At 71.9% G+C, this 57,671-nt stretch carries 39 protein-coding genes and 1 pseudogene (2 of these 40 running past the window's edge); 18 read left to right on the top strand and 22 right to left on the bottom strand.

What is annotated here, in order from left to right:
• The 5 genes from HNR40_RS36395 to HNR40_RS36375 all read right to left on the bottom strand — a co-directional run.
• Nucleotides 1–471, bottom strand: partial view of an inositol polyphosphate kinase family protein gene (locus HNR40_RS36395; protein ID WP_184969568.1) — the 5' portion only. It extends 66 nt beyond the left edge of the window; the window shows 471 of its 537 coding nt (coding positions 1–471); the start codon lies at nucleotides 469–471; the stop codon falls past the left edge of the window.
• A gap of 60 nt (nucleotides 472–531) precedes the next feature.
• Entirely contained in the window at nucleotides 532–1,971 is a 1,440-nt protein-coding gene (locus HNR40_RS36390) for a Gfo/Idh/MocA family oxidoreductase (protein WP_184969566.1), read from the bottom strand.
• Between the two features lie 126 nt (nucleotides 1,972–2,097).
• Nucleotides 2,098–2,409, bottom strand: a complete 312-nt coding sequence (locus HNR40_RS36385; RefSeq protein ID WP_184969564.1) for a hypothetical protein — start codon at nucleotides 2,407–2,409, stop codon at nucleotides 2,098–2,100.
• A gap of 181 nt (nucleotides 2,410–2,590) precedes the next feature.
• On the bottom strand, nucleotides 2,591–2,995 hold the full coding sequence (locus tag HNR40_RS36380; protein ID WP_184969562.1) for an RrF2 family transcriptional regulator: 405 nt from the start codon (nucleotides 2,993–2,995) through the stop codon (nucleotides 2,591–2,593).
• A 391-nt stretch (nucleotides 2,996–3,386) separates the two neighbouring features.
• Entirely contained in the window at nucleotides 3,387–4,328 is a 942-nt protein-coding gene (locus HNR40_RS36375; RefSeq protein WP_184969560.1) for a sulfite exporter TauE/SafE family protein, read from the bottom strand.
• 208 nt (nucleotides 4,329–4,536) lie between these two features.
• Between HNR40_RS36375 and HNR40_RS36370 the strand changes: the two are divergent.
• The 3 genes and pseudogenes from HNR40_RS36370 (at nucleotide 4,537) to HNR40_RS36360 (ending at nucleotide 7,212) form a co-directional block, all read left to right on the top strand.
• Nucleotides 4,537–5,558, top strand: a pseudogene (locus HNR40_RS36370) (zinc-dependent alcohol dehydrogenase family protein).
• A 115-nt stretch (nucleotides 5,559–5,673) separates the two neighbouring features.
• A complete protein-coding gene (locus tag HNR40_RS36365) occupies nucleotides 5,674–6,480 on the top strand; it encodes a hypothetical protein (RefSeq protein ID WP_184969558.1) in 807 nt (268 codons plus the stop codon).
• Between the two features lie 105 nt (nucleotides 6,481–6,585).
• The gene (locus tag HNR40_RS36360) at nucleotides 6,586–7,212 is read left to right on the top strand and encodes a 2-phosphosulfolactate phosphatase (protein ID WP_221341258.1); all 627 of its coding nucleotides are present in this window, start codon (nucleotides 6,586–6,588) and stop codon (nucleotides 7,210–7,212) included.
• A gap of 2 nt (nucleotides 7,213–7,214) precedes the next feature.
• On the opposite strand, the gene HNR40_RS36355 is transcribed toward HNR40_RS36360, so the two are convergent.
• A complete protein-coding gene (locus tag HNR40_RS36355) occupies nucleotides 7,215–8,054 on the bottom strand; it encodes a LysR family transcriptional regulator (protein ID WP_184969554.1) in 840 nt (279 codons plus the stop codon).
• Nucleotides 8,055–8,126: 72 nt separating this feature from the next.
• Between HNR40_RS36355 and HNR40_RS36350 the strand changes: the two genes are divergently transcribed.
• From HNR40_RS36350 to HNR40_RS36340, 3 genes are all read left to right on the top strand, one after another.
• Nucleotides 8,127–9,332, top strand: a complete 1,206-nt coding sequence (locus HNR40_RS36350) for an MFS transporter (protein WP_184969552.1) — start codon at nucleotides 8,127–8,129, stop codon at nucleotides 9,330–9,332.
• Nucleotides 9,333–9,499: 167 nt separating this feature from the next.
• Nucleotides 9,500–11,062, top strand: a complete 1,563-nt coding sequence (locus HNR40_RS36345; RefSeq protein WP_184969550.1) for a hypothetical protein — start codon at nucleotides 9,500–9,502, stop codon at nucleotides 11,060–11,062.
• Between the two features lie 315 nt (nucleotides 11,063–11,377).
• Nucleotides 11,378–12,355 carry an LLM class flavin-dependent oxidoreductase gene (locus tag HNR40_RS36340; protein ID WP_221341257.1) on the top strand — a complete coding sequence of 326 codons (978 nt, stop codon included), beginning with the start codon at nucleotides 11,378–11,380 and terminating at the stop codon, nucleotides 12,353–12,355.
• A gap of 113 nt (nucleotides 12,356–12,468) precedes the next feature.
• On the opposite strand, the gene HNR40_RS36335 is transcribed toward HNR40_RS36340, so the two are convergent.
• From HNR40_RS36335 to HNR40_RS36285, 11 genes are all read right to left on the bottom strand, one after another.
• Nucleotides 12,469–13,740, bottom strand: a complete 1,272-nt coding sequence (locus HNR40_RS36335) for an MFS transporter (RefSeq protein ID WP_184969546.1) — start codon at nucleotides 13,738–13,740, stop codon at nucleotides 12,469–12,471.
• A complete protein-coding gene (locus HNR40_RS36330; RefSeq protein ID WP_184969544.1) occupies nucleotides 13,718–17,584 on the bottom strand; it encodes a non-ribosomal peptide synthetase in 3,867 nt (1,288 codons plus the stop codon). The genes HNR40_RS36335 and HNR40_RS36330 overlap by 23 nt, the downstream gene beginning before the upstream one ends.
• The gene (locus HNR40_RS36325) at nucleotides 17,581–23,967 is read right to left on the bottom strand and encodes a non-ribosomal peptide synthetase (RefSeq protein WP_184969542.1); all 6,387 of its coding nucleotides are present in this window, start codon (nucleotides 23,965–23,967) and stop codon (nucleotides 17,581–17,583) included. The genes HNR40_RS36330 and HNR40_RS36325 overlap by 4 nt, the downstream gene beginning before the upstream one ends.
• Nucleotides 23,964–27,056 carry a non-ribosomal peptide synthetase gene (locus tag HNR40_RS36320; RefSeq protein WP_184969540.1) on the bottom strand — a complete coding sequence of 1,031 codons (3,093 nt, stop codon included), beginning with the start codon at nucleotides 27,054–27,056 and terminating at the stop codon, nucleotides 23,964–23,966. Before HNR40_RS36320 ends, HNR40_RS36325 begins: the two co-directional genes overlap by 4 nt.
• A 13-nt stretch (nucleotides 27,057–27,069) precedes the next feature.
• Nucleotides 27,070–27,261, bottom strand: coding sequence for an MbtH family protein (locus HNR40_RS36315; RefSeq protein WP_184969538.1), 192 nt, complete (start codon nucleotides 27,259–27,261; stop codon nucleotides 27,070–27,072).
• Nucleotide 27,262: 1 nt separating this feature from the next.
• Nucleotides 27,263–32,752 (bottom strand): type I polyketide synthase, encoded by a 5,490-nt coding sequence (locus HNR40_RS36310; protein WP_184969536.1) that lies wholly within the window; start codon nucleotides 32,750–32,752, stop codon nucleotides 27,263–27,265.
• Nucleotides 32,749–37,713: a non-ribosomal peptide synthetase gene (locus tag HNR40_RS36305; RefSeq protein WP_184969534.1), complete on the bottom strand. Its 4,965-nt coding sequence runs from the start codon at nucleotides 37,711–37,713 to the stop codon at nucleotides 32,749–32,751. The genes HNR40_RS36310 and HNR40_RS36305 overlap by 4 nt, the downstream gene beginning before the upstream one ends.
• An 11-nt stretch (nucleotides 37,714–37,724) precedes the next feature.
• The gene (locus tag HNR40_RS36300; RefSeq protein WP_184969532.1) at nucleotides 37,725–38,954 is read right to left on the bottom strand and encodes a thioesterase II family protein; all 1,230 of its coding nucleotides are present in this window, start codon (nucleotides 38,952–38,954) and stop codon (nucleotides 37,725–37,727) included.
• 901 nt (nucleotides 38,955–39,855) lie between these two features.
• A complete protein-coding gene (locus tag HNR40_RS36295; protein ID WP_246509799.1) occupies nucleotides 39,856–40,854 on the bottom strand; it encodes a carcinine hydrolase/isopenicillin-N N-acyltransferase family protein in 999 nt (332 codons plus the stop codon).
• A gap of 132 nt (nucleotides 40,855–40,986) precedes the next feature.
• Nucleotides 40,987–41,967, bottom strand: a complete 981-nt coding sequence (locus HNR40_RS36290) for an aldo/keto reductase (RefSeq protein WP_184969529.1) — start codon at nucleotides 41,965–41,967, stop codon at nucleotides 40,987–40,989.
• Nucleotides 41,955–42,854 (bottom strand): EamA family transporter, encoded by a 900-nt coding sequence (locus tag HNR40_RS36285; protein WP_184969527.1) that lies wholly within the window; start codon nucleotides 42,852–42,854, stop codon nucleotides 41,955–41,957. The genes HNR40_RS36290 and HNR40_RS36285 overlap by 13 nt, the downstream gene beginning before the upstream one ends.
• Before the next feature lie 34 nt (nucleotides 42,855–42,888).
• Here HNR40_RS36285 and HNR40_RS36280 point away from each other — a divergent pair, with 34 nt between their 5' ends.
• From HNR40_RS36280 to HNR40_RS56705, 4 genes are all read left to right on the top strand, one after another.
• Nucleotides 42,889–43,371, top strand: a complete 483-nt coding sequence (locus tag HNR40_RS36280) for an Lrp/AsnC family transcriptional regulator (RefSeq protein ID WP_184969525.1) — start codon at nucleotides 42,889–42,891, stop codon at nucleotides 43,369–43,371.
• Nucleotides 43,372–43,625: 254 nt separating this feature from the next.
• Nucleotides 43,626–44,063, top strand: a complete 438-nt coding sequence (locus HNR40_RS36275; protein WP_184969523.1) for a hypothetical protein — start codon at nucleotides 43,626–43,628, stop codon at nucleotides 44,061–44,063.
• A gap of 292 nt (nucleotides 44,064–44,355) precedes the next feature.
• The gene (locus HNR40_RS36270) at nucleotides 44,356–45,159 is read left to right on the top strand and encodes an ABC transporter ATP-binding protein (protein WP_184969521.1); all 804 of its coding nucleotides are present in this window, start codon (nucleotides 44,356–44,358) and stop codon (nucleotides 45,157–45,159) included.
• A gap of 9 nt (nucleotides 45,160–45,168) precedes the next feature.
• The gene (locus HNR40_RS56705; protein WP_281395639.1) at nucleotides 45,169–45,528 is read left to right on the top strand and encodes a hypothetical protein; all 360 of its coding nucleotides are present in this window, start codon (nucleotides 45,169–45,171) and stop codon (nucleotides 45,526–45,528) included.
• Between the two features lie 2 nt (nucleotides 45,529–45,530).
• Here the strand turns inward: HNR40_RS56705 and HNR40_RS36260 are convergent, their stop codons facing one another.
• Together HNR40_RS36260 and HNR40_RS36255 are read right to left on the bottom strand one after the other, a co-directional pair.
• Nucleotides 45,531–47,306 (bottom strand): discoidin domain-containing protein, encoded by a 1,776-nt coding sequence (locus tag HNR40_RS36260; protein ID WP_184969519.1) that lies wholly within the window; start codon nucleotides 47,304–47,306, stop codon nucleotides 45,531–45,533.
• Between the two features lie 187 nt (nucleotides 47,307–47,493).
• The gene (locus HNR40_RS36255; protein WP_184969517.1) at nucleotides 47,494–48,003 is read right to left on the bottom strand and encodes a MarR family winged helix-turn-helix transcriptional regulator; all 510 of its coding nucleotides are present in this window, start codon (nucleotides 48,001–48,003) and stop codon (nucleotides 47,494–47,496) included.
• A 107-nt stretch (nucleotides 48,004–48,110) separates the two neighbouring features.
• Here HNR40_RS36255 and HNR40_RS36250 point away from each other — a divergent pair, with 107 nt between their 5' ends.
• Together HNR40_RS36250 and HNR40_RS36245 are read left to right on the top strand one after the other, a co-directional pair.
• Nucleotides 48,111–48,899: an alpha/beta fold hydrolase gene (locus HNR40_RS36250; RefSeq protein WP_184969515.1), complete on the top strand. Its 789-nt coding sequence runs from the start codon at nucleotides 48,111–48,113 to the stop codon at nucleotides 48,897–48,899.
• A 2-nt stretch (nucleotides 48,900–48,901) separates the two neighbouring features.
• On the top strand, nucleotides 48,902–49,393 hold the full coding sequence (locus tag HNR40_RS36245) for a cupin domain-containing protein (RefSeq protein WP_184969513.1): 492 nt from the start codon (nucleotides 48,902–48,904) through the stop codon (nucleotides 49,391–49,393).
• On the opposite strand, the gene HNR40_RS36240 is transcribed toward HNR40_RS36245, so the two are convergent.
• Nucleotides 49,381–50,172: an alpha/beta fold hydrolase gene (locus tag HNR40_RS36240; protein WP_184969511.1), complete on the bottom strand. Its 792-nt coding sequence runs from the start codon at nucleotides 50,170–50,172 to the stop codon at nucleotides 49,381–49,383. The genes HNR40_RS36245 and HNR40_RS36240 overlap by 13 nt on opposite strands.
• Before the next feature lie 76 nt (nucleotides 50,173–50,248).
• Between HNR40_RS36240 and HNR40_RS36235 the strand changes: the two genes are divergently transcribed.
• Both HNR40_RS36235 and HNR40_RS36230 read left to right on the top strand, forming a co-directional pair.
• Nucleotides 50,249–51,133, top strand: a complete 885-nt coding sequence (locus tag HNR40_RS36235; protein ID WP_184969509.1) for a helix-turn-helix domain-containing protein — start codon at nucleotides 50,249–50,251, stop codon at nucleotides 51,131–51,133.
• A gap of 57 nt (nucleotides 51,134–51,190) precedes the next feature.
• Entirely contained in the window at nucleotides 51,191–52,411 is a 1,221-nt protein-coding gene (locus HNR40_RS36230; protein WP_246509798.1) for a glycoside hydrolase family 16 protein, read from the top strand.
• 3 nt (nucleotides 52,412–52,414) lie between these two features.
• Here the strand turns inward: HNR40_RS36230 and HNR40_RS56700 are convergent, their stop codons facing one another.
• Nucleotides 52,415–54,058 (bottom strand): alcohol dehydrogenase catalytic domain-containing protein, encoded by a 1,644-nt coding sequence (locus HNR40_RS56700; protein ID WP_281395638.1) that lies wholly within the window; start codon nucleotides 54,056–54,058, stop codon nucleotides 52,415–52,417.
• 89 nt (nucleotides 54,059–54,147) lie between these two features.
• Between HNR40_RS56700 and HNR40_RS36215 the strand changes: the two genes are divergently transcribed.
• On the top strand, nucleotides 54,148–55,089 hold the full coding sequence (locus HNR40_RS36215; protein WP_184969504.1) for an AraC family transcriptional regulator: 942 nt from the start codon (nucleotides 54,148–54,150) through the stop codon (nucleotides 55,087–55,089).
• A gap of 20 nt (nucleotides 55,090–55,109) precedes the next feature.
• On the opposite strand, the gene HNR40_RS56695 is transcribed toward HNR40_RS36215, so the two are convergent.
• On the bottom strand, nucleotides 55,110–55,238 hold the full coding sequence (locus HNR40_RS56695; protein WP_281395636.1) for a hypothetical protein: 129 nt from the start codon (nucleotides 55,236–55,238) through the stop codon (nucleotides 55,110–55,112).
• A gap of 74 nt (nucleotides 55,239–55,312) precedes the next feature.
• On the opposite strand from HNR40_RS56695, the gene HNR40_RS36210 reads away from it, so the two are divergent.
• The 3 genes from HNR40_RS36210 to HNR40_RS36200 form a co-directional block, all read left to right on the top strand.
• The gene (locus HNR40_RS36210; protein ID WP_184969502.1) at nucleotides 55,313–55,591 is read left to right on the top strand and encodes a hypothetical protein; all 279 of its coding nucleotides are present in this window, start codon (nucleotides 55,313–55,315) and stop codon (nucleotides 55,589–55,591) included.
• A gap of 37 nt (nucleotides 55,592–55,628) precedes the next feature.
• Nucleotides 55,629–55,877, top strand: a complete 249-nt coding sequence (locus HNR40_RS36205) for a hypothetical protein (protein WP_184969500.1) — start codon at nucleotides 55,629–55,631, stop codon at nucleotides 55,875–55,877.
• 346 nt (nucleotides 55,878–56,223) lie between these two features.
• Nucleotides 56,224–57,671 carry the 5' portion of a helix-turn-helix transcriptional regulator gene (locus HNR40_RS36200; protein ID WP_184969498.1) on the top strand. The gene runs 28 nt beyond the window's last position, so only the first 1,448 of its 1,476 coding nucleotides appear in the window; its start codon is at nucleotides 56,224–56,226; the stop codon falls past the right edge of the window.

The raw sequence follows: 57,671 nt of genomic DNA, 5'->3' as shown, positions 1-57,671 counted from the left end.
GTAGCGGCCGTTGCCCTCCATGTAGACCTCGATCCGTGCGGTGAATCCGTAAGAACGCGTGCAGATCTTGGCGGGGCAGGTGCTTGCGGTGATCTTCAGCTTCCACTCCTTGTAGCGCCGCTTCACCCCGCTGTAGGTCCGGGTGCCCGAGCTCTCCTCGGGCACCCGGACGCTGTCGAACTCGAACCCGAGGGCCTTGCCGGTGGAGTTGCGCCAGTAGTTGACGTCGCTCACGGTCCAGGTGTCCTGGTTCGATCCGCAGATCTTCATCTTGACCTCGACCTCCCCGTAGCGAGGACGCGGCGCGAACCCGGAACCGGGGTAGTAGTGCAGCGTCTTGCTGGTGCAGGCAGCGGCCACGGCCGGCGTCGCGGTGGCGAGTGGCAACCCACTGCCGAGGACGGCCAGCAGGGCGCAGGTCACCGTGATACGGCGCATGACGTCTTCCTTCTCGCGTCGAATGCTTCTCACGTGAAGGATCGTAGGAATCGCCGGTATGTCCGAGGTATGTCGGCTCAGCGGGTGACGACGTCATCTGCCTTGAAGCTGTGGGTCCTCCGGCTGCGGGCGGTCGAACGTGGGACGTGCCTCCTTCCACCGGCCACGGGTGAAGTCGGGCACCTTGACCGGATGCAGGCGCTCGGTCTTCAGCGACTCGTGGCTGAGCGGGATCACCGAGCACCACGCCGCCGAGTCGTAGACGTCGATGTCGGGGGTCAGGCCGAGCCGCATCAGCTGGACGAGGCGGAAGATGGAGACGAAGTCGCCGCCGCCGTGCCCGCCGTACTGGCCGGCCAGCCGTTCCAGCAAGGGCCACAGCCAGTGGTCGTGCTGCTTCAGAATGCCGGTGTACGCGCCGCCGGTCCGCCACGCGTGGTCGTTGTGGCCGAGTGACTCGAGGTAGACCCGGGCGTTGTCGAGCTCGATCGACCCCCTGGTCCCGGTGAGCGTGGTCTCCCTGGTGTACGGGTGCGGGGAGTTCACGTCATGCTCGACCCGGATGAACCGGCCGGCGGCGGTGGTGACGAAGCAGGTGTGCCGGTCACCCGAGATGTACGGCCTGTCCTGCCACGACGAGTGGTCCGGCCCCACCCGCGGATCCTCCTCGCGGAACAGGGCCAGCGCCTTGGGCAGGGACGCGACGGCGACCAGTTCGTCGAAGCGGTCGCCGCGGTTGATGCCCATGGCCGCCGACACCGGACCCAGGCCGTGCATCGGGTAGTGCAGGGCGTTCATCCGCGTCTGCCAGCGCCGCCGCCAGTGCTCGGGATGATAGGCCCCGCCGAACAGGTACGGCCAGCGCAGGTCGTGGACATAACCACCGGAACCGTGTTGCAGGTCGCCGAAGAGCCCCGCCCGGACCATGTTGAACATCTGCAGCTCGGGCCGGAAGTAGTTGACGTTCTCCAGGAGCATGCAGTGCTTGCGGGTGCGTTCCGAGATGCGGACCAGGTTCCAGATCTCCTCCAGGTGCGGGGAGATCGGCAGCTCGACGGCGACGTGCTTGCCGTGTTCCATGGCAGCCTTGGCCTGGCGATAGTGCCACTCCCAGGGGGTGGCGACGTAGATCAGGTCGATGTCGTCGCGCTGGACGAGCTTGAGGAAGTCCTCCTCGCCCGCCGAGTATCCGACCGGCTCGACGTCCTGGAAGCCCTGTTCCATGATGCGGGCGATGGTGCGGGTGACCCGTTCCGGCCGGATGTCGCACACGGCGGTGATCGTGGAGACGGCGGCGAACCGCAGGTCCTGGCTGCCGCCCCGGTTGCCGAGGCCGATGAGCCCGGTCCTGACCTTCTCGAAGCCCTCGAACGGCACGTTGACCATGCTCTTCTCGCGCGGGTCGCGCACGGGTTCCCAGGCGGTCGAGTCGGCGGCCGCGGTGGTGCCGCCGATGCCGGTGGCGGCGCCCAGGACGATCCCGGACTTCAGTAAGCGGCGGCGTGAGGGGGTGTGATGGTTCGGAGGGGCCACGGCGATCACTCCCTGAGGGTGGATGGCACTTTTCCCCCGGTTGTGATCAGTGTCAACTGTCCGTTGTCAGAGAGCAAGGGATGGCGAGGCGGTACCGCCCCGAGAGGCGGTACCGCGGTGTGCACATCAGGGGACCGGGCGCACGTCCAGGCCGTAGCTCAGCCGGTCGATCCACCACGGACCGCAACTGGCCGCGCTCCACTGGCCGCTGTTGGTCGTCGTCCAGCCGCCGTCGCGGCGGCCGTTGACGCACTGGACATACGCGCGGTACTGGTAGGCGGGGCCGCTCGTCGCGCAACGGGCGGAGAACGAATTCTGGCCGATGGCGTATTCGCAATCACCGGCTTGGGCCGACGCCGGGATCAGCGCGCCCGACGCGACGGTGATGGCTCCCACCGCGAGCGCGGTCGCCGCGAGGGCGCGCGGGGTTCTTCTCATACCCTCTCCTATGTACTGGTGACGGATGGTTCCGTACGCCCCGGTGCAGGCCTGACCCCGGGTGCGTACGACGGAGGGCAATTCTTAGGAAACTTTCCTAAGCGAAAGATACGTGCCTCTCGGGGCACGTCAACCCCACGCGTCCAGGCGAGGTCACCCGATCCGGCCTCGACGTGGAGGGTCAGGAGGCGCGGGTGCTGTGGCCGCGGAAGGTGGTGACGATCTGGGCGAGGGTGATCTCGCTGAGCAGCCTGGTCTCGTGCTCGCGGATCTCGCTCCACACGGCGGCCAGGGGTGCGGCCGCGCCGGGGAAGTGGTCGTGGTCCTGGTCGATGCCCTCGACGACCACGATGACGTCGGCCAGGGAGATCGTCTCGGGCGGGCGGGCCAGGCGGTAGCCGCCCTCGGGGCCGCGCATGCTGATCACGAGGCCGCCCCGGCGCAGCTGGAGCAGGATGTTGTCGCAGAACCGGCGGGGGATGTCCTGGCTGGCCGAGATGCGCCCGGCCGTCAGAGGGCCGTCGGCGGCGGCGAGCGTGACCATGGCTCGCAGGGCGTATTGGGTGCGGGCGGAGGTGCGCGTCATGTACCGCTCCGGTGCCTGAGCGGGTGATGGCTCGGCTTCACGAAAGGGGCTCCTTGGTGTCGGGGTGTTCTTGACTGGGTGTGCGGACGTGAGTGGGGATGGGTGGGTGTGCGGGACTCCGTAGGCGGTCAAGGGGGGTCAGCGCATCACGAGCGGGGTCGCGCTGGTGAACGTCGGGCGGCAGCAGTACCCGGGCCGGGAGGCGTCTTCACGGGCAGCGGAAAGACCGCGCTCGGCGTGCCGAGCGCGGTCATCACGAAACCGGCTGCTACAACCGGTGCGAACTGCCTCATCACCGCCCCCGCGGTCTTTCCCCGAGCGCGGGACCGGCGCATGGGATGGCGGCCCCGCGATCCCGGCCCGAGACGGCCGGGAAGCGTCGCTGGCATGATCAGGCGGGGCTCTTCTCCCCTTCTTCGGCCGCGCGCTGCCGCAGTTCGGCTTCGATGGCCTCGACGGACTCGTTCTCCTTGTCACGCCGGTACTCGCGTACCGAGTAGACGATCGCGGCCACCCAGATCACGGCGATGACGATGTAGGCGATGGCCTGCACGTTGCCGGGGGCGTCGATCCAGTCGCTGCGCAGCAGGGTACGCACGTTCGTCAGGATGATCACGCCGCCGACGGCCGAGCCCAGGATGCGCGGCGGGATGTGCCGGACCAGCCAGGCGGCGATGGGCGCGGCGATCACGCCGCCGAGGAGCAGGACGCCGACCCAGGCGAAGTTGATGTTCTCCGAGCCGATGCCGATCAGGAACCCGACGCTGGCCGCGATCGCCACCAGGAACTCGCTGGCGTCGATCGAGCCGATCACCTTGCGCGGGGGGATGCGGCCGCTGGCCAGGATGGCGGGCGTGCCGACAGGCCCCCAGCCGCCGCCACCGGTGGCGTCCACGAACCCGGCGACCAGGCCGAGCGGCGCCAGGAAGCGCTTGCGCAGCGGCTTGCCCAGGTTGCCCTTCGGCAGCCCGTAGGCGGTGAAGCGGATGAGGATGTAGATGCCCAGGCTGAGCAGGATGATCGACATGATCGGCGCGGCGAGCTCGGTCGACAGGCTCGACAGGAACGTGGCTCCGGCGAAGGCGCCGACCGCGCCCGGGATGCCGATCTTGGCGACGACCTTCCAGTCGACGTTGTTGAAGCGCCAGTGGGAGATGCCCGAGGCCAGCGTGGTGCCGATCTCGGCCAGGTGGACGGTTGCCGAGGCGGCGGCGGCATTGGTGCCGATCGCCAGCAGAAGCGTGGTGGAGGTGACGCCGTAGGCCATGCCCAGGCTGCCGTCGACGAGCTGGGCGGCTAATCCCACCAGGCCGAGCAGGATGAGTGCGCGCACCACATCCCCTTTCAGGTAATTCCTACTAAACAAGTAGACATAAGCGTGAATGTGGGAAGGGTCCGCGTCAAGTCACGGTTCGGACACTGCCGATCGACCAGGTCAAAGGAACGCGCTGGAGACGGTCATCCTCTCCTCGGCCGCAGATGCCCCGGCCCCTCAGCGGAAACAGGGGGATGGAAGAAGCCGGCCACGAAGGAGCCCACCCATGCGTGGAGTAGTGCTGCACGCCCCAGGCGACGTCCGTGTGGAACAGCGCCAGGACCCGGCGATCATCGAGCCCACCGACGCGATCATCCGCCTGGCGGCGAGCTGTGTCTGCGGCTCCGACCTGTGGCCGTACCGCGGCATCGAGAAGATGGACGGTCCCGCCCCGATGGGCCACGAGTACGTCGGCGTCGTCGAAGAGGTCGGCAGCCAGGTGAGCACCGTCCGGCCGGGCCAGTTCGTCGTCGGGTCCTTCGTGGCCAGCGACAACACCTGCGAGATCTGCCGGTCGGGCTACCAGAGCGGGTGCGTCCACAGGATCGTGATGGGCACGATCGGCACCCAGTCCGAGCTGGCGCGCGTCCCGCTCGCCGACGGCACCCTCGTCGCCACCCCGGCCACGCCCGAACCGGACCTGGTTCCGAGCCTGCTGGCCGCCTCCGACGTGCTGGGCACCGGCTGGTTCGGCGCCGTCGCCGCCCAGGCGGGCCCCGGCAAGACCGTGGTCGTCGTCGGTGACGGCGCGGTCGGGCTGTGCGCGGTGCTCGCCGCCAGGCAGCTCGGCGCCGAGCGCGTCGTCGCGATGAGCCGCCACGAGCCCCGCCGGCGGCTCGCCGTGGAGTTCGGCGCCACCGACATCGTCACCGAACGCGGCGACGCGGGCGTGGCCGGATCAAGGAGCTCACCGGCGGGCTCGGCGCCCACAGCGTCATCGAGGCCGTCGGCACCCAGGAGTCCATGACGCAGGCCATCCGTTCCACCCGCCCAGGCGGCCACGTCGGATACGTCGGCGTCGCCCACGACGTCGCCCTGCCGGGCGACGAGCTGTTCTTCTCCCTCGTGCACCTGCACGGCGGTCCCGCGCCGGTACGCCAGTACCTTCCCCGGCTGATCGAGCTGATCTTCAACCGCGAGATCGACCCCGGCAAGGTCTTCGACCTGACCCTCCCGCTCGACCAGGCGGCCGAGGGATACCGGGCCATGGACGAGCGCCGCGCCATCAAGGTGCTGCTGCGCCCGTAGTCCACTTCAGGACAGGCGAAAGGGGTTCTTCGCGGGCGGTCCCCGGCATACGTTGAGCTGGCCCGCCGCTCTGGAACGGTCCCGGGCGGCGTCTCCTTCGAGGAAGGACCCGGCCATGGAGCCCTACCAGTTCTACGCGCCCATCCCCGCCTCCACCGCCAAGGCGCAGACCATCAAGGACTGGTTCTACCGCAGGCGTACGCAGGTGTCGGCGCTGGCCAAGTCGTACACGCCGCACTCGACCTTCAGCCAGGACGCGATGGAGGCCCTGGAGAGGAAGCTCAGGTCGATGGAGAGCTTCCTCGCCAACAACGGCGCCCCGGCCACGGCCGTCGACGACTTCGGGAAGTGGCTCGCGAGCGACAGCGACCGCGGGGCCTGGGATTACTACGTCGCCGACCAGCAGGCCATGGACCTGGTCGAAAGCGACCGCCAGGCCCAGGCCATGAACGCGGCCGCGATCACCGACGCCAAGAACCGGGCCAGCGGCACCGCACTGGCGCTCAGCAGGCAGAACGCCGCCGGGATGATGTCGCTGGACAAGAAGAACGGCCGGGTCATCGCGGGCCTGGCGGTCGTCGGCGACGCCGGGCAGCTCTATACCGGCATCAGCGGCAAGGACAAGCACGGCTTCCCCGACCATCCGCTCATCGCCCGGCTTCTGGAGGGCACCCACCAGGCGATGGACTGGCCGCAGGAGTCGTGCGCCGAGGTGGACGCGCTGAAGAAGTACCTGCACGCGCAGCCCGCGGCGGTCACCGCCGTCAACCAGATCCCGCGCAACACCCTGGTCTTCAACGCCCTGGTCTGGCACCCCGGCGGCAGTTGGGAGGGTAAGGTGACCTCGCAGCGCTGGCAGCCCAGGGCCGCCTGCGCCAACTGCGACCAGTGGCTCAGAAAGATCGGCGCTCTACGCTCCTAAGGCGTCCACGGCAGCGCCAGAGCTCAGGGCACCGGGGTATATGCGAACATGTCCGGAATGTACGCCCGTTTCCTTGGTATCCCTGATCTGGCCGAAGTGCCGTCCGTGGCGGTTGTCGTCGACGTCATGCGTGCTTTCACCGTCGCGGCCTGGGCCTTCGCCCGGGGAGCAGAAAAGATCGTTCTCGCCGAGTCGCTGGACGAGGCCTTGGCGCTCAAGGCCCGGCATCCGGATTGGGTGGCGCTCAAGGACGGCCCGGCCGCGCCCGGGTTCGACGCCGTCAACTCGCCGGGTCTGCTGCGCTCCGCCGACCTGGGCGGGCGGACGGTCGTACAGAAGACCACGGCGGGAACGGTCGGCGCGCTCGCGGTCAAGGAGGCGGAGCTGGTGTTGTGCGCCGGCTTCGTGGTGGCGGAGGCGACGGCCGAGATCTTGCGGGCGCGGGGGAGCGACAGCGTCACGTTCGTGGTCACCGGCGAGGACGGGCGGGCCGATGAAGACCTGGCCTGTGCTCAGTACATCGCCCGGAGGGTGACCGAGGCCGGGGCGGACGCCGGTGAGTACCTTCGCCGGGCCGGCGAGTCGCGTGCCGCGGCCGAACTGGCGCAGGGAGTACGTCAGGGAGTTCACCCGGATGACGTCGCGCTCTGTCTTGAGCTCGACCGGTTCCCCTTCGCCATGGTCGCGACCTTGGAGGGTTCGCTCATGGTCCTGCGCCCCGCGAGGACCTGAGCTCAGATCATCCGCCGCAGGGCGGTCTCCACGGCGTCGATGAGCGCGTCGCCTTCGGTGCCGGGGCGGCGGGCGAGGCCGAGTTCGACGTCCGGCAAAGTGGGCAACGCGGCGTCATGGCAGGCCATGGCCGGTTCAAGGTTGGCGGGCATCAGTGCGGCGACGCCGAGCCCGGCACGCAGCGCGGCGAGAACTCCGGCCAGACTGTTGCTCTCGAACGCCACCCTCCAGCGCCGCCCGCTGCCCTCCATCGCCTCCAGCACCGCCGTACGCCATGCGCAGGTGTTGGAGAACAGCACCACCGGCAGCGGATCGGCGTCGACGGCGACGCCGGGCCCGGCCGCCCAGACCAGCGGCAGACGCACGGTCCAGCGCGGCGGCCAGGGAAGGTCCGGCACCTCGTCGAGGACGAGCTGGATGCGGTCCGTGTCGTAGGCCTGGCGCATCGCCGCGTCGGACAGGATCAGCACCTCCAGCGTCGCCTCGGGGTGCAGCCGCGCGAGGTCGGCGAGCGCCTGCGGAAGGCGTGAGACGGCGAGATCCTCCAGGAGTCCGACGCCGCAGTGGCCGGTGAGCGCACGTCCGGTTTCGGCGAGCGCCTGTGCCGACAGCGCGAGAATGCGCTCGGCGTAGGGCAGCAGCTCCTCGCCGGTCCGGGTCGGCCACACGCCGGACGGCGACCGGTGCAGCAACGGACTGCCGACGACGCTCTCCAGCCTGCGCAACTGCTGGCTGAGCGCGGGCTGGGTGTTGCCGAGCGCCGCCGCCGCGCGGCTGATGCTGCCCGCGCGTACGGCGGTGACGAACGTGCGCAGCAGTGCGGTCTCGAGGTCGCGTGCCATAAGCGTTCATTATATCCGGCACAACGAATTAACGACTTCCTATAGCCTCGCCGACGACCTACCGTCAGATCAATGACGAGGTTTCGCCACGTGCTCGCGGTGCGGGGGATGTCGCCCCTGCTGGGCATCTCGCTGCTCGCCCGTACCGCGATCACGGCCGACGCGATGGCGCTGACGATGTACGTCGTGCTCGCCCTGGACATGAGTTACGCGGCGGCCGGCGGCGCGGTGGCGTCGCTCACCGCCGGTGTCGCGCTGGGCGGGCCGCTGCTGGGCCGTCTGATCGACCGGCGGGGGCTGCGCACCGTGCTGGTGCTCACGATCGTGCCGCAGATCGTGTTCTGGCTGGCCGTGCCGGTGCTGCCGTACGTGATCTTGCTGGTCGCCTCCTTCGCCGCCGGTCTGCTGATGGTGCCGATCCAGTCGGTCACCAGGCAGGCGATCGCCGCGATGACCACGGCCGGGCAACGGCAGGCGGCGTTCGCGCTGGAGTCGGTGGTGGGCGAGCTGTCGTACGTAGTGGGCCCGGCGGTGGTGATCCTCTTCGCGGCGAGCATCTCGCCCGGCGTGGTGGCGTGGGGCCTGGGCGCCGTCATCGTCGCCGGTGGAGCGGCGATCGCCCTGCTCAACCCGCCGCTGCGCGCCGCCGACGAGGCAGAGGACGAGGCGGCGGAACGGCCCGGCCGCCGGGAGTGGCTGGGCGCGCGCATGATCGCCGTTCTGACGATGGGCTTCGGCGTCGCGATGCTGCTCAGCGGCGTCGACCTGGCCATCGTCGCCACCCTCCAGGCAACCGGTCAGCTCTCGTGGGCCGCCGTGGTCGTCGCCGTGTTCGGCGTCACGTCCGTCGTCGGCGGTCTGGTGTACGGAGCGCTGCCGCGTCCGATGCCCACCTGGCTGCTGCTCGGCCTGCTCGGGCTGGTGACGATCCCGGCGGGACTCGCCCGTGACTGGCCGTGGTTGTGCGTGGCCATGATCGGCGCCGGTCTGCTCACCGCGCCGACCCTCTCCACGGTCTCCGACGCGGTGAGCCGGCTGGCGCCGGTCAGCGTACGTGGCGAGGCGACCGGCCTGCAGGCCTCGGCCGCGAGCGCGGGGTTCGCACTCGGCGCACCGGTCGTGGGGACGGCGATCGACGTGTCAATGCCGGCGGGCGGCTTCGCGGCCGCCGGCCTGGCCGGCCTGCTCACCGCGCTGACGGGCTACCTGCTCTCCCGCCGATCGCCCGCGATGGCGGCACCCGCACCCGTCCGTGACACCAGCCGGGCCGGAACGTGAGAGCCCAGGTCGGCCATCCACAGCGGCTACATGCCGGTGTCGAGGGCGGTCGGCACCCGGTCGACCTGCCCGCGGTCACGACGCGCCTGTGCCGAACACGATCATGTGGTCCAGGGTGCCCGGCCACCTTTGTTGACGGGAGGGTGTGATCCCGAAAGGATCACGCAGTGGCGCGCTTATGGTGGTTCGGGGCCTTTCTGGTTGTCGTGTCGGGCCTGGTCAGGCAGTGGCTGCCCGACGACGGTCAGACGGTGTTCTGCTCGTGGTCGGGCGTCGAGGCCAGGCCGCTGTGGACGATGGTCCTGCCCGGCTACCTGCTCTCCGCCGCGAACGCCATCGCCGTCGCCACGGCGCTGCTGCTCGGCTGGGTGAGTGTCCGGCGGTCCGGCATTCCGCGGCTCGCCACCGGCACGGCCGTGGTGCTGATCGCTCTCAACCACGCCCTGCTGCAGGCCGCGGACGTTGTCGGCGCCCTGCCCGCGGGGGCCGTCTGCTCGATCGACCCCGTCATCTTCGAGGCGACGCCCTGGCCGCAGATCGCCTGGACGCTCACTCCTGCCCTGCTGGTCCTGTTCGGGGCGCGCGCCGCCCTGGAACTGCCGCGCCTGCCGTGGCGCCCGATCGTGCTGGTCGCCGTCTTCACAGCCATCGGCGCCTTCGCGGTCTTCCTCGTACGGCAGGCGCCGGCTGAGCCCGTGGCCAGCCGTACCTCTGACGGGACGCCCAGGCACGTCCTGGCGATCACCGGCTCCACCCTCATGGTCGTGGACCTCGACGACGGCGGCGCGACCCGCGTCCAGGCGCCCGATCCGGAGTTCTACCAGTTCACCGCGGTCGCCAGGGACGTGACCCCGGGCGCCTACCTGGCCGCGGTCACCACGCAGGGCGACGGCGCGTTCGGCGAGCGGAAGTCGCGTGTCCACCGTGTCCGGATGGATGGTGACGGCGGCGCGACCGTCGGCGACCAGGTGGGTGGCGACCTGGAGGGCTGGGTCATGGACCTGGCCGTCTCCGGGACCGGCGTGATCGCCTACTCCAGACTCCTGCCCGATCCGGATGACAGCGTCGAGATCAGCGAGACCGTGGTCGGCCTGATCGGCCAGAAGCGCGAATGGTCGACCCGAGGCCCCCAGCACGGCCCGTACAGTGACGGCGGGCTGGCCCTGCACTGGAGGGACGCCGAGACCCTCGCCTACCGCGCGGTCATGGGCCGTGGCAGATCCCATATCGTGGCGCTGGACGTCACCCGGCCCGGCGACGATCTGCTGGCCGCCAGGAAGCTGCACACGTTCGCGTCGCTGATGGACGGCTCCGCGCTCTCGCTTCCCGACGGCCGGGTGGCGATGTGGACGAGCGACGGCGACTCGTCCGGCGAGTCGATCAGCGTGGTAGATCTCCCGGCCAAGGAACCCCCCGCGAAGGAACTCCCGGCGGCGGAACTCCCGATGAAGGGGCTCCCGCGACAGCAGCCGGCCGGGGTTGCCTTCCGTTCGGGCTGCGGCGTCGTCATGGCCTACAGCACAGACCTGTCGGGCCGCTATCTGCTGGTGTCGGTCTTGAGCGAGGTCCGGCAGGGCACTGAGGGCGTGACGCGCGCGTGCGGTGAACATCCTGGCGAGCTTTACCGCGTCGACCTCCACGCGAACCCGCCGGCCGGGCAGGCCGATCCGGATCTCCCTCGCCGGCGGGTTTGGCAGGGCGAGGAGCCCTTTTCCGCGCTCGCCTGGTAAGGCTGGTCTAGACCCATGAACACTCTGGGCCTGTGCGTGCCGGTCCGGTGAGCGTACGGTGACAGAACGCCTCCGCAGCACATGAGCCACTGTGCCGGAGGGCGCGCTAGGGACCCGGGCTGCACGGCCCTGGGCGTCGAAGGGGCCTACCCGCCCTTCGGTGATTGGCGGGTGGGCCCTTATCGGGCAGCGCTCTGGTCTCGGCGTGGCTTCTGCGGAAGAGTAGGCCGAAATCGGCCTACGAGGAGGCGGGCAGTGCGGCTCGGATTCAGTATCGGCACTCTCGGCCCGGTGGCGGCCGGTCATGATGCCCAGTTGGCGCTCGTGCGTGAGGCGGAGCGGCTCGGCTACGACTCGGCGTGGGCTTCGGAGGGTTATGGGGTTGATCCGGCTACCACCCTGGCCTGGCTGGCGGCCGGCACCGAGCGGATCGGCCTCGGCACGGGCGTGATCCAGGTGACCGGGCGTACCGCGATCTCGGCGGCGATGGCGGCGACCACGGTCGACCGGGTGTCGGGCGGGCGGTTCCTGCTCGGTCTCGGCGCGTCGGGGCCGCAGGTGGCCGAGGGGTGGCACGGGCAGAGGTACGCACGGCCGCTGGCCCACTTACGCGACTATGTCGCTGTGGTGCGTACCGCGCTGGAAGGGCGGCCGGTGGAGCACGCGGGGCCGGAGATCGTGCTGCCGCTGCCGGACAGCCGGGGCAAGGCGCTGAGCATGACCGTCTCGCCGGCGCGGCAGCCGTTGCCCATCCATCTGGCGGCCATGGGGCCCAAGGCGGTGGAACTGGCCGGGGAGATCGCGGACGGGTGGCTGCCGATCCACTTCCCGCCCGAGCACCTCGCCGAGACCATGACCCACCTGCGGGCCGGGGCGGCCCGCGCCGGACGGGACGTGGCCGAGGTGGAGGTCTCGCCGATGGTCATGGCCATGGTGGACGACGACGCCGACTACGCGCGTGACCTGATCCGGCCGATGCTGGCGCTGTACCTGGGCGGGATGGGCACGCGGGGCGTCAACTTCTACAACCGGCTCGCGCATCGCCTCGGGTTCGGCCCGGCGGCGGGGCGGGTGCGGGACGCCTACTTCGACGGTGACCTGGGCGAGGCCATGGAGGAGGTACCCGACGATCTTGTCGACGCCCTGTCCTTGTGCGGTACGCCCGACCGGGTCCGCGAGCGGCTGGCCGCCTACCGCAAGGCGGGCGCCACCCGGCTGATCGTCGGCCTGAACGCGCCCACCGTGGAAGACCGCGCCGAGCAATTGGGCTGGCTCGCCGAACTCAACGCGTGAGCAGACTCAGCGCGTGAGCAGACTCAACGCGTGACCGGCCTCGACGCGTGACGAGACTCGGCGCGTAATCAGGCCGGGCGCGGGACCCCGGTGGGGCCCGCGCCCGGTCAGGGTCAGGCGGTGGCCGGTGCCTGGGGGAGTTCGCGCATGCGGGGGATCGGCGACATCGCCAGCACGATCATCGGCACCACCGCGCCGATCACCGCGGCCACCAGCACGACGGGCCGCATCCCCACGGCCTGGCCGAGGAACCCGGCCACCAGCGCCCCCAGCGGCGCCGGCACCAGCCCCATCGCCCAGATGGTGGCGATGACCCGCCCCATGAGCTCCCGGGGCGTGGCCGACTGCAGCACGGTGATGTTGTTGACCACGAACACCTGCGTGCACAACCCGACCAGCAACTGCGAGAACGCCAGCATCGTGATCGCCAGCCACACCGGCCCACCGGCCAGCGGCACCAGGATCAGCGCGCTGTTGCCGATCACCGTCGACCAGAACATGGTGGGTCCAGGCCCGGCCCCCTTCATGAGGCGCACCGACAGCCACGCACCGGCCACCGCCCCGATCCCGCCGACGGCCAGCACGCCGCCGACCCAACCGGCGGGCACCCCGGCGCCGTCGATGACGTACGGGATGTAGAGGGTCTGCAGGATGCCGATGTCGAAGAAGGAGTAGACGGCGCTGGCGATGGCCAGCGGGCGGACGACCGGGTGGCTCATCACCCAGCCGAAGCCCGCGCGGATGGCCGCGATCATGCTGCCGCCCTCGTCGGGCGGCGGCGGGTCCTCGCGCTTGCGGATGGAGATCAGGCAGAGCGCCGACAGGACGTAACTGATCGCGTCGACCAGGATGACCAGCGGCGCCGAGCGGATGGCGATGAGGACGCCGGCCAGGCTGGGCCCGACCGCCTTGGAGATGGAGTCGCTGAGCTGCAGCTTGCTGTTGCCGTCACCGAGGTGCTCGGGGGCGACCAGCACCGGCAGGTACGACCGGTAGGCGATCTCGAAGAGCACCCCGAACACGCCCATCACGAGCACGACCACGTACAGCCACCACAGCGTCAGCATGTCCATGACGAACAGCAGCGGCACGGTGGCCAGCATGAGCGCGCGGATGACGTCGCTCCAGATGAGCACGGGACGGCGCCGCATCCGGTCCACCCAGACGCCCACGACGAAGAACAGCACCATGGGCAGCCTGGACAGCGCGCCGAGCACGCCCATCTCGGCGACGGAGGCGTGCAGCCACAGGTACGCGACGATCGGCATGGCGAGCACGGTCACCTGGGAGCCGACCAGTGACAGGCTCTCGCCGCTCCACAGCTTGAGGAAGTCGCGGTTCTTCCACAGCGTCGCGGGCGGCTCAGTCGTGGGGGGTGATGCCATGGTCGATGGTGCTCCTCAGTTCGGCGGCCGCCAAGGCGACCCGGGGCTCGTACATGACGGTGAAACGCTCGCCGTGGATGGGCGAGATGCGCAGGCGGCCGGTGACGACGTCGCTCCAGCCCATGTCGTCGGGCGGGACGCCCTCGGCGGCGGGCGAGAACAGCAGGACGTCCCCGTCGTAGGGGGCGTGCCGGTAGTGGCCGACGGCGTGCGCGTTGGCGCGGAAGACGTCGACGAAACGGCGGGCCTGGCGCAGGTCGGCGGTGTCGGGCTGCAGGGTGTCGGCGCGGGCGGCGGCGTCGATCACGGCGAGCAGCCGCTCGTCCGGGCTCATCCGGTGCAGGTCGTCGAGGTCGACCTGGACCTTGCCGCCGGCGAGGGCGTGGGTGAGCAGGACGGCGTCGTCCTCCAGGGAGGCGCGCAGCACGGGCTCGTTGGCGTCGGAGTAGAACAGGACGAGCAGCGGCACCTCCTCGCCCATCTCGCGCAGGCGGCGGGCGGTCTCCAGGGCGATGTTGCCGCCGATGCAGTAGCCGCCCAGCACGTACGGGCCGTGCGGCCGGATCTTGAGCAGGTGGTCGGTGTAGTCGTCGACCATTTCCGCGAGCGTGGCGTGCGGCTTCTCCCCGGGGGCGAGACCGGCCGCCTGGACGGCGTAGACGGGCTGGTCGGAGCCGAGGTGGCGGGTCAGCGGCAGGTAGCGGAAGACCTGGCCGCCGAGCGCGTGGAACAGGAAGATCGGGTCACGCTCGCCGGTGGTCCGCAGCGGCACGATGCGTTCCGGTGCGCCGTCGTTGTCCTGGGGACGGCGCAGCTCGACGGCGAGCTTGGCGACGGTCGGCGCGGTGAGCACGGTCGACAGCGGCACGTCGCGGCCCAGTTCCTTGCGCAGCCGCATGGTCAGGCGCAGGGCCAGCAGCGAGTGGCCGCCGAGGGCGAAGAAGTCGTCGTGCACGCCGAGGTCGTCGACACCGAGCGTCTGCTCCCACAGCGTCGCCAGCTTGGCCTCGAACGGGTCGCGCGGCGGCATGTACGGCGCCCGCCCGGCGTCACCCGGCTCCGGCAGGGCGGCCCGGTCGAGCTTGCCGTTGGCGGTGACGGGCAGCGCGTCCAGGTGGACCCACGTGGCCGGGACCATGTGCTCGGGCAGCTTCTGACGCAGTGCCGGGGTGAGATCGGGCAGTTCGTCGCCCTCGGGGACGACGTAGCCGACCAGCCGTTCGCCGCGCAGCACGACGACGGCGGCGCGTACCGCTGGATCGGCGGCCAGCAGCGCCTCGATCTCGCCGAGCTCCACCCTCTGGCCGCGGATCTTGACCTGGAAGTCGGTCCTGCCGAGGTACTGGACCTCGCCGGTCGGGAGCCAGCGGGCCACGTCGCCGGTGCGGTAGAGGCGGGCGCCGGGCGGGCCGTACGGGTCGGGGACGAACCGCTCGGCGGTGAGCTCCGGCCGGTTGACGTAGCCGCGGGCGAGCTGGACGCCGCCCAGGCAGAGCTCGCCCGGGGTGCCGACGGGGACCCGCCGGCCGTCGGCGCCGAGGACCTCCAGGCGGGTGTTGGCGACGGGCCGGCCGATGGGCACCAGCCGTTCGCCCGGCTCGCAGGGGTGCCAGGTGACGTCGACGGCCGCCTCCGTGGGCCCGTACAGGTTGTGCAGCTCGGTCTGGGGGAGGCGCTCGTGGCAGCGGGCGGCGAGCTCGGCGCCGAGCGCCTCGCCGGAGCAGATGAGCCGGCGCAGCGCCGGCAGGCCGGGCTCGTCGAGGAACAACTCCAGCATGGACGGCACGAAATGCATGGTGGTGACGTCGAAGGAGGCCAGCCGGGCGCTGTCGCGGTGGGCGCCGGGCTCGGCGACCACCAGCCCGGCGCCGACCATCAGCGGCCAGAACAGCTCCCACACCGACACGTCGAACGACAGCGGCGTCTTGTGCAGCACCCGCTCGTCCGCGCCCAGCCCGAACGCCTCCTGCATCCACAGCAGCCGGTTGACGATCGCCCGGTGCGAGACGCCGACCCCCTTGGGCCGCCCCGTGGAGCCGGAGGTGAAGATCACGTACGCCAGCGCGTCAGGATGCACGCGCGGCGGCGCGCCGGTGAGGGCGGGCGAGGGCCCGTCAAGCGGAAGACCGACACCGTCCGGCAGCGAAGAACTTCCCGCCGGACCGGTCAGCACCGTGCGCGCCCGAGCGTCCTCGATCATGTACGCCAGCCGCTCAGGCGGCAGATCAGGCTCAAGCGGCAGATAGGCGGCCCCGGCACCGAGCACACCGAGCAGCGCGGGCAGCAACTCGGGCCCCCGTTCCAGACAGACCCCCACGACGTCGCCAGGCTGCGTGCCGGCGGCCAGCAGCCGCGCCGTGACGGCACCCGCCCGCTCGGCCAGCTCGGCGTAGGTGATCCACGTGCCGTCGTAGCAGACGGCGGGCGCGCCGGGCGCGCGCGCGGCCTGCTCCTCGATCAGCTCATGAAGCACGCCACTCGGGTACGGCCGCGCCGTGCCGTTCCATCCGTCAATGGCGGCGGCGTCGAGGGAAAGATAAAGATCGGCGGCCCGCGGATCGGCGGCCGGATCGGCGGCCTGACCCAGCGCGATCAGGTAGAACTCCCCGATCCGCCCGATCTGCTCCCCACCGAACTGAGCCCGGTCATAGGTGAGCGTCAGGTCGAACCCGCCGTGCTCACGCGAGCGGCTGAACGCGGCCGCGAACGGCACGTCGGTCTGCTCGAAGAACTCCTGGCCGACGATCTCGATCCCGGGCAGCTCGCGGTAGACGTGGAAGTCGCGGAAGTCGAACAGCACGTCCAGCAGCGGGGACCGGCCCGCCGCCCGCTGGATCTCGAACAGCGGATACCGCCGGTGCGGCAGCAGCGCCACTTCGGCCTCGAACACCCCGCGCGCCAGCTCCGCCCAGGTGGGGGCGTTCACGTCCAGGCGCAGCGGCACGGTGTTGAGGAACAGGCCGAGGACCTCCTCACCGGCCTCGCTCTCCGGGCGGCTGTGCGTGACCAGGCCGGTCATCACCTCGCTCTCGCCGGTGAGCAGGGCGAGCACGCGCAGGTGGGCGGCCAGCAGCAGCGTGCGCAACGGCACCGCCAGCTCCCTGGCCGCCGCGCCGAGCCGTTCCAGCAGGTCGGCCGGCAGCGGCAGCCGCAGTTCCTCGGCCCCCGGCTCGCCGTGCTCGCCGGGCAGGCGGGGCAGCCGGGTGTCGGGGGCGCCGGCCACCTGGGCGTGCCAGAAGTCGCGCGTCTCGGGCGCGGCGACCGCGGCGCGCTCGGCGGCCACCAGCTCGCGGAAGGCGGCGCCGGGCGGGGTGAGCGGCAGCCGTTCACCGGTCAGCTGTCCGTGATAGCGCTGGAGCAGCTCGGTGACCAGGGACGCCACGCTCCACCCGTCGAGAATGGCGTGGTGGAAGCTCAGGCTGAACGCGAACAGTTCACCGGACAGCACGTGCACGTGCGCGCGGGCCAGCGGCGGTGAGGCCCAGTCGAACGGCCGCCGCTTCTCCGCCTCCGACCACGCGGCCATCCGGTCGGCCGCCGCCGGATCGCCCGACAGGTCCGTCACCTCCAGCGGCAGCGTCGCCGTACGGTGCACGAGCTGCAACGGCTCGCTGAACCCGCCCACGTCGATCGAGGTGCGCAGGACGGGATGCCGGGCGGTCACCTCGGCCAGCGCCGCCTCGAACGCCCCGGCGTCGAACCGGCCGCGCAAGGTGATCGTGGTCAGGTCGTGGTAGGTGGCCGCGTCCGGCTCGTACGCGCTGTGGTAGAGCATCCCCGCCTGCAGCGCGGCCAGAGGATAGGCGTCCTCCAGACCGCGTGCGGCTCCCGTCGTCACGCTCATCGCGCCTCGCCTTCCAGCAGTCGTGCCAGGTCCTCGGGATTGAGCAGGCCGAACGGCGTCTCTGGCGCCTCGGGTGGTTCGGCCGCCGGTGCGGCTCGGAGCCGCCCGGCGAGATCTCTGATGGTCTGGTGGAGGAAGAGCTGCTCCAGCCGGACCGCGTAACCGGCCTCGCGCAGGCGGGAGACCACCTTGAGGCTGCGGATGGAGTCGCCGCCGACGGCGAAGAAGTTGTCGTGGGCCGAGACCCGCTCCAGCCCGAGCACTCCTTGCCAGGCGGCGGCGACGGCCAGCTCGGCCGGGCCATCGGGCTCGGCGTGCGCGGCGGTCTCGGGGGCCCGGGGGTCGGGCAGGGCGTTCCTGTCGAGCTTGCCGCTGCGGTTGAGCGGCAGCTCGCCGAGCACGGTCCAGGTCCTGGGGATCATGTGGTCGGGCAGGGTGTCGCGCAGCATGCGCTCCCACGCCTCCGTGGCCTCTTCCGCAGCCGGGACCACGTATCCGGCCAGGCGCAGGCCGGCGCCGTCCGCGATGGCGCGCACGGCCGCGGCGCGCACGCCGGGCAGGGCAGCCAGGGCCGCCTCGATCTCGCCCAGCTCGACCCGCATGCCGCGGATCTTGACCTGGTGGTCGGACCTGCCGAGATACTCGATCTCGCCGTCGGTACGCCATCGGGCCAGGTCGCCGGTGTCGTACAACCTGCCGCCCGGGGGGCCGTACGGGTCGGGGACGAAACGCTCGGCGGTCAGCGCGGGACGGGCCGCGTACCCCTGGGCGAGTTGCACGCCGCCGATCCACAGCTCGCCGGGGACGCCGACGGGGACGCGGTTCATGCGGGCGTCGAGGATCTCCAGCCGGGTGTTGGCCACCGGCCGCCCGATCGGGATCGTGCCCTCGCCCGCGCGGCACACGTGCCACGACACGTCCACCGCGGCCTCGGTCGGACCGTACAGGTTGTGCAGGCCCGCCGCGGGCAGCGCGGCGGCGAAGCGGGCGGCGAGGTCGGCGCCGAGCGCCTCCCCCGAGCACACCACGGTACGCAGCGCGCCGAGCCGCGCCCCCAGCTCCGGCTCGGCCAGGAAGAAGTCGAGCATCGACGGTACGAAATGCACAGTCGTGACCGACTCGCTCTCCATCAGAGCGGCCAGGTGGGCGGGGTCGGCGTGCCCGCCGGGCCGCGTGACGACCAGCCCGGCCCCGGTCAGGAACGGCCAGAACAGCTCCCACACCGACACGTCGAACGAGAAGGGCGTCTTGTGCAGCACCCGGTCGGCCCCGGTCAGCCGGAAGGCGTCCTGCATCCAGTCCAGGCGGTTCACGATCGCCCGGTGCGAGATCCCGACACCCTTGGGCCGGCCGGTGGAGCCGGAGGTGAAGAGCACGTACGCGAGCGAGTCCGGATGCGGCCGGACCCCGAGCGGCCCGCCGTCCTCCGCGGCCACGGCCCCGGCATCGCGATCGAGCATCACCGTCGCGACGCCGGAGCCAACACCGGAGCCAACGCCGGAGCCGACGCGATCGGCGAAGCGTGCGACGGAGACGGCCAGCCGGGCGCCCGCGTCGGCCATCATGCCCGCCAGCCGCTCGGCCGGATGGTCGGGCTCCAGCGGCAGGTACGCCGCCCCGGCGGCGACCACCGCGTGCACGGCGACGACCAGGTCAGCGCCCCGCTCCAGGCACACCCCGACGACCTGGCCTGGCCCGGCCCCGAGCGCTCGCAGCCGCCTGGCCAGGCGGTTCACCCGGCCGGTGAACTCGGCGTAGGTGAGCCAGGCCCGGGTCCCGTCCGGAGCCTCGTAGCCCAGCGCGGGCGCGTCCGGCGTGCGGGCCGCCTGCGCGGCGACCAGCTCCGGCAGCGTGCCGTCCGCGACCGGCGTGGCCGTGTCGTTGGCCCGGTGGATGGTGTCCAGCTCGGCCGGGGTGAGCAGCGGCAGATCGGCGACCGGCCGCTCCGGCTCGGCCAGCGCGGCCGCCAGGAACGCGCGGAAGTGGTCGGCGAAGCGCTCCATCCGGTCGTGCTCGAACACGTCCGTCGCGTAGTGCAGCACCCCGGTGAGCCCGTCGCCGCCCTCCTCGATCACCAGGTGCAGGTCCGCCTGCGTCACGCCGGGATCGACGTTCAGGGTGCGCAGGGCGACTCCCGCCACGTCCGGCGGCGCGGCTGGCACGTTCTGGTAGGCCAGCATCACCTGGAACAGCGGGTTGCGGGTCAGGTCTCGGTCCTGGGCCAGCTCCTGCACCAGCACCTCGAACGGCAGCTCGGCGTGCTCGTGCCCGTCCAGGACCCGCTCGCGGGTGCGGGCGAGCAGTTCGGCGAAGCTCGGCCGGCCGGACAGGTCGCCGCGCAGCACGAGCGTGTTCAGGAACAGCCCGGCCATCTCCTCCACGTCCGGATGCGCGCGGCCGGAGACCGGGGTGCCGACCGGGACGTCGGCCCGGCCGGTGTAGCGGGCCAGCACCGCCTGGAGCGCGGCCAGCACCACCATGAACGGCGTCACCTGCCGCTCCAGCGCGAGCGCGTGCACCGCCGCCGTCGTCGCGGCGTCGATCGGGAACGTCAGCCGCCGCCCGGCCATGCTCGCCGGCCCCTGACGGTGCCGGTCGGCGGGCAGGTCCAGGGTGGCGGGCAGGTCGGCGAGCGCGTCCTTCCAGTACGCCAGGTCGGCCGCCCGCTCGGCGACCCGGGCCCGATGCCAGGCGGCGAAGTCCCGGTAACCGGCCCCGAGCGTGGGCAGTTCGGCGGGCGTGCCCGTGACCCGGGCCCGGTAGAACTCCATCAGGTCGCGCAGCAGGATCGACAGGCTCCACCGGTCGGTGACGACATGGTGCAGGGTGAGGTACAGCTCGTGCTCGGCCGGGCCGCGCCGTACCAGAGCGGCCCGCGCCAGCGGACCGGCGGCCAGGTCGAAGCGGTGCCGCGCCTCCTCCAGCCCCACGTCAGCCCCCTCGCGCACGGTCAGGCGCGGCCGGTGGCCGCCCTCACGCAGGGCGGGTTCGCCGTCGTCGGCCACGATGGTCAGGCGCAGGGCCTCGTGCCGGGTCACCAGGTCGTCGAAGGCGGCGCTCAGCGCGGCCACGTCCAGCGGGCCGGTCAGCCGCTCCGCCCAGGCGACGTTGTAGGCGGGGTTGCCGGGGTCGAGCTGGTCGAGGAACCAGAGGCGGGCCTGCGCGTGGGAGGGCCGCGCGACGCCCTGCCCGGCGACGGGGATGCCGTCGCCGGTGGCGCCGCCGTCGGGGATGAGCGGGGCCAGGCCCGCGATGGTCGGGGTGGCGAAGCAGCGGCGCAGCGTCACGTCGGCGCCGTGGGCCTCCCTGAGCCTGACGACCAGGCGCATCGCCAGCAGGGAGTGGCCGCCCAGGGTGAAGAAGTCGTCCTCCACTCCGAAGTCATCGCGTTCGAGGAGTTCGGCCCAGAGGGCGTGCAGGAGGTGTTCCGCCGGGGTGCGCGGCGGCACCGACGCCCTCGTCGCGGCGCTGGTCCGGGGCGGAGGCAGGGCCGCGCGGTTGAGCTTGCCGCTGGGCAGGACGGGGAAGTCCGGGACGCTGACGAAGGCGGTGGGGATCATCGCTTCGGGCAGGCGGGCGCGCAGATGCGCGCTCAGTTCGCCGGGTTCGGCGGTGCCGATGGTGTAGGCGACCAGGCCGCGTCCGCCCGGGGCGTCGTCGCGGACGGCTATGACGGCTCGCTGAACCGAGGGATGCTCGCCGAGGACGGCGGCCACCTCGTCGAGTTCGATGCGGACGCCGCGGACCTTCACCTGGTCGTCCAGGCGGCCCAGGCATTCGAGGGTCCCGTCGGGGCGCCAGCGGGCCAGGTCTCCGGTCCGGTAGAGGCGTCCGCCGGGCGGGCCGAAGGGGTCGGGGATGAAGCGTTCGGCGGTCAGCGCGGCCTGGCCGTGGTAGCCGCGGGTCACGCCGGTTCCGCCGAGCAGCAGCTCGCCGGGGATGCCCACGGGGACGGGCCGCAGGTCGCCGTCCACGACGTAGGTCGCGGTGTTGGCGACCGGCTCGCCGATGGAGCCGCCCCGGCCGTCGGTGACGCGGAGCCTGGTGGACCAGACGGTGGTCTCGGTGGGGCCGTACAGGTCCCACAGCTCGTCGGTGACGGTGAGCAGGCGGGCGGCGAGCGGGCCGGGCAGCGCCTCGCCCGTGCTGATCACCCGCGGGACCCGGTGGGCCAGCGCGGGCAGCAGCCCCTCCAGCACGGACGGGGTGGCCTGGACGGTGTGCAGGCCGCCGTGCCGGATGAGGTCGTGGACACGTTCGATGCCGGTGGCCGAGGCGAGCACCACCGTGCCGCCGCTGACCAGCGGGCCGAACAGCTCGATCATCGCGATGTCGAACGACACCGACGTCAGGAACAGGAACCGCGCGCCGGGCGCCAGACCGGGACGCTCGCACACGTCGCCCAGCAGGCTGACCAGACCCCGGTGCGGCACCACCACGCCCTTGGGCCGGCCCGTGGAACCCGAGGTGTAGATCAGGTAGGCGGCCTGGTCCGGATGGAAACCGGGCTCCTCCGCCGGGCCGGTCCGCACACCCTCGTCGAGCAGGAGCACCCGGGCGTCCGCCGGCAGGTTCTCCCTGAGCGAGGTGACGGTGACGGTCAGGGCGGCGCCGGAGTCACCGATGATCTGCTTCAGCCGCTCGGGCGGATAGCCGGGATCCAGCGGGACGTAGCAGCCGCCCGCCTTGAGGACGGCCAGCAGCCCCGCCACCAGGTCCGGCTCCCGAGGGAGCAGGACCGCGACCCTGCTCTCCCGGCCGACGCCGAGCGCGCGCAGCTCCGCCGCCAGGTCGCCCGCGCGCGACTCCAGCGCGGCGTAGGTGAGCGAGGTGCCGTCCTGGCCCTCGACCGCGGTGGCCCCGGGGGTGCGGGCGGCCTGCTCGGCGACCAGGTGGTGAATGCCGCGTTCCGGGTACGGCCGCGCCGTCTCGTTCCAGCCGTGCAGGGTGTTCCCCAGCTCGGCCGCGTCCATGAGCGGCAGCTCCGACAGCCGCAGGCCGGGATCGGCGACCGCGGCCCCCAGCAGCGTGCGCAGATGCGCGGTCAGGCGGTTGGCACGGTCGTCGTCGAACAGGTCGGTGGCGTAGTCGAGCGCGCACACCAGCGACCCGTCAGCCCGCTCCTCCACGATGAGGTCCAGGTCGAACATGGCGGTGCCGGAGCGCACGCCCAGCCGCTCAAGCCGCAGCCCGCGAGGACCGCCGGGCGGCGCCTGCGGCACGTTCTGGTAGGCGAGCATGACCTGGAAGAGCGGGTTGCGGGACAGGTCCCGGCCGCTGGAAAGCTCCTCCACCAGCGTCTCGAACGGCAGGCCCGCATGGTCGAAGGCGGCCAGCGTCCCCTCCTTGGTCCGACGCACCAGCTCGGCGAAGCGGGGATCGCCGGAGAGGTCGCCGCGCAGCACGACCGTGTTCAGGAACAGCCCGACCGTCTGGTCGAGAGAGGGATGCGGCCGGGCCGACATCGGCGTGCCGATCGGGATGTCGGACCGGCCGGTGTAACGGGCGAGCAGCGCCTGCAGCGCGGCGACCAGGACCATGAACGGGGTGGCACGCTGCCCGGCGGCCAGGTCGCGCACCCCGGTGGCCAGGGTCTCGTCCAGCTCGAACACCAGGCGGCGGCCCCGGTTCGACTGCATGGGCGGGCGCGGCCGGTCGGCGGGCAGGTCGAGCACGTCGGGCAGGTCGTCGAGGGCCTTGCGCCAGTAGTCGAGGTCGCCGTCCCCGGACGGCCTGTCCTGCTGCCAGGCCACGTAGTCGGCGTACTCCACCGGCCGCTCCGGCATCGGTTCACCGGAGTAGAGCCGGAAGAGGTCGCCGAACAGGATCTCCACCGACCAGCGGTCGGCCAGGATGTGGTGCAGGGTCAGGAACAGCCGGTGTTCCCCGGACGCCACGCGCACCAGGCGGGCCCTGGTCAGCGGCCCGGCGCCCAGGTCGAAGGCGAAGCGGGCCTCCTCGCCGGCGACGGCCTCGGCCTCCTCGGCCGACATCGCCTCGACGCTCAAGGCCGGGCGGAGGTGGCCGGGCGTCTGGCGGGGCTCGCCGTCGCGGGTCCCGATCACGTAGCCGAGGATCGGGTGCCGGTCCACGAGCGCGTCGAACGCCTTGGCCAGCGCGCCGGCGTCCAGGTCGCCCTCGATCCGGTACGCCCACGACAGGGTGTAGGCGGGGTTGCCCGGGTCGAGCTGGTCGACGACCCACAGGCGGCGCTGGGCGGGGGACAGAGCCCCGGTGTCGGAGGCCGGGCGGGGCGGGATGGCCGGCGCCCCCTTGTCCGCCTTGTCCGCGCCCCGGGTGCGGGCCAGGCGGGCCTCCAGCGCGGCGCGCTGTTCAGGACTGAGCCTGGCCAGCCGCGCGCGTACCCCGTTTCCGTCGCTCACTGCTCCCCCTCCAGGAGTTCCAGCAGGTCGGCATCTGTGAGTCCCTCTTCGAGCACGGCCAGGGCCTGCTCCTCGACGGTGGTGGCGTCGAAGCAGCGCCGCAGCGGCAGCTCGACGCCGAACTCCTCGTCGATCCGGCCGATCAGGCGGACCACCAGCAACGAGTGGCCGCCCAGGGCGAAGAAGTCGTCGGTCATCCCGACGCGCTCCCGGCTGAGCAGCTCGGCCCAGATGGTGGCGATGCCCTCCTCCATCGGGGTGCGCGGCGGCACGTACGCGGCGGTGGTGTCGCCGGTCCGGGGTGCGGGCAGGGCGGCGCGGTTGAGCTTGCCGCTGGGCAGGACGGGGAAGTCGGTGACGGTGACGAAGGCGGTGGGGATCATCGCTTCGGGCAGGCGGGCGCGCAGGTGGGCGCGTAGTTCGCGCTCGTCGGTGGCGCCGATGGTGTAGGCGACCAGGCCGCGGCCGCCGGGGGCGTCGTCCCGGACGGCTATGACGGCTCGCCGTACCGAGGGATGCTCGCCGAGGACGGCGGCCACCTCGTCGAGCTCGATGCGCACCCCGCGGACCTTCACCTGGTCGTCCAGGCGGCCCAGGCACTCCAACCGGCCGTCGGGCCACCAGCGGGCCAGGTCACCCGTGCGGTAGAGACGCCCGCCCGGCGAGCCGAACGGGTCCGGCACGAAGCGTTCGGCGGTCAGCGCGGACCGGCCGTGGTAGCCGCGGGTCACCCCGGCCCCGCCCAGCAGCAGCTCGCCCGGCACCCCCACCGGAACCGGCCGCAGGTCGCCGTCCACCACGTACGCGGTCGTGTTCGCCACCGGCCCGCCGATGAGCATCGTGGCGGGGGAGTCCGGCACCCGGTACGCCGTGGACCAGATCGTCGTCTCCGTGGGCCCGTAGAAGTTCCACAGCTCGTCGGTGACCGTGAGCACGCGGGCCGCCAGGTCGAGGGGCAGCGGCTCGCCGCCGAGGATGACGCGGGGCAGCCCGGACGGCAGCTGGTCGACCGCCACGCTCGCCACCGACGGCGTGAGCTGGACCAGGTCCGCGTCCTCGGCCGCCCGGCGGATCTCCTTGGGCGTGCGGGCGGCGTCCTCGGGGGCGATCACGAGCGTCCCGCCGGACAGCAGCGGCGTGAAGATCTCCAGCGCCGCGATGTCGAACGACAGCGAGGTCATGAACAGCGCGCTGCCCCCGCCCAGCCGCCGGATCACATCGGTGACCAGGTTGACCACCCCGCGATGCGGCACCTGCACCCCCTTGGGGCGGCCGGTGGAGCCGGAGGTGTAGATGGTGTACGCCAGATGGTCCGGCCCGACCGACGGCAGCGGCCCACCGCCCTCGCTCCCGGAAACCTGGTCCAGCAGCAGCTCCGGCGGACGCTCCGCGGGCAGCCGGTCGAGGTGGGCGGAGTCCGTGAGCAGCAGCGCCGCCCCGGAGTCGGCCAGCAGGTACGCCAGCCGTTCCGCCGGGTAAGCCGCGTCCAGCGGCACGTAGCACGCGCCGGACCGCAGCACCCCGAGCAGCGCGACGACCTGACGCACACCACGCGGCAGGCACAGCGCCACCCGCGACTCCGCCCGCACCCCCTCGGCCACCAGCCGCCCGGCCAGCGCCTCCGTGCGGGCGACGAGCTCGGCGTAGGTGAGCTCCTCACCGTCCGGCCCGCGCACCGCCACCGCGCCGGGCGTCCGCGCCGCCTGCTCGGCGACGAGCTCGTGCAGGGTCCTCTCCGGGTACGGCGCGGCCGTGTCGTTCCACCCGGCCAGCAGCTCCGACCGCTGCGCCGGCGTCATCAACGGCAGCTCCGACAGCCGCGCGCCGGAGTCGGCGGCGACCGCCTCGAGGATCAGCCGGTAAGCGCCCGCCAGGCGCTCGATCGTGCCGGCGTCGAAAAGATCGGTGCTGTACTCGAAGTAGACCCCGGCACCCTCAGCCGTCCTGACCACGTCCAGGTTCAGGTCCAGCTGGGCGGTGCCGTTCGGGAACTGCCCGCGCGCGCTCATCGGCAGCAGGTTGAAGCCCACCTGGAAAAGCGGCGTGCGGCTGGTGTCGCGGACCGGCTGAAGCGCCTCGACCAGCCGGTCGAACGGCACCTCGGCGTGGTCCAGCGCGTCGAGCACGGTCTCCCGCACCCGATCCAGCAACGCGCCGAACGACGGATCCCCGCTCAGGTCGCTGCGCAGCACCAGCGTGTTGATGAACACGCCCAGCACCGGCTCGAACTCCGGCAGATCGCGCCCGGCGACCGGCGTGCCCACCGCCACGTCCTCCTGGCCCGCATACCGCGAGAGCAGCGCCTTCAACGCGGCCAGCAGCACCATGAACAGCGTCGCGCCGCGCCGCATGGCCAGCGCTTCCAGCTCGTCCACCAGGGCGGCGGGCAGCTCCAGGTGGTGCTCGGCCCCGGCGTGCCCGCGCACGGACGGCCTGGGCCGGTCGGTGGGCAGCCCGAGATCGGCCGGCAGCCCGGCCAGCCGGTCCCGCCAGTGGGCGAGCTGGGCGGCGAGCACCCCCTGCCCGAGGTGCTCACGCTGCCAGGCGGCGTAGTCGGCGTACTGGACGGGCAGCTCGGGCAACCGCGCCGGGCGGCCCTCCTCGATGGCCGCGTCCAGCTCCCGGATCTCCTGACCGAGGTTGGTGGCCGAGCGGGCGTCGAACACGGCGTGGTGAACCACGAAGATCAGCCGCTGGTCCGCGTCCGGCATCCGCACCAGGCGCGCCCGCCACAGCGGCGGCCGATCCAGCGCGAACGGCAGCCGCGCCATCTCCCGGGCCAGCGCGCCGAACTCGCGCTCGGCCTCTTCCGGCGGCAGGTCCCGCAGGTCGGTCGTGGGCAGGGTGACCGGCAGCTCGACCTGGACGATCTGGACGAGGTTCCCGCCCTCGACCGCCAAGCCGGTCCGCAGCGTCTCGTGCCGCTGGACCAGCTCGCCGAGTATCCGCTCGTACCGGTCCGGATCGGTCCGCTCGGGCAGATGCATCATGGCGTTGATGTGGTACGTGGGCGCGCCGGGATCGAGCTGGGCCAGGAACCACAACCGTTCCTGGGCGAACGAGGCGGGAAAAACGTACGTGCCGGTCACCTGGGCCGCTCCTCTACTGCCCCATGGCCTCGCGCAGGCTGCGCGGGCGCATGTCAGTCCAGACCTGCTCGATGTGGTCGAGGCAGCTCTGCTTCGCCCCTTCGAAGCCGGACTCCCGCCACCCTTGCGGCAGGGGCCGTTCGGCGAACCAGATCGAGTACTGCTCCTCGTCGTTGACCACGACCTTGTACTGGCCGTCCCGCATGTCAGTGCCTTTCCACTCGGGGGAGCCTGGTGATCGTCGGTGCCTTCTTCTCCTCGCCCTGGCCACGCAGCTCCTCCACGAGCCCGGCCATGCCGGCCACGGTGGGCACCTGGAAGAGGCTGCGCATGGGCAGCCGGACGCCGAGCTTCTTCCTGATGAGGGCGATGAGCTGGACCGCCACCAGCGAGTTGCCGCCCAGCTCGAAGAAGTCCTGCTCGACGCTGACGCGGCGGGCGCCGATCACCTCGCCCCACAGCCCGGCGAGGATGCTCTCCAGCTCGTTGCGCGGGGCGACGTGATCGTCGGAGTCCAGGCCGGCCTCACCGGCGGCGGAGGCCGCGGCCAGCTCTTCCGCCACGGTGTCCTGGGTCAGCTCGCGTACCCCGGCCACGAACTCGGGCAGCGCGGTGGCGTTGACCACGACCTGGACGCCCAGGTCGGTGGCGAGCACGCGGCGGAAGGCGTCGGCGCCGTCCGCCGGCGGGATGCCGCGCTTGGCTCCGTCGAGGTCGAGGGCGACGCCCGCGGTCGCGGACTCCTCCTTCACCGTCACGTCCTCGGCCGCGTGCCTGGCGTCCTCGCCGACCGAGCGGGACACCGCCTGCCGGTCGACGCGCCTGAGCACGAAGTCGGTGATGCTCACCACCGGCTCGCCGGCGTCGCCGTACAGGGTGAGATCGGCGGCGAGCACCTCGCCGCCGCCGGTGTCGCGCAGCCGGGCGTGGCTCCACAGCGTGGCGGGGAGCGGGGCGTGCACGGTGATGCGGCCGTAGCCGAGCGGCAGGTAGCTGTGCTCGCCGGAGACGGAGATGAACGCGGTCGCCTCGTCCAGCAGCGCCGGGTGCAGCGGCAGCGCGGCCAGCTCGGCGGCCACGTCGGGACCGGCCACCAGGTGGGCGAGCTGCTCGTTCTGGCCCAGCCGTACGTCGCGCAGGCTGGTCCATCGCGAACCGAACGTGACCAGCCCGGACGCCGACGCGAACGGGTTGGCGTCCTCGGAGCCGTGGACGCAGCGGGACCGGACCTCGGCCAGGTCACCGGCGGGCGCCTCGGCCGTCACCCAGGCCGCCGAGCCCCTGGCGTGCTGGACCGGCTCGCCGCCGGCGACGCTGACCACCTCGAAGTCCATGCCGTCGCCGGTGGGCGTGAGCAGCACCCGCAGCTCGGCGCTGGACCCCTCGGCGACCGGCAGCGGCGCGATGAAGGCCACGTCGCGCAGCTCGATCGCGTGCCCGGGACCAGGAGGCGGCACCGCCGCCTCGAACGCCGCGCGGGCGCTCTCCAGATAGCCGGTGCCGGGCATCACCGGCACCCCGGCCACCCGGTGCTCGTCCAGGATCCAGTGCGTCTCGGGCGACAGGGTCGCGGCGTACCAGGGCTGGCGGCCCGCGCTCTCGTGCCGATGGCTGAGCACCGGGTGCTCCAGCCGGGTCACCCGGTCGCCGCGCTGCAGGGCGCGGAAGGCCACCGGGGCGGCGACCTCGGCGGCCATGCCGACCTCCAGCCAGGCGCCCCAGTTCACCGACAGGACCCGGCCGGGCCAGACGTGCGCGTAGGCGTCCATGAAGTTGTTGGCCGCGCAGTAGTCGACCTGCCCGAACCCGCCCGCGACCGCGGTCACCGACGAGCAGAGCAGCACGAAGTCGAGCGGCAGGTCGCCGAACGCCTCGCGCAGCGCCAGCGTCCCGGCGATCTTGGGCGCCATGACGTCGTCGGCGGCCCGGCGCTCCTTGACCTCGGCCATGCCGCCGCCGGGGATCCCGGCCGCGTGCACGATGCCGTCGACGCGGCCGAACCTGCCGAGCGCCTCGTCCCTGACCCGGCGCAGCGACCCGGGGTCGGTCACGTCGGCGGCCGTCACGATCACCTCGGCGCCCGCCCGCTCCATGCGGAGCACCGCGGCGACGGCCCGCCGCACGCGCTCCGGCGCGCCGTCGAGCGTGTCCCACTCCTCGCGGGGCGGCAGTCCGGTACGGCCCAGCAGCACCAGCCTGGCCTGAACCCGCCGTGCCAGGTCCTCGGCCAGCGTGAGGCCGATGCCGCCGAGCCCGCCGGTGATGACGTACACGCCCTGCGGGCGCAGCGGGTCGTCCTGCGGCGGCACCGGAACCGGCTCGAAGCCGCGCAGCCAGCGACGACCGGCCCGCAGCGCGACCGGGGACGGCGGCACGCCCTCCTCCGGCTCCGCGGGCTCGGCGGCCAGCTCCGCCAGCACTCTCTTCACGTCGTACGGCCCCGCCTCCAGGTCGAGATGGCGAGCCGTCAGCCAGCGCGCCTCCAGCGGGACGACACCGGTGATGCCGGCGACGGTGGCGTGCTCGGGCCGGTGGACGTCCTGGCCGGTGACGCCCTGCGTGCCTGAGGTCAGGATGTCGAGCTGGACCCCGGCTTCGCGCTCGGCGCCGGCCAGCGCCTGCACGAGGGCCAGCAGGCTGTGGAAGCCGAGGTCCTGGGCGGCGGTGGCCTGTGCCGCCGTGGTCGCGGGCTCGCCGTCGAGCGCCCAGGCGTGGATGACGCGGGCCGGCACTCCGGTCTCGATGAGCAGCGCCTCGTAGTCGTCGCGCTCGGCGGGGCGGATGGTGATGGTGCCGTCGGGGGCGGCGCCGTACGCGCTGCCGGGGACCACCCGGACGGCCTTGACGCCGGCCGCGCGCAGCCCCTCCAGCAGCGGCTCGGCGGCGGGGCCCGCGAACACCAGGTAGCGCCCACCTGTCAGTGCGGCGGTCCCGGCGGGGGCGAGCGGCGCCTGGCGCCAGGCCGGCACCGAGAACCACTCCTCCAGCGGCAGCGCGCCCACGCGCGGCGGCCGGGTGAAGACGAGCTCCGGGTCGAACGTGGTGCGCACCCAGTGCTCGGCCCGCTCGTACGGGTAGGCGGGAAGCGGCACGCGGCGGGCGGGCTCGGCCAGGGCGTCGGTGTCGAGCGGGACGCCCGCCGTCCAGAGGGCGCCGGCCGCGGCGTAGACGACCTCCAGGTCGGGCCGGCCGTCGGCGGAGCCGGGCAGGCTGGGCAGCGGCTGCGGGGCGGACTTGGGCAACTGGGTCCTGGCCAGGCCGGCGAGCTGCCGTCCTGGACCGCACTCCACCAGCCGCCACTCGCCCTCGGCGACCAGCGTCGCCACGCAGTCGCCGAACCGGACCGCCTCGCGCAGGTGCCGCGTCCAGTAGCTGGGGTCCGTGGCCTGCTCGGCGGTGATCCAGGTGCCGGTGACGTTCGACAGGAAGGGCAGGCCGGGCGCGTGCCGGGCCGCGGCGGCGACGGCCTCGTGGAAGTCGCCGAGTATCGGGTCCATCATCGCCGAGTGGAACGCGTGCGAGGTGCGCAGCGCGGTGTGCTGGACACCGCTCTCCTCCAGCCGGGCGGCGTACTCGGCGATCAGCTCGCCGGGACCGGCGACGACGCAGGTGCCGGGGCCGTTGACGGTGGCGATCGACAGGCCGTCGGGCAGGTCTCTGCGGACCTCCTCCTGGTCGCGGCGCACGGCGAGCATCGCGCCCGTCGGCATGCTCTGCATGAGCCGGCCGCGCGTGGCCACCAGGCGCAGCGCGTCGGGCAGGGAGAAGACGCCCGCGACGGTCGCCGCCACGTACTCGCCGATGCTGTGCCCGATCATCGCGGCCGGCTCCACGCCCCACGAGCGCCACAGGCTCGCCAGCGCCCACTCCACCGTGAACAGCGCGGGCTGGGTGAGCGCCGTCTGCCGCAGCCGCTCGTCGGCGGCCTCCCTCTCCTCGTCGGCGGGGAAGAGCAGGGTACGCAGGTCCAGGCCCAGCTCGTCCTGCAGGATCGCGGCGCACTCGTCGACCGCGGCGGCGAAGACCGGCTGGGTGGCGTAGAGCCCGGCGCCCATGCCCGCGTACTGCGCGCCCTGCCCCGAGAACAACCACGCCACCTTGGGCGTGCCCGCCTTGCTCTTGACCACGCGGCGCGGGGTGGTCAGCGCGGTGATCGCGTCAGCGGTGTCGGAGGCCACCACGGCGGCCCGGTGCGCGTACCTCCGCCGGCCCGTCCGCAGCGTGTGCGCCACGTCGGCCAGGTCGGTCTCACGGCCCTTGAGGTGGCCGGCCAGCCTGGTCACGGCGGCGTCCAGCGCCGCCGGGGTGCGGGCCGACAGCAACAGCAGGTGGGCCGGGCGCGGCTGGGCGGTGGGCAGCGCCGCGGGCGGCGCCTGCTCGACGAGCACGTGCGCGTTGGTGCCGCCGATGCCGAACGAGCTGACGCCCGCGCGGCGCGGGAAGCCGTTCGTCTCCCACTTGGTCAGCGTCGAGACGACGTGGAAGGGGTTGGCGCCGAAGTCGATGCGCGGGTTCGGCTTCTCGTAGTTGAGGCTCGGCGGGATCATGCCGTGCTCCAGCGCGAGCACGGTCTTGATGAAGCCCGCGATGCCGGCGGCGGGGCCGAGGTGGCCGATGTTGGTCTTGACCGAGCCGATGCCGCACCAGCCCGCCTCGTCGGTGCCGGCGCCGAGCACGCTGGACAGGGCGCCCACCTCGATCGGGTCGCCCAGCGAGGTGCCGGTGCCGTGCGCCTCGACGTAGGTGACGGTCCGCGGGTCGATCTGGGCCACGCCCAGCGCCTGCGAGACCGCCGCCGCCTGACCCTCGGCGCTCGGCGCCGAGAAGCCCATCTTGGTGGCGCCGTCGTTGTTGATCGCGTTGCCGATCACCACGGCGCGGATGTGGTCGCCGTCGGCGATCGCGTCCGACAGCCGCTTCAGCACGGCGATGCCGCCGCCACCGCCCCAGATCGTGCCGGAGGCCGAGGCGTCGAAGGCGCGGCAGTGCCCGTCGGGGGCGTAGATGCCGTCCTGGTGGTACTGATAGCCCCACTCGGCGGGCATCTCCAGGGAGGTGCCGCCGGTGAGCGCCATGTCGCACTCGCCGGTACGCAGCGCCTCGCAGGCCACGTGCAGCGCGACGAGCGAGGAGGAGCAGGCGGTGTGCAGGGTGAGGCTGGGCCCGCGCAGGTCGAGCTTGTACGACACCAGCGTGGCCAGGTAGTCGGGGTGGTTGCCGGTGTAGACGGCGAGGTTCCCGACCGAGGCGAACACCTTCTTGTTCGGCCGGATGTACAGCCATTGATACTCATCCGAGCCGATCGCGCCGTAGACCCCGATCTCGCCGTGATAGCGGGCCGGATCGTAGCCGGCGTCGTCCAGCGCGGTGCTGGCCAGCTCCAGGAACATCCGCTGCTGCGGGTCGCGCAACTCCGCCTCGCGCGGGGACATGCCGAAGAGGGCGGCGTCCAGCGCCCGGTAGTCGTCCGCGATCGAGGACGCCGCCACGAACGTCGGATCGTCCAGCAGATAGTCCGGTACGCCGAGCGCCTCCTGCTCCTCGCGCGTGTAGAAGCGCACCGACTCGACGCCCCCGACCAGGTTGCGCCAGTAGGCGGTGATGTCCTCGGCACCGGGCAGACGGCAGGCCAGGCCGACGACCGCGATCGGCTCGACACCGAGCCCCTCTTCCTCGTGGATGTGCGCAGCGGTCATTCGTTACTCTCCCGTCTGGCCCGGAGGGGCCGAGTTGAGGGTCGTGCCCGGCGCGCCGCGACCCGCATGGCGGCGCGCTCCGTTCCAGCGGTGCGCCGCTCGCCGTCGAGGTGCGCGGCGAGCGTTCGTACGGTCGGGAAGCGGAACAGATCCACGATCGGCACCTCACGCCCCAGCGAGGCGGTGAGGCGGGCCTGAACCTGTGCCGTGGCGAGCGAGTGCCCGCCGATCTCGAAGAAGTTCGCGTCGGCCGAGACCCTCGGCAGGCCGAGGACCTCCCGCCAGATGCCGGCGACCAGCCGCTCGGTCGCCGAGGCGGGCTCCTGCCCCGGCCCGGCCGCCGCCCGCGGAGGTGGCGCGGGCAGGGCGGCCCTGTCCACCTTGCCGTTCGGCGTCAGCGGCAACACCGGCAGCAGCACCAGCTCGGCCGGGAGCGCGTAGTCGGGCAGACTCGCCGCGAGGTGCCGCTGCAGCTCGCCAGCCTGTACGGCCGCGCTCTCCGGCACCGCGTAGGCATGCAACACGGGCCCCCCGGGCTGCTCGGCCACCCGCGCGGCCGCCGCCCGGACACCGGGATGCGCGGCCAGCACCGCCTCGATCTCGCCCAGCTCGACCCGGTACCCGCGGATCTTCACCTGCCCGTCGGCCCGCCCGGCCAGCACCACCCGGCCGTCCGGATCGTGGCGGCCCAGGTCCCCGGTCAGGTAGCGGGCCGTCTCGCCGTCCGGCTCGCGGCTGAAGCGCCGCCGGGTGAGCTCCTCGTCCAGGTACGCCGCCGCCAGCCGGCGGCTCCTGACCACCACCTCGCCCAGTTCCCCGACGGCGGCCGGGACCCCGCCGGAGTCCAGGACGAGCAGCTCCGCCCCGTCCACGCCGTGGCCGACCGGGACCGGATCGCCGGTGCCGCCGTGCTGACCGGTGATCTCGTGCACGGCCTGGGCCTGGGGCGTCTCGGTCGTGCCGTAGGTGTTGACCAGGCGGGCCTTCGGCGCGACCGCCGCGAACCTGGCCACCTCCGCGTAGGTCAGCCGGTCCCCGCCGAACAGCACCAGCCGCAGGTCGGGCAGCTCCACCCCGGCCGCGGCGATCAGCGTGGCGAGCTGCGGGGTCAGGTGCGCGACCGTGACGGCCCGCTCGCGCAGCCAGGCCGCCAGCTTGGCCGGGTCGCGCACCCGGTCCTGGGCGGGCACGTGCAGCGTCGCCCCCAGGGTCAGCGGCGTCCAGACGTCCCTGAGCAGCGGGTCGTGTGCCAGCCCGGCCAGCAACGCGAACCGGTCGGCCGAGGTCAGCTCGAACTCTTTCGCGTACCAGGACAGAAAGCGGGCCAGCGGGCGCTCGGCGGCCCGCACCGGCTTGGGCTCACCGGTGGTGCCGGAGGTGAACGACAGATACCCGCGCCGTTCAAACGCCACAGGGAACTTCACTGCCCCGCTCGCTTCTGAAAGCTCGGCTGGTGCGGAATGCCCGGCCAGTTCGGCACGCTCGGCCGGTTCGGCGCAGGTCAGTTTGGGAAGCCACGCAAGGTCTGAAGGGATGGGCACGCCGGGGCAGGCGATCAGCGCGCGGGCTCCGGCGGAACGGGCCTGGGCCGCGAGGCGGGCTGGTGGCAGGGCTGAGTCGAGCACGGCCCAGCGGGCTCCGGCGCCCAGGACGCCGAGCATCAGGCCGGGTAACTCGCGCGTACGAGCGGCCAGGATCGCCACCGTGTCGCCCGGCCGCACGGCCGCGGACACGGCCTCGCCGGTCGCCGTCGCGAGGCGGACCAGATCGGCATAAGTCAGCTCACCGTCCTCCCCGGCAACCGCCACCCGCTCACCGGCCACCGCCACCCGGTCGTCCGTCCATGCGAGCACGCGTTCCACCACTCCGGGTCCGTCCCAGGCAGGGAGCGGGCCGGTGCCGTCCGGCAGGCTCGTGCGGGTCTCGGGTGAGTGCCGGGGGCGGAGTGACGCGTGCCGGACCGGCTCCCCGGGAGCGGTGACCAGGTCGCCGAGGACGCGGAGGTAACCCGCGAGGAGTTCCTCGATCCGGTCCGCGCGGAACAGGCGGGGGTTGTACACGGCCTGCAGCACGTACCGCCCGTCCCGTTCCCCGACGTACAGGGTCAGGTCGAACAGTGCGCCCGGCAGTCCGGGCGGCAGCGGGTCGGCCGTGACGCCGGGCAGCGACAGCCGTGGCTCGGTGAAGTCGTACATGTTGAACAGCACCTGGACCAGCGGGTTCCTGGACAGGTCGCGGCCGGGCCCGAGCCGGTCGACCAGCCGCTCCAGGTGCACGTCGAGATGGGCCAGCGCGCCGGACAGCGTCTCCTGGCAGCGCCGTACGTGCGTCTCGAAGGTGTCGGCGTCGGCCACGCGCAGCCGTACCGGAAGAACCTGCACCATGCAGCCGGTCAGCGGGTGGAAGGCCGGATCGCGGCGGTCGGCGACGGGCGCGCCGACGATCAGGTCGTGGCGGCCGGTGAGACGCCGCAGGACCTGCGCGAACGCCGCCAGCATCACCGCGTACGGCGTGCTGCCCAGACCGGCGGCCAAGGCACGGACTCCGGCGCTGACGGCGGCGTCGGCCTCGGCGGCGGCCCCCGCGCCCTCGAACGTCTGCACGGCCGGGCGGGGATGGTCGCGGGGCAGGTCGAGCACGCTGGGCGCGCCCTCCAGGTGGTCGCGCCACCACTCCAGGCCCGCCTCCTGGTCGCGTCCGCCGAGGTAGGCCACGTACCCGCCGAAGGTCGTGCGCAGCGGCGTCAGCGACTCGCGGCGGTAGGCGCGGCTGAGGTCGTCGTAGAGCACCTGCTGCGACCAGCCGTCGAACACCAGGTGGTGCGCGGTGACGGCCAGCACGTGTTCCTCGTCGGCCAGGCGCAGCAGCCGGGCTCGCCACAGCGGTCCCGCGGCCATGTCGAAGGTGAGCCGGGCCTCGGCCTCAAGACGTCCGGCGACCTCCGCCTCGGTGACGTCCTCGACCGGCAGCGGCACCGGGCCGGGCGGCGACACGGCGACGGCGGGTACCCCGTCCGACTGGGGGACGCGCCATCTCAGCACCTCGTGCCGCTCGGCCACCACCGCGAGGGCGGCGCGCAGGGCGTCGATGTCCAGTGGTCCCGACAGGCGTTGCGCCATCGCGATGTTGTGCGCGGGCGTGCCGGGCGCCAGCCGTTCCACGAACCACATCCGCCGCTGCACCGCCGACAGCGCGGCCGGCGCCGCGGCGAGCGGCTCGTCGCGCACCGGCGGCGCGAGCTCCACGAGACGGGCGATCCCGGTCACGGTACGGCCCGCGAGCACGTCGCTGACCTCGATCTCCTTGCCGAGCCCGGTCCGCAGCAGCGCGGTCAGGCGCATCGCCACCAGCGAGTGCCCGCCGGAGGCGATGAAGTCGTCGTCGGGCCCCGGCTCCCCGGCCCCGAACGCCTCGGCCCAGGCCGCCGCGACACCACGCTCGGTCGCGCTCGCCGCGGGCCGCTCCTGGGCGGTCTCGCGTGGCGCGCCGGTCGCCGGGGCCGTCGCCCGCAGGGCCGCCATGTCGATCTTCCCGGCGACCGTCAGCGGCAGGACGGTCAGCCGTACCACCCTGGTCGGCGCCATGTACGCGGGCATGCTCTCCAGGCAGTGGGCCCGCACGTCCTCGATGCCCGGCGCGTCCTCGGGCGCCAGGTAGGCGGTCAGCTCCTTCAGCCCGGTCGGGCCGGTCGCCACGTCCGCCACCGCCTGCCGTACGCCGGGATGGGCGCGCAGCACCGCCTCGATCTCGCCGATCTCGACGCGCTGGCCCTGGACCTTCACCTGCCGGTCCAGCCGGCCGATGAAGCCGATGCGGCCGTCGGCCTCCAACACGACTTGGTCGCCGGTGCGGTACATGCGTGCCCCGGGCCCGCCCTGCGGATCGGGCACGAACCGATCGGCCGTGAGGCCTGGCCGGTCCAGGTAGCCGCGGGCCAGTTGCGGGCCGCCGATGCACAGCTCGCCGGGCGTGCCGGGCGGGCAGGGCCGCAGCTCCTCGTCGAGGATGTACGCGTGGCAGCCGGGCAGCGCGTACCCGATCGGCAGGGGCCGGTCCCAGGCGCCGGTCAGCTCGGTGCCGACCACGCACACGGTGGTCTCGGTGGGGCCGTACCAGTTGAAGAAGCGCCGGCCGCCGGTCGACCAGCGGGCCACCTGCTCGGGGCCGGCCGGTTCGCCGGCGGTGAGCAGGTCGCGTAACCAGGGCAGCCGGTCCGGCTCCAGCAGCGGGAGCAGCGCGGGTGGGATGGTGCCCCAGGTCACCTGGTGGCGTTCGAGGAAACGCTGGAGCCGTACCGGATCGACCCGGTCCTCCTCCGGGATGAACATCACGGAGCCGCCGCGCGCCAGCGGGGCGAAGACGTCGAGCACCGACACGTCGAACCCGAGCGCGGCGAACCCGATCGACCGGCACCCGGCGTCGAGCCCGAACACCTCGCCCGCCATCCGCACGAAGGTCACCGCCGAGTCGTGACTGACCACCACGCCCTTGGGCCGTCCGGTCGAGCCAGACGTGTAGAGCACGTAGGCCGCCGCGCCCGACGGCGTGACCCGCGCGGGCGGCTCGCCGTCGCCCGGCGGGGGCGTCGTCTCCAGCCGGACGGGGAGCCCGGCCAGCAGTTCGGCGCCGGTCTCGTCCGCGATGACCGTGGTGATCCCGGCGTCCTCCACGATTCCGGACAGGCGCCGGCGCGGGTGCGAAGGGTCCAGCGGCACGTACGCGCTCCCGGACATGAGGATGCCGAGCACGCAGACCAGCAGGTCAGGAGTACGCCGATGGCAGATGCCGATCCGCACCTCGGGCCCGGCGCCGAGCTCGCGCAGCCGGTGAGCCAGCGCGGTCGCCGCGGAGACCAGCTCGCGATAGGTCAGATCGCGATCCCCCTGCCGCACGGCCGTCGCGTCAGGAGTACGCCTGGCCTGCGCCAGGACGAGGTCGTGAAGAAGCGCCCTGTCGGTCACCCTGTCTCCCACTACCTTTGCTCTTCGGAGGGAATGTCCAGGCTCAGCCGCACCGTGCCGTGCGGCACGGCGACCGCGCCCAGCGCTTCTCCCCGTGAGGTGTGCAGGGGCAGGTGGACGACCTGCCAGCGGGCCAGCCGTTCCAGCCCCGGATCGCTCTGGGCCTGCCAGGGTCCGGGATCGGCGAGGTCGGGGAAGCCGGCCGCCGCGGGATCGGCTTGGTGACCGTCGGCGGCCATCAGCGCCCGTTTCGCGGTGACGGCACGCAGCGCCAGCCACCGGCGGTCCTCCTCCGCGGCGTCCTCGATCTGCTCGAGCTCGTCCCCGCTCAGCTCGGGCAGGTCGTCGCCGAGATCCGGCGCGCGCAGGATGGCCACGCCGACCCCGGGCCCGGAGTCGGCGACCGCGGCCACCAGGGTCAACTCGCCCGTGTGGCTCGTGCCGAGCGCGGCGCGCCCGGCGTACCGGCGCAGCACCGCGGTGTGGTCGGCGGGACGGCCCAGCCAGAGGTGCAGCTCGTCCGGCTCGGGCGGTGCGGGCTCGCCCGCGAGGTCGTCGGCGATGAGCGCGGCCAGCTCGGCGGGGCGGTCCTGGACGAACAGGTGACCGCCGCGCAGCGTGCGCAGGCGGAACCCGGCGCTGGTGTGGCGGGCCCAGCCGAGCGTCTCCGCCGCCCCGACCTCCCCGTCGTCCAGCCCGGTGAAGGCCACGATGGGGGAGTCGATCGGCGGCTCGGGCGCGTAGGCGTAGTTCTTGATCCAGGTGAAGTCGGAGCGCAGCACCGGCATCATCAGCTCGCGCAGCTCCGGCAGGTGCTTGAGCTCAAGAAGCGCGCCCGCCCTGCGGACGAGCTGGTCGATGAAGGCGTCGTCGGGCAGGTCCACGGCGGCCGCCAGCGGTACCCGGCGATCCGGTGGGTGCGCGCCGCCGACGTAGAGCCTGGACGGCCGGCGCAGGCCGCGCCGCCGCAGCTCGCGCACCACCTCGAAGGCCAGGCGGGCGCCCATGCTGTGGCCATACAGCGCGTACGGCTCGGCCGTCGCGGCCGCCACCTCGTCGGCGATCTCGGCGATCGTGAAGGCGGGCGGTTCGACGATGCGGTTCTCCCGGCCGGGAAGCTGGACGGGGACGACGTTGAGATCGGCGAGTCCGGCGAGCTCGCGCAGGAGGCCGTTGTAGGCGCTGGCGCCTCCACCGGCATACGGGAGGCAGATCATCGTGCGGACGGGGCGGAGATCCATGGGGTGGGGATTCTGCGCCGCGGCTAACTGGTCACTGATCGCCCAGCACCCCCCTGCGGGCAGTCACCGTGTGCGGCGAGTGGTGGATTCGTCGCTGAATAAAGTCGTCAACCGCCATGTTACGGCGCTCCTCGACAATTGCCTCGAAACAACCTCGAAAAAGAGAGATGCACAAGAGTCCCGACTTAGCGTGTGATGTCACGCCGTTCACGACATTTACTCTTATATCGATGTTTGCGGGGTGCAGTCAACGGCGCGGCCGGCGGGTGCCGGCCCGAGGTCGCGTGAATACAGCACGAGAGCCTCTTGCGTCACTGGTCATGCGATGATATGCGTGTCCGTAAATGGGATTCGGGCAACCGAAACCCGCCCCAGGGGTCTGGGGGATTTCTTGTGGTTTGGGGCGTTCGTCGGAACCTTGGCGAGGGACGAGCGGGGCCGGTCGAAGTGCGGCGCCGTCTTCTGGCGTCCCGCGCAACCACCTGAAATAACCTCTGTGCGGCGGAGCGAGAAGAAGCCCGGCCGTCCCGGGATCGTCGCCCTCGGGCGGGCCGCCGACTCGTGATCGGACTCATTTGTCGCCCGTCTTGTCAAGAGGCGAGAAAAACTTTCACATATCAGTCAGGACGATTGTCCGATCACCTTAACCCGGGCTCTGGTCACCCCGAAACTCCCGCTCGACGTGCGGGGTTGGGGTGCCAGGGGTGCGCGGCGCGGCTCTCACCGGTGGATCACGCGTCATGGAGTTATTCAGCGGTTTCCGGGGAAGGCGCTTTACCAGATATGTCAATCAATGGAGTCCGGTGCGGCGGCCGGCGTGGCGGCGATATCCGCGAACACCGGTCACCTCATTCACCTGATTGACATCCGAGCCCTATTCCGTACGGACTCGGGGAACGGCCTAACCGCCCGTGGACAGACTCAGGTCGCGTACACGGTCCCACCGCTGCGCCGTGACGATCTTGGCGGTGAGGTTCTCCTGGTCGTACACGATCGACCACCGGGTGTGCGTCTGGGCGACCCGCTTGAGCAGCTGCATCGGCTCCGTGCCGTCGCCTTCGGTCAGCAGCCGGTAGCGGCGGTCGGCCAGTTTGGTGTTCCGGTCGGCGCCGGTCATCGTGATGTTGGTCAGGTAGCGCTCGTCGATGACGTTCATGCGCCCCTCGGCGAACTCCACCACCACGGACTTGCCGGCCCGGTCGGCGATCAGATAGTGGAGCTGCGGGCCGCCGCTGAAGTCCAGGTCGTAGCGGCGCATCAGGTCGACCGCCTCGGACACGTTCGCGGCGCGGTCGAGCATGAGCCGGATGATCCGCGTGCCGCTCACGACCGTGCGTCCCGGGGTGCGCGCGGGCAGGTCCGCGTGGGGCGCCTGGGCCAGGCCGACGGCCAGCCCCTTCTCGTTCATGCCGTCGAACGGCAGCAGCACCGCGTGCGCCAGCCGCCGCCGGTCCTGTGCGGCCTTCAGATCCGGCCGGGCCGCCGGCGGGAACACGTAGGAGACGTCGACCAGCGAGATCGAGGCGTAGCCGTCCGGCGGGTCGGCGTGGACGACCATGGCCGGGTTGGGGTCCCAGTCGAAGTTCCTGCCGAACGTGCCGGGGCGGTGGAACAGCGAGCACGCCCAGCCGTCCCCGGTCTTGGCCAGCTCCGCCTCGGTGAGCGGCGCCTCCGCGTTGTAGCCGCCGTGGTAGGTCATCTCGTACAGCGGCATGTCATCCAGCCGGCGCAGGCTCGTCGTCGTGCGGGCGATCTCGTCCTCCGTCTGCTGGAGAATGCCGGTGTGCGCCGCGGCGGAGGGCGCCGCGGCGGAGGGCGCCGGCGGCGCCTCGGGGGGCGCGCACGCCGCCGCTGTCGCGAGGGTCAAGGCCGACAACACCGCCAGAGCAGGGGTCCGCATGTCTGTAGTCTGCCTACCGGCACCCGCCGTGTCACCCGTGGGAAGGGGCCGCGACGGCCGGATCCGGTCGTTCGAACCGGTCAGGAGCACTGGGAAGTGGCCGCGACGGTGCGATCAGGTCGTTCGAACCGGTCAGGAGTGGCCGATGATCTGGTGGGGCCGGTAGGGGGCCTCCAGCCGGGCCGTCTCCTCCTCGCTCAGGGACACCTCCACCGCGGCGACCGCGTCGTCCAGGTGGCCCAGCCTGCTCGCCCCGACGATCGGCGCGGTCACGCCGGGCCGGCCGAGCAGCCACGCGAGCGCCAGCCGCGCCGGTGGCAGGCCGCGTTCGGCGGCCAGCGCGCGCACCACGTCGACGACGTCGAAGTCCGCGTCCTCGTACATGCGGTCGGCGAGGTGGTCGCTGCCGGATCGGAGCGTACCCGGACGGCTGCCTCGGTGGCGGCTGCCGGTGAGCAGGCCGCGGGCCAGAGGGCTCCACGGGATGACGCCCACCCCCTGGTCCAGGCAGAGCGGGATCATCTCCCGCTCCTCCTCCCGGTAGACGAGGTTGTAGTGGTTCTGCATCGATGCGAACCTGGTCCAACCGGCCGTCTGGGCGGTGTGCTGCGCCTTGGCGAACTGCCAGGCGTACATGCTGGAGGCCCCGATGTAGCGTGCCTTGCCGGCCCGGACCACGTCGTGCAGGGCCTCCATGGTCTCCTCGATCGGCGTCTCGGGGTCCCAGCGGTGGATCTGGTAGAGATCGACGTGGTCGGTGCCGAGCCTGGTCAGCGAGGCGTCGATGGCGGCCAGCACGTGTTTGCGGGACAGGCCCCGGTCGTTCTGGCCCGGACCGGTCGGGAAGTAGACCTTCGTGGCCAGGACGTAGTCGTCGCGGCGGGCGAAGAGCTTGCCGAGCAGCCGGCCGGTGATCTCCTCGCTGACGCCGTCGGAGTACATGTCGGCGGTGTCGAAGAAGGTGACACCGGCCTCGACCGCACGCCGTACGATGGGCTCGGCGGCGTCCTCGCGCAGCAGCCACTCCCAGGAATCCGGATCGCCGTAGGTCATCATGCCCAGGCAGATCCGGGAGACCCGCAGTCCGGACGAGCCCAGATTCACGTATCGCATGTCGCCTTGTCCTTCTGTGTGAGGGTGCGCTCCCGGTGGAGCGCGACCGAAAGCACCACGAGCCCGACTCCGGCGAGCTCGGCGAGCGTGGGAAGCTGGCGGAGCACGACGACGCCGATCACCGTGGCCGTGGCGGGAAGCAGCGCCACCAGCAACGCGTATGTGGACCGGGCCATGCGGGCCATCGCGAGCTGGTCGCAGACGTACGGGATGACCGACGAGCAGATCCCCACCGCGATGCCCGCGGCGAGCGTGACGGGGTCGATCATCGCGGGAACGGCCTGCCACCCCGCCACCGGCGCGACGAACACGCAGGCGACGAGCATGGCGGCGGCCAGCCCGTCGATGCCGCCGACGCCGCGCAGCCGCCGGGCCGTGCGGTGGGCCAGCACGATGTACGCGGCGAACAGCACCGCGTTGGCGAACGCGAACACCAGCCCCAGCGGCTCTCCGGCGAGCCGGATGTCGGTCAGCACGTAGACACCGCCGACGGCGGCCACGAGGGCCAGCAGGTTGCGTGCCGTACGGGCGCCGAGCGCGGCCAGCGCGATGACCGGCAGAAACTCGATCGCGGCCACGGTCCCCAGCGGGACGCGGGCGATCGCGAGGTAGAAACAGACGTTCATGGCCGCGAGCACCGCGCCCATGGCGATGATCGTCCACCGCCCCGCCGCGTCGAGCCTGGTGAGGGTACGCCAGGGGCGGCGCCAGAGCGCGAAGACCAGAGCCGCGCTCCAGATCCTCAAGGCGGCGACCCCGAGCGGGGCGAGCCTGCTGAACAGGAGCACGGCGAAGGCCGGGCCCAGATAGTGGAAGACGGCGCTTCCGATGAAGTAGGTCCACGGAGGCGCCGCGGAAAGGGTGGCACGAGGGCCGGTAGGCGGCATGACGCCATCGTCGGCCAACCCGTAATTTAGGAGAATGGCGAACCGAAAGATCAGGCCCGAGCGGACGTACGAACCCAAGGGAATCGACGCCCTTGACCTTCGTATCCTCGCCGAGCTGCAGGTGGACGCCAGAGTGAGCTTCGCCGAGCTGGGCCGCAGGGTCGCCCTGTCGGCTCCTGCGGTGGCCGACAGGGTGCAGCGGCTGGAGGAGACCGGAGTGATCACCGGCTATCGCGCCGAGGTCGACCCGCGGGCCCTGGGCTTTCCGGTCACGGTGATGGTCAGGATCCGCCCGGCGGTCCGGGAGATCCAGCGCATTTCCAAGATCGCCCAGGAGGTTCCGCAGATCGTCGAGTGTTACCGGATGACCGGCGACGACTGCTTCTACTTCACCATGCACCTGCGGGCGGTCGACGAGCTCGAACCGATCCTGGACCTGTTCACCCCGTACGGCCAGACGACCACGTCGCTCATCCACACCGCGCCCGTGCCCCGCCGCCCCCTGCCGCTGGAGTGACGCCTTTACGGACGGGCTCCCGCCGTGCCGGCGGGCGGAACCAGCTGGTTCGGGCCGGCCGGAACGTGCCGCCGGATTCGGCGGCGTGACCAGGCTGAGCAGGCCCCGGCGGACAGGGGAGCACCCGGCCACCCCGCTACAGATCGGTAAGCGAGGTTTCCCGCATATGGCCACTCTTCGCGGGAACCTTCATCGGTGCTGCGCAGTATCAGTCCCGGAAGGACCACTACCAACACGATCCACAGGAGGATTCGGTGAGAGTCCGAATTCGGAGCTGGGCCAGCGTTACCTGGCTGGTGGCGTTCCTGGCCGTTCTGACCGTCGCGTTGGCCCCGGCGGCCGGCGCGGTGGCGGCGGAGCAGTCCGACGACGTCTACCGGCTGACCATCGTCCGTCTCAACTGTGACGACGAGGCCGAGGCGTTCTCCGATGAAGTGGAACTCTGGGTCGACGGCGCCTTCGTCGATCGCAGGAACAACATGGACGGCGGCGACTGGTGGGACATCAACCGGTCGTACGACTTCCAGAACTCGATCGAGATCGTGATCCGCGAGAACGACGGCTGGGTCATCGGATCCAGGACCGTCAGCTCGCAGGAGGCCAACCAGGGGTTGAAGGTCGCCCCCATGCCGGGCTTCCACGGCACCGCGTACTACTACCGCCTGACGTACTACGTGACGGGCCCCATCTGAGGGTTCGCACCAGGCGAGACGATCGGTGACCCAGGGCGGCGCCCTTTTCCGGCGCGCCGCTCTGGGATCCGGCCGGGCTGACCAGGTGAGACGTGTCGTATCAGCCGTCCTGTCAGCACCGCGACGGTCCGGTGTCAGAGCGCCCGGCCATGGTGGCTCCCATGAGCGAAGCCACCCCTTGCCTGCGGCGCGTCCTTCCGATCCGCCTTCCCCTGCCACGGCTTGCGCTCTCACTATTTAGCGTTACTATGTACCAGTAGCTAGTAGTGCTCAGTAGAGAACGGATGTCCGGATGACAGTCCATCAGGCCCAAGGGCCCGCGATCCGCGTACAGGGCCTGCGAAAGGCGTACAAGGAGCTGAAAGTGCTGCGCGGCGTCGACTTCGACGTGGCGCGGGGCAGCATCTTCGCGCTGCTCGGCTCCAATGGGGCGGGCAAGACCACGGTCGTGCGCATCCTGGCCACGCTGCTCAAGGCCGACGGGGGCACCGCTCACGTGCACGGCTTCGACGTCGCCAAGCAGCCCGCCGAGGTGCGCGAGTCGTTCAGCCTCACCGGGCAGTTCGCCGCCGTGGATGAGATCCTCAGCGGGCGGGAGAACCTGGTCCTGGTCGCCCGGCTGCGCCACCTCAAGAACCCGGGCAAGATCGCCGACGACCTGCTGGCCCGGTTCGCGCTGACCGAGGCAGGCGCGCGCAAGGTGTCGACCTACTCGGGCGGCATGCGCCGCCGCCTCGACATCGCGATGAGCCTGATCGGCGACCCGCCGGTCATCTTCCTCGACGAGCCCACCACTGGTCTCGACCCCGAGGCCCGCATCGAGGTGTGGCAGGCCGTCAAGGAACTCGCCGACAACGGCACCACGGTCCTGCTCACCACCCAGTACCTGGACGAAGCCGAGCAGCTCGCCGACCGGATCGCGATCCTGCACGAGGGCCGGATCATCGTCAACGGCACCCTGGACGAACTCAAGCAGCTCCTCCCGCCCGCCAAGGTCGAGTACGTCGAGAAGCAGCCGACCCTCGAGGACGTCTTCCTCGCCCTCGTGGGCAAGGACGGCGACGGAAAACACCGCACCTCCCTTCGGACCCGGTAAGGAACCACGATGAGCAAGCACTTCTTCGGTGACACCGCCGTCCTGCTGGGACGGTCCCTGCGCCACATCACGCGCAGCGTGGACACCATCGTCACGACCGCGATCATGCCGATCGCGATGATGCTGATGTTCGTGTACGTCTTCGGCGGCGCGATCAAGACCAGCGCGGACTCGTACGTGAACTACCTGCTTCCCGGCATCCGCCGGGACCTCGACCTTCTTGAGCACAGCCTGCTGCGGGCCGCCCGCGAGGCGGGGCTGCGCTGGCGCGACATCGCCGGAGCGCTCGGGCTCGACAGCCCCCAGGCCGCCCAGCAGCGCCTGGCCCGCCTCGACGGCCGCGCCACCGCTGAGGAGCCCGGGGCCTGACCTCAGGCGTTCTCGTAAGGGATGATCTCGGCCAGGGCGGAGGCGCCGCCGAGGCTGTAGTCACTGCGCAGCCGGATGTACCGGGCCGCGACGCCGTCCAGAAGGACGTCGTTGGGCGCGGTCATGCGCGGCCACGTGACCCGCTTGACGTCCCTGAACGTGACGCCGTCATCGCTGACCTGCACCATGCCCTCAAGGATGGTGCCGTTCATGTTGACCCGGAGCTTGGGCTGGAAGCGTACGGCGGACAGATTCCTGACCCGGCCCAGGTCGACGGTGATGGTGTGCGGCTGCGGCGGCACCACCGGGTAGTCGGAGTGGAAGTCCGTGGTCAGGTTGCCGTCCACGGCCCTGGCCGGATCGCCGATGCCGGGCTTGAACGTGCTGGCGGTGGCGGTCAGCTCGGCGGGCGGGACACGGCGGCCGGCGGGCGCCGCGGGCCAGATGTCGCGCCCCTTGCCGGGCTGCTCGCTGACGGGTGTGCGGTCGGGTCCCCGCCCCTTGCCGCGGATCAGGATGTCGGTGACGACCGAGCCGTGGTCGGAGTAGAAGGGGTACGGCCGGTTGAGCGGCGACTGCTGGTGGCGGGGGAGGCGCTCGACGTCGGCGCGGGAGCCCAGCACCCGGACGTCCTTGCCCCGGGCGAAGACGTAGTCGATGCGGCCGGGAATGGCGCCCATGCCGTGGAACGGGCTCCACGTGCGGCCGGGGTAACGTCCGGCGTCGGGGTTGGCGTAGCGGAAGGTGTCGAGGAAACCGGCGTCGCTGTACTGCTTGGTGTACGGCCAGGGCAGCACCACCCCGCCGTGACCAGGAGCGTTGGCGAACTGCTCGGTCCAGTCCAGGTGCGACTGCGCGTTGAGGTCGCCGCCCATGAGGACGGGGGCGTCGTCGTCGCCGATGAAGGACGGGATGGCCTTCTCCAGGATGGCCTTGCCCATCGCGACCCGGCGGAAGTGGTCGCCCTCCAGGATCTGCTCGGTGGTCTTGGTGCGGGGCAGGCCGTGGGTGTTCTGCACGGCCGCGTCATGGGTGTCGCCGTACGCCCAGCCGTCGTGCCAGGTCCACAGGCTGAACGCGTGGACGTGTTTGCCGTTGGGCAGGCCGAGGCGGGCGCCGCCGAGGTTGAAGGAGGAGATGTCGGCGTCGGCGTAGCGCGGGTAGACCTTCTCGATCTTGAGCTTGGTGTAGAGCCACAGGTTGTCGCCGTTGACGCTGTAGTCCTGCGGCTGGGTGAGCTGCACGCCGGAGTACCGGTCGTCCGGCCGCCGCCCGGCGTTCAGCCCGTCGAGGATCTTCTGGCCGGAGCCGTACCCCTCGACCACGAAGAAGACGTCGGGGTTGACCTCGTTCATGTAGTCGATCATCTGGGCGAGGTTCTCGCCGGTGGTCTCCTTGCGGTCGAACGTCCCGCCGACGAAGAGGTTCCACGACATCAGCCGGAGCGGCGTGCCCACGTGGTTCTCCGGCAGGGAGGTGACGGAGACGTCGACCGTGACGTCTTGCTGGGGGAGCGTGAAGGGGCGGCTGCGGACGCGTCCGTCACGGCTGTAGAGGGTGTCGCGCGCCCACACCTGCTCACCGCTTCTGACGGTGGTGACGAACTCCTGCACACGGTGGGGCTTGGGCCTGGCGGTGGCGACCACGGTGCAGGTGCTGCCGTCGCAGTCGAGGCGGTAGCCGGGCTTGGATCCCCGGTCGGCGGTGGCGGGGGTGGTGGCGGCGAGCAGTCCGGCCAGGGCCACGGCGACGGCCAGGGGAGGGGTTAAGACGCGCACGGGCATTCCTTCGCGGCGAGAGGTCGAGGGGAGGTTCCGAGGACCGTCGGGCTGCTGCCCACTATTGATGGACTCCAGAGGATATTGCTCCGGACATGGCTCCTCATGCCGGGATCATCCCGTCATCTGACGCACTGTCGCAAGCCCTGTTGGAGACTATCTATGGAGTCCAGAATAAAGCCCCCGGTCAGGGGGTGGTGGTGGACGGGGTGTCGCCGTAGGACTGCAGCAACCCCGACATGATCGCGGCGAACTGGTCGCGGTGCTCCTCGTCCAGGGACTGCAGCAGGCGGGCCTGGTTGGCGATGTGCTCGGGCAGCACCCGGTCGATGACCTCCAGGCCGTGCGGGGTGAGGCGGATCTTGACCGAGCGGCGGTCGGCGGTGTCGCGTACCCGGGTGACCAGGCCCTTGTCCTGCATCTTGTCCACCCGCAGGGTGATCGCCCCGGTGGTGACCAGGGAGACCTTGAGGAAGGTCCCCGCGGTCAGCTCGTACGGCTCGCCCGAACGCCGCAGCGTCGACAGGACGTCGAACTCGCCGGGTTCGAGGCCGTGCTTGGCCAGCACCTCCTTGATCGACATGTCCCACATCCGCGACAGCCGCATGAGCCGGCCGACGATGCCGACCGGCCAGATGTCGATGTCGGGACGCTCCCGGCGCCACTGCTCCAGCACCGCGTCCACCGCGTCGGCCATGACGACTCCTCAAAATAGGCGAGCGCTCATCTACTTGACACTCACGTAACCGCTCATTATCTTAGCACTCATCTTATCAGCTATCGCCTTTCTGGGGGTTGATCCACATGCCTTTCACCTCCGTCCGGGGTTCGAAGGTTCACTACGAGGTAGACGGCGACGGGCCGGGCCTGGCCCTGGTGCACGGCACCGGCGGTGACGCCGACAAGGTCTTCGGCAACGTCGTGCCGCACTTCGCGGACACCCGCACGGTGATCCGCCCCAACTTCAGCGGCAGCGGCCAGACCGAGGACGACGGCTCTGAGCTGACCGTCGAACTGATCGCCGACCAGGTCGCCGCCTCCATCGAAGCGGCCGGAACCGGCCCGGTGGACCTGCTCGGCTTCTCGCTGGGCGCGGTCGCCGCCGCGGCCGTCGCCGCGACCAGGCCCGCCCTGGTACGCAGGCTGGTGCTGGTCGGCGGGTGGGCGCATTCGACCGGACCCCGTGACGCCTTCTACTTCGAGACCTGGCGCAGGCTGCTGGAGACCGACCGGGACCTGCTGAAGCGGTTCTCCGCCCTGACCGGGTTCAGCGCGGCGGCCCTGGACTCCTTCGGCCACGACGGGCTCGCCGCCTCCCAAGCCGACGCGTGGCCGCCCGCCGGGATGGAGCGCCAGGTCGAGCTCGGGGCGCGCGTGGACATCCGGGACCTGCTGCCCGCCATCACCGCTCCCACCCTGGTCATCGGGCTCGGCGCCGACGCCATGATCCCGATGGAGGGCTCGCGGCAACTGCACCGGGCCATCGCGGGCAGCCGCCTGGTCGAGGTGCCGGGGCAGGGACACATGGACTGGTTCGCCGACCCCAGCGGGCTGGTCGGCCTCACCCGCGGCTTCCTCGCCGAGGGGGACTAGCGATGTCCTACCCGGACCCCCGCTACTTCGGCGACCGGGGCGAGGTCAACGCCCAGTTCCGGCGCTCCACCGCCGCACCCGACTTCGTCTCGGGACCCGGCACCGGCGGCGAGACCAGCTACCACTACCTGTCCACCACCGCCTCCACCGGAGGGGAGTACGGCCTGTACCGGGTGGACATGGGGCCGAAATTCGGCGGACCCGGCACCCACTTCCACAAGGCGATGTCGGAGTCGTTCTTCATCCTGTCCGGCACCATGCGGCTGTTCGACGGCGAACGCTGGATCGACGCCGTCTCCGGCGACTATCTCTACGTCCCGGTCGGCGGGCTACACGCCTTCCGCAACGAGTCGGGGGAGCCGGCGTCCATGCTGATGCTGTTCGCCCCGGGCGCGCCCCGAGAGGAATACTTCGAAGGGATCACCCTGCTGGGCGACCTCACCGACGCCGAACGCGCCCAGTTCCTCGTCGACCACGACAGCTACTTCCTCTGAGCCGCGGTGAAGGCCAGCAGGGGAACGGCGGTCCGCGCCGGGTCCTCCAGGATCGGCGAGTGCCCGAGACCGGGCAGCATCTCGACCCGCGCACCCGGGACGACGCGGTAGTCGTCGGCCGATGCGGACCGCCATCTGCGGTCGTCCGCCCCGAAGATCACCAGGAGTGGCTTGCCGAGGGGCGCCAGCCGGTCCGGGAGCGCCTTCTGGCGCAGGTATTCGGTCGTCGCCCGCATCGTCGCGACGAGCGAGTAGTACGTCATGGCGCGTACCTCGTCCAGGAGTTCCCGGGGGACCTCGTAACCCGGGCGGCTGAAGCCGGTGCTGGCGAACCGGCGGATCTGCTCGTCGGCCGGCGGCCACGGCGCAGGGTTGATGGCGGCGGACTCCGAGGCGATGAAGGCGTCCAGGCTGGGGCCGGTGTTGATCAGCACGAGCGCGTCCACCAGGCCGGGACGCTGTTCGGCCAGCGCGGTGGCGACCACGCCGCCGCTGGAGTGACCGGCCACGACGGCGTGCTCGACGCCGAGCCGGTCCAGGGTCGCCCCGACCCGGCGGGCCTGGTCGGCGGTGGCGTAGCTGACGTCGTCCGGCTTGGCCGATCGGCCGTGGCCGAGCAGGTCGATCCGGATGACGTGATGGGACCCGGTCAGCAGCGGAACCAGCGAGTCCCAGGAGCGGGACGAGGACGCGGATCCATGAATGAGCAGGAGCGCCGGGGCGTCGCGTGGGCCGTCCTGGCACACGTGGAGGTCGCCGTCGTCAAAGAAATCGGTCATGAGCTCACTGTCGCCCCCGGCACACGGCGCCGTCTTGGACGAATGTTCCCCAACCGGGCCGCCGTAGCATGGGGCGGTGGGGACGTTCGTGCACGGTGCGGCCAGGTGGGAGGTCGCGGTCCCGCGGCGGCCCAGCCGGGTGGCCGGTGTCACCATGGCCGGTTTCCGGGTCGGTGACCTGGACGCGCTCCGGATGGTCCCGCACCCGGCCGTGACGCTGCTGCTGGAGTTCGGCAGCGGCTCGCCCATCCTGGACCACGCCGCCGGACGGCAGGGCGGAAGCATCGTCGCCGGACCGGGCTTCGGGACCGGAGGCGCGGTCTGGGCGCGCGGCGAGAACGTCGAGTGCGTGCAGGTACGGCTGTCGCCGCTGGTCGCCCGCGCGGTCCTGGGCGTCTCCCCGGCCGAGCTGGACGGCGCCGCCGTGGCTCTGGGCGAGCTGTGGGGACGAGAGGCGTCGCGGACACTTGAGCGGCTGGGCGGCGTCTCCTCCTGGGAGGATCGCTTCACGCTGATCGACGTGCTGCTCGCCCGCCGGTTCGAGGCGGGGGCGCGCGTCGATCCGGAGGTGGCCAGGGCCTGGCAGCGGATCGTCGGCGGGCGTGGCCTGGCGCGGATCGACGGCCTGGCGGCCGAGGTCGGCTGGAGCCGTAAACGGTTGTGGTCGCGCTTCCGTGCCCAGATCGGGCTGCCGCCCAAGCGCGCCGCCAAACTGGTCCGCTTCGACCAAGCGGCCCACCGGCTGGTCGCGGGTGAAGGCGCGGCCGTGGTCGCGGCGGAGATGGGCTACGCCGACCAGTCCCACCTGCATCGGGACGTCATGGGGTTCACCGGGGTGACCCCGGCGACCGTGGCCGGTGAGGCGTTCCTGGCTGTCGACAACCTGGCCTGGCCCACTGAATTCTCTGCAAGAGAGCGCTCTCTTGACAGCGGGCTTGTCGTGCCGGACAGTCTCGGGTAAATCCATTTCTGTGAATCCGGTTAGGAAACCCGAATGGATCACACCCCCCGTTCAAGAATGGCGCTCGCCATCGGCGCCGCCCTCACCACCCTCCTCGCGACGCTCGCCCCCATGGCCACGAGCGCGACCGCCGCCGCCGCTCCCGCCCCCGGACCGCTGGTCTGGTCCGACGAGTTCAACGGATCCGCCGGCAGCGCCGTCGACCAGTCGAAGTGGCGCTTCGACATCGGCGGCAGCGGCTGGGGCAACAACGAGCAGCAGTACTACACCAACAGCACCCGTAACGCCGCCATGGACGGCGGCGGCAACCTGGTGATCACCGCCCGCCGGGAGAACCCCGCCAACTACCAGTGCCACTACGGGACCTGCCAGTACACCTCGGCCCGATTACTGACCGCCGCCACCTTCACCCGCGCCTACGGCCGGTTCGAGGCGCGCCTGAGGGTTCCCCGAGGTCAGGGCATCTGGCCGGCCTTCTGGATGCTCGGCAACGACATCGGCTCGGTCGGCTGGCCCAACAGCGGCGAGATCGACATCATGGAGAACATCGGCCGCGAGCCCAGCACCGTTCACGGCACCCTCCACGGTCCCGGCTACTCCGGCGGCGCGGGCATCGGCGCCGCGTACTCGATCAGCGGCGCGTTCGCCGACGCCTTCCACACCTTCACCGTCGACTGGTCGCCGAACCTGATCATCTGGTACGTCGACGGCAACGAGTATCAGCGGCGCACGCCCGCCAGCCTCGGCGGCAACCGCTGGGTCTTCGACCATCCGTTCTTCATGATCATGAACGTGGCCGTCGGCGGGCACTGGCCCGGCTACCCCGACGCCACCACCACGTTCCCGCAGACGATGACCGTCGACTACGTCCGCGTCTACGCCCCGCCCACGGGCGGCGGTGGCGGCCAGATCACCGGCATCGGCGGCAAGTGCGTCGACGTCGCGGGCGCCAACCCGGCCAACGGCACCGCCGTGCAGCTCTGGGACTGCAACGGCTCGGGCGCGCAGAACTGGTCGTGGAACGGCGACGGCTCCGTGCGCGCGCTCGGCAAGTGCATGGACGTCACCTCCGCCGGCACCGCCAACGGCACGCCCGTGCAGTTGTACGACTGCAACGGCACCGGCGCCCAGCGGTGGACGTTCAACACCGGCACCGGCCAGATCGTCAACCCTCAGGCCAACAAGTGCCTCGACGCGACCGGGGCGAGCTCGGCCAACGGCACCCGGCTGCAGATCTGGGACTGCTCGGGCGGAGCCAATCAACGCTGGGCGCGTTAATGCTTATTGAGAACGCGCTCTCTCAACGGCGTCCATATTCACCGTGACCTTTCCCCGGACATTCCCGCGCTCGGCCGCACGGTGCAGGTCCGCCAGCGCCGCCAGCGGCCGGGCGTCCACCTCGACGTCCACCACGCCCTTGTCGATCAGCGCCACCAGCTCGGCCAGCTGACCCGGATCGTTGCGGGCCACGAAGTGAACGGCCTGTGGATGCTCGATCGGCCGGGTGACCGACACGAACTCCTCGGCCAGCCGCGTCACCGAGGCGGGCAGCTCGGCCACCAGGTTGATCAGCACGTCGTTGCCGGACGGCAGGGGAGCAGTGGTGTAGTCGACGACCTCGTCGGCGCCCAGCGCGAGCATCGCGGCGGCACTGCGCGGGCTCGCGGTGGCCACCACGTACGCCCCCGCGTGCTTGGCCAGCTGCACCGCGAACAGCCCGACCCCGCCCCCGGCCCCGTTGATCAGCACCCGGCTGCCGGGCCCGATCCGGGCGTGCTCGAAGACCGCCTGCCACGCGGTGAGCCCCGCCACCGGCACCGCCGCCGCGTCCGCCAGCGGGATCCGCTCCGGCGCCCTGACCAGCATGTCGGCCCTGGCGACCGCGTACTCGGCCGCCGCCCCGTCGATCAGCCCGATCACCCGGTCGCCGGGGGACAGGCCGCCCGCCCCGGTGATCACGGTCCCCGCGACGTCCCAGCCGAGCGTGTGCGGCAACGTGATGCCGAGCGTGTCACCCAGCAGCCCCATCCGCAGCCCGACCTCCGACGGGTTGAACGACGTCGCGGCCACCTCGACGAGCACCTCGCCGGGACCCGGCCGAGGCACCGGCACCTCCTCCAGCGAGATCACCGAGGCGTCGCCGTACTCGTGGACGCGGGCGGCCCGCATGGTGGCGAGAAAGTCCGCGGCGTGCTCGTTCGCCCAGGTCTCGAACGTGCTCGCGGGCACCCCCGTGACCTCCTCCACGGTTCTGGTCGGGACCGGGCCGGGCGCGGCGAGCGCGCGCAGCATCCCGTCCACGGCGGGCGCCGGCCACCCCAGCCCGAGCATCCGTTCCCGCGCCTCGGCCGGGGGCTCCTCCGCCCAGCGCACCGGCCGCCCGATCGCGGCGCCGATCGCCAGCGCCTGCTCCCGCTGGGTGAGCGACCGGGGCCCGGTCAGCGTGTAGACCGCGCCGTCGTGGCCGTCGCCGAGCAGCGCCCGTACCGCGACGGCCGCGATGTCCCGCTCGTGAAGGGGAGCGAACCTCGCCTCCCCGTACGGCTGCCGCACGACCCCCGCCCGGACCTGCTCGGCCCAGCGCAACGTGTTGGCCGCGAACGCGTGCGGGCGCAGCACCGTCCACTCCCGCGCGGTCCGGGCGACCAGACGCTCGATCTCCACCTCGTACGGCCGGGCGGCGGCCGAGGACAGATAGACCACCCGCCGCGCCCCGACCAGTTCCAGCACCTCACGAGCACCCTCGGCCGACGCGAACGGCCACAACAGGAACACCGCGTCCACACCGTCGAGCGCCGCCGCCAGCGCGGCCGGGTCGGTCAGTTCTCTCGTCACCGTGCGCACGTCGGCGCCCGCTTCTTGAAGCTGGCTCACCAGCGGACGGCCGATCGTGCCGGTCGCCCCGCTGACCAGGACTCTTGTCATGCCGTCCACGCTAAGACCCGTGGACGAGTCACCCAATGCCCTCTCGTCTGCGAGAGATACGCGATCGTCTCCGTGGCTAGACTGACGTCATGGACGTCCTGAGCGATGTGATCGCCTCCATGCGCATCGGCGTGCCGCGCTCGGCGCGGGTCGCGTGGCCGGCGCCGTGGGGGCAGCGGTTCCCGTCGGCGCCCGGCTCGGCGGGCTTCCAGGTGATTCTGCAGGGCTCGTGCTGGGCGATCCCGCCGGAGGGCGAGCCGATCCCGGTCGGGGCCGGCGACGTGCTGTTCTTCCCCCACGGCCACGGCTACACGCTGGCCGACTCGCCCGCCACCCCCGTCGCCGATTCCGACTGCGACCCCTACGACGACGCCGAACTGTTCGCCTCGGCCACCATGGAAGGCTCCGGGCCCACCACGGTGACGCTCTGCGGGGGCTACCGGCTCGACCCCGGCCGGGCGCATCCGCTGCTCAGAGACCTGCCCGAGATGATCCACCTCCCCGCCAAGCTGGGCCACAACACCGACCTGCGCGCCGCCGTCGAACTGCTCGGCAAGGAGATGGACTCCCCCCGGCCGGGCGCGGACCTGGTGGTGTCGGCGCTGCTGGACACGCTGCTCCTGTACATCCTGCGCGCCTGGTTCGCCTTCTCGACGGAACACTGCGGGGCCGGCTGGGCCGCGGCGCTGGCCGACCCCGCCATCAGCGCGGCGCTGGACGGCATCCACCGCCACCCCGCCGACCCGTGGACCGTCGAATCGCTCGGCCGCCGGGCGGGCCTGTCCCGCGCGGCGTTCTCCCGCCGGTTCACCCAGCTCGTCGGGCAACCGCCGCTGACCTACCTGACCTGGTGGCGGCTGGGCACCGCCGCCCGCATGCTGCGCGACAAGGACGCCGCGCTGGGCGAGATCGCCGCCGTGGTCGGCTACAGCTCGGAGTACGCCTTCTCCAACGCCTTCAAGCGCCAGTACGGCATGGCCCCCGGCAAGTACCGCCGCGTGGGCTGCCCGCCAGGAGCCCAGGGCCGGTAACTGCGCGCCGTCGTCCGGCGTCACCTGGAGCTCCCGCGCACAGGAGTCTCGCGCTGCTCGGCGTGGCCCGGCGCGTGCAGGGGCAGGACCGCGTAGATGACCGGGCCGATGAGGGCGGCGGAGCCGGGGTGGATGGCGCTCAGGTGCAACGAGAGGGCGTCGCTGAAGCGCTGGCGCTCGCTCTCCTGCTTGACCGTGTTCTCTTCGACGGCCAGGCTTTCGCGTGATTTTTCCCGCGCGGGCGACTTTTCGGGGCCTGGGCGATTTATCGGGCTTTGTCGGGATCAGTTGGGCGGCCAGGACGCACAGCGGCCCGCCGAAGACGCCCAGCCGGTTCGCCGAAAACCAGCCCTTCACCCCCGTCATCGAAACCCTCCGCGCCCTGCTCACCGACGCCCCCCTCGGCGACAGCCTCACCCGCTCCATCGCCTGGAGCGCCGCCATCGCCCTCCTCGGCTACCTCTGGGCCAAGAAGCTCTACAACCGCGACCCCGGAAAGTGACGACCGGCATGGCGGCGGCCCTCAGCACGACCGCCCGATGCCCCTGGCGCCGGATCTGGCACGCGGCATCATGCTGCCGGGCATAGCCCTGGCTCACCCCCCGCAGTTCCTGCTCGACTGGACGCGCGGCCCCACGCGGACCACGGTGGCGGCGGTCTCCAGGGGAGCCCGCTGGTGCGGTGAGCATGAAGCGGCCACCACGGTCGTACAGGGCGGGCCGCTCATGCGGGTGAGGATCGAAACCGGGGCCGCCGTTGTCGCGCGGGGAAACCAGTGGGCCGGGTAGCGCCGGGCGTACCTCGAAGCCGAGGCGTCTGACACACCGGGTTCCCACTTGCGCCGCTCTCTCAACGGGGCCGGGACAGCCGCAGGTTACGAGCCCGCCTTCGCCTGGTCGGGACGTGGCGGTGATCTTGACGAGTCCGGCGTGGGAGGAGGTCCTGACCTGGACGCCTCCTTGACGATCAATCAATTACATGGTTTATTAGTAGGAAATGTAGGTTAATACTGCTCGCCGGATGTCCGCGAGTGGCGGGTGACGGCTGGGCCTGAGGATGAGTGTCGATCTTGGCGGCGGCCGGGGTTCGGTGACGGTCACCCACGCCGCCCGTTCTGGCGGGGATGTTGCACTGATGAATGTCATGGATTCACGGGTCGCCGTCGGCCGGACCGCGGCCAGGCGATTGTCGCGCTATTCTTCCGGCGATTACGACGCTCCGGCGAGACTGCTTCGCCGTATTTTCGACGAGGTATGTCTGGACGAGAAGACCTCGGCCCGCGTGGCGCATTTGATCGACGAATGGTTCGACACCCGGCGGGCCGCCGTCGATTCGCGTTCGGTGAAAATGCTGCTTTGGCGTGGCCGGGTGGACGAGGCCGTTTCCGTGATCGCGGAAGGGCCCGGCTCGTGGCTGGACTCGGCCGCCTGGATCCGTTTCTGGTACCCGGACCTCGGGGTCCCGCCGTCCGGCGGGCAGGTGGAGGTGGTCACCGGCCTGGAGGGGCTCGACGTCCTCAACGCCCTGCTCGGCGAGCACGACGAGCGCGCCGCGGTCCGCCACGCCCAGCAGGTGCTCCGGCACTGCCCCATGGGCGAGGGCGCGCTGGAGTCGCTGACCTCCGCCCTGATCACGCTGGTGTACGCCGGTCGCGCCGACCTGGCCGCCCGCTGGTGCGTACCGCTGCTCGAACAGACCACCACCCACTGCGACCCCGCCTGGCTGGGCGTGTTCGCCGCGATCCAGGCCGAGATCCACGTACGGCAGGGCGACCCCGCACAGGCCGAGCGGTGCGCCCACGCCGCCCTCACCCACCTGTCGCTGCGCGAATGGGGCGTGGCCCTGAGCTTCCCGCTGGCCAGCATGGTGAGCGCCAAACTCGCCCTGGACAAGCCGGAGGAGGCCGCGCGCTACCTCGCCGTACCGGTGCCCGAAGCCACCTTTCAGACCCCGGCGGGCCTGCACTACCGCTACGCCCGAGGCGAGTACGCCCTCGCGACCGGCGCGCCGCGCGCCGCCCTGGACGACTTCGCCGCCTGCGGGGACGCCATGGCCCGCTGGGGCCTGGACCTGCCCGGCATCGTGCCCTGGCGGCTCGGCGCCGCCCGCTCGTACGTGGACCTCGGCAGACCGGAGCGGGCGTGCGAACTCGTCGCCGACCACCTGGCGCTCCTGCCGCCCGGCCCGTCGAAGGGCAGGGGAGCGGCGCTGACCCTGCGCGCGGCGGCCTCACCCGTGCAGGCCCGCCAGGCGCTGCTGGAGGAAGCCGTGGAGATCTTCCAGGTGGTGCGCGACCAGGCCGGGCTGGCCGGGGCGCTCAAGGCGCTGGCATCGGTGAACTCCCAGCTCGGTCAGGCGCACCGGGCCAGGTTGTTCGAGCGCAGGGCGCTGACCATCGAGCGGCCCGGCCTGGACGCGGAGCCGGGGGCGCGCGAGCTGCTGAGCGACGCCGAACGCCGGGTCGCCACCCTGGCAGCCCAGGGATACACCAATCGGCGGATCGCGGAGAAACTCTATGTCTCCGTCAGCACGGTCGAGCAACACCTGACCCACATCTATCGCAAGCTCGGCATTTCCCGGCG

This window comes from Nonomuraea endophytica, assembly GCF_014203235.1.
GTDB classification, from domain to species: domain Bacteria; phylum Actinomycetota; class Actinomycetes; order Streptosporangiales; family Streptosporangiaceae; genus Nonomuraea; species Nonomuraea endophytica.
This window is presented reverse-complemented; position numbering and strand designations above follow the sequence as displayed.

What these genes read in the sequence shown, in the direction of transcription:
- HNR40_RS36285 (WP_184969527.1), bottom strand. Translation starts at nt 42,854, where the DNA reads ATGCCGCCTACCGGCCCTCGTGCCACCCTTTCCGCGGCGCCTCCGTGG.
- HNR40_RS36280 (WP_184969525.1), top strand. Translation starts at nt 42,889, where the DNA reads ATGGCGAACCGAAAGATCAGGCCCGAGCGGACGTACGAACCCAAGGGA.
- HNR40_RS36290 (WP_184969529.1), bottom strand. Translation starts at nt 41,967, where the DNA reads ATGCGATACGTGAATCTGGGCTCGTCCGGACTGCGGGTCTCCCGGATC.
- HNR40_RS56705 (WP_281395639.1), top strand. Translation starts at nt 45,169, where the DNA reads ATGAGCAAGCACTTCTTCGGTGACACCGCCGTCCTGCTGGGACGGTCC.
- HNR40_RS36335 (WP_184969546.1), bottom strand. Translation starts at nt 13,740, where the DNA reads ATGGCATCACCCCCCACGACTGAGCCGCCCGCGACGCTGTGGAAGAAC.
- HNR40_RS36230 (WP_246509798.1), top strand. Translation starts at nt 51,191, where the DNA reads ATGGCGCTCGCCATCGGCGCCGCCCTCACCACCCTCCTCGCGACGCTC.
- HNR40_RS36330 (WP_184969544.1), bottom strand. Translation starts at nt 17,584, where the DNA reads ATGAGCGTGACGACGGGAGCCGCACGCGGTCTGGAGGACGCCTATCCT.
- HNR40_RS36380 (WP_184969562.1), bottom strand. Translation starts at nt 2,995, where the DNA reads ATGACGCGCACCTCCGCCCGCACCCAATACGCCCTGCGAGCCATGGTC.
- HNR40_RS36385 (WP_184969564.1), bottom strand. Translation starts at nt 2,409, where the DNA reads ATGAGAAGAACCCCGCGCGCCCTCGCGGCGACCGCGCTCGCGGTGGGA.
- HNR40_RS36295 (WP_246509799.1), bottom strand. Translation starts at nt 40,854, where the DNA reads ATGCGGACCCCTGCTCTGGCGGTGTTGTCGGCCTTGACCCTCGCGACA.
- HNR40_RS36205 (WP_184969500.1), top strand. Translation starts at nt 55,629, where the DNA reads ATGCCCCTGGCGCCGGATCTGGCACGCGGCATCATGCTGCCGGGCATA.
- HNR40_RS36355 (WP_184969554.1), bottom strand. Translation starts at nt 8,054, where the DNA reads ATGGCACGCGACCTCGAGACCGCACTGCTGCGCACGTTCGTCACCGCC.
- HNR40_RS36365 (WP_184969558.1), top strand. Translation starts at nt 5,674, where the DNA reads ATGGAGCCCTACCAGTTCTACGCGCCCATCCCCGCCTCCACCGCCAAG.
- HNR40_RS36245 (WP_184969513.1), top strand. Translation starts at nt 48,902, where the DNA reads ATGTCCTACCCGGACCCCCGCTACTTCGGCGACCGGGGCGAGGTCAAC.
- HNR40_RS36315 (WP_184969538.1), bottom strand. Translation starts at nt 27,261, where the DNA reads ATGCGGGACGGCCAGTACAAGGTCGTGGTCAACGACGAGGAGCAGTAC.
- HNR40_RS56700 (WP_281395638.1), bottom strand. Translation starts at nt 54,058, where the DNA reads ATGACAAGAGTCCTGGTCAGCGGGGCGACCGGCACGATCGGCCGTCCG.
- HNR40_RS36255 (WP_184969517.1), bottom strand. Translation starts at nt 48,003, where the DNA reads ATGGCCGACGCGGTGGACGCGGTGCTGGAGCAGTGGCGCCGGGAGCGT.
- HNR40_RS36270 (WP_184969521.1), top strand. Translation starts at nt 44,356, where the DNA reads ATGACAGTCCATCAGGCCCAAGGGCCCGCGATCCGCGTACAGGGCCTG.
- HNR40_RS36300 (WP_184969532.1), bottom strand. Translation starts at nt 38,954, where the DNA reads ATGGATCTCCGCCCCGTCCGCACGATGATCTGCCTCCCGTATGCCGGT.
- HNR40_RS36250 (WP_184969515.1), top strand. Translation starts at nt 48,111, where the DNA reads ATGCCTTTCACCTCCGTCCGGGGTTCGAAGGTTCACTACGAGGTAGAC.
- HNR40_RS36215 (WP_184969504.1), top strand. Translation starts at nt 54,148, where the DNA reads ATGGACGTCCTGAGCGATGTGATCGCCTCCATGCGCATCGGCGTGCCG.
- HNR40_RS36350 (WP_184969552.1), top strand. Translation starts at nt 8,127, where the DNA reads ATGACGAGGTTTCGCCACGTGCTCGCGGTGCGGGGGATGTCGCCCCTG.
- HNR40_RS36310 (WP_184969536.1), bottom strand. Translation starts at nt 32,752, where the DNA reads ATGACCGCTGCGCACATCCACGAGGAAGAGGGGCTCGGTGTCGAGCCG.
- HNR40_RS36240 (WP_184969511.1), bottom strand. Translation starts at nt 50,172, where the DNA reads ATGACCGATTTCTTTGACGACGGCGACCTCCACGTGTGCCAGGACGGC.